Annotated in this window: 56 protein-coding genes, 2 tRNA genes and 1 riboswitch (2 of these 59 running past the window's edge); of the genes, 44 read left to right on the forward strand and 14 right to left on the reverse strand. The window is 31.2% G+C overall.

The window, feature by feature from the left end; genetic code table 11:
• On the forward strand, window positions 1-732 hold the 3' portion of the coding sequence (fabF, locus tag JG553_RS01980; protein ID WP_000081240.1) for a beta-ketoacyl-ACP synthase II. It extends 513 nt beyond the left edge of the window; the window shows 732 of its 1,245 coding nt (coding positions 514-1,245); its start codon lies off the left edge, out of view; it ends in the stop codon at window positions 730-732.
• Between the two features lie 54 nt (window positions 733-786).
• Here fabF and JG553_RS01985 read toward each other — a convergent pair whose 3' ends face one another.
• Window positions 787-1,158 carry a DUF3899 domain-containing protein gene (locus tag JG553_RS01985; protein ID WP_000915155.1) on the reverse strand — a complete coding sequence of 124 codons (372 nt, stop codon included), beginning with the start codon at window positions 1,156-1,158 and terminating at the stop codon, window positions 787-789.
• Window positions 1,159-1,400: 242 nt separating this feature from the next.
• Here JG553_RS01985 and opp3b point away from each other — a divergent pair, with 242 nt between their 5' ends.
• The 10 genes from opp3b (at window position 1,401) to opp4C (ending at window position 12,896) form a co-directional block, all read left to right on the forward strand.
• A complete protein-coding gene (gene opp3b, locus JG553_RS01990; protein ID WP_000521533.1) occupies window positions 1,401-2,327 on the forward strand; it encodes an oligopeptide ABC transporter permease in 927 nt (308 codons plus the stop codon).
• A complete protein-coding gene (gene opp3C, locus JG553_RS01995) occupies window positions 2,327-3,397 on the forward strand; it encodes an oligopeptide ABC transporter permease (RefSeq protein WP_000829632.1) in 1,071 nt (356 codons plus the stop codon). Before opp3b ends, opp3C begins: the two co-directional genes overlap by 1 nt.
• Window positions 3,398-3,413: 16 nt before the next feature.
• Window positions 3,414-4,496 carry an ABC transporter ATP-binding protein gene (locus JG553_RS02000; RefSeq protein ID WP_000140050.1) on the forward strand — a complete coding sequence of 361 codons (1,083 nt, stop codon included), beginning with the start codon at window positions 3,414-3,416 and terminating at the stop codon, window positions 4,494-4,496.
• On the forward strand, window positions 4,486-5,427 hold the full coding sequence (locus JG553_RS02005; protein WP_000786734.1) for an ABC transporter ATP-binding protein: 942 nt from the start codon (window positions 4,486-4,488) through the stop codon (window positions 5,425-5,427). The genes JG553_RS02000 and JG553_RS02005 overlap by 11 nt, the downstream gene beginning before the upstream one ends.
• 18 nt (window positions 5,428-5,445) lie before the next feature.
• The gene (locus tag JG553_RS02010) at window positions 5,446-7,101 is read left to right on the forward strand and encodes a peptide ABC transporter substrate-binding protein (RefSeq protein WP_000197019.1); all 1,656 of its coding nucleotides are present in this window, start codon (window positions 5,446-5,448) and stop codon (window positions 7,099-7,101) included.
• A 211-nt stretch (window positions 7,102-7,312) separates the two neighbouring features.
• A complete protein-coding gene (opp4A, locus tag JG553_RS02015) occupies window positions 7,313-9,028 on the forward strand; it encodes an oligopeptide ABC transporter substrate-binding protein (RefSeq protein WP_000517186.1) in 1,716 nt (571 codons plus the stop codon).
• 50 nt (window positions 9,029-9,078) lie between these two features.
• Entirely contained in the window at window positions 9,079-10,065 is a 987-nt protein-coding gene (locus JG553_RS02020; protein WP_001067038.1) for an ABC transporter ATP-binding protein, read from the forward strand.
• 2 nt (window positions 10,066-10,067) lie between these two features.
• Window positions 10,068-11,048: an ABC transporter ATP-binding protein gene (locus JG553_RS02025; RefSeq protein WP_000427770.1), complete on the forward strand. Its 981-nt coding sequence runs from the start codon at window positions 10,068-10,070 to the stop codon at window positions 11,046-11,048.
• Window positions 11,041-12,003 (forward strand): oligopeptide ABC transporter permease, encoded by a 963-nt coding sequence (opp4B, locus tag JG553_RS02030; protein ID WP_000593417.1) that lies wholly within the window; start codon window positions 11,041-11,043, stop codon window positions 12,001-12,003. The genes JG553_RS02025 and opp4B overlap by 8 nt, the downstream gene beginning before the upstream one ends.
• Before the next feature lie 11 nt (window positions 12,004-12,014).
• A complete protein-coding gene (opp4C, locus tag JG553_RS02035) occupies window positions 12,015-12,896 on the forward strand; it encodes an oligopeptide ABC transporter permease (RefSeq protein WP_001180262.1) in 882 nt (293 codons plus the stop codon).
• 41 nt (window positions 12,897-12,937) lie between these two features.
• On the opposite strand, the gene trpS is transcribed toward opp4C, so the two are convergent.
• Window positions 12,938-13,927, reverse strand: a complete 990-nt coding sequence (gene trpS / locus JG553_RS02040; RefSeq protein ID WP_000448934.1) for a tryptophan--tRNA ligase — start codon at window positions 13,925-13,927, stop codon at window positions 12,938-12,940.
• A 294-nt stretch (window positions 13,928-14,221) separates the two neighbouring features.
• On the opposite strand from trpS, the gene spxA reads away from it, so the two are divergent.
• From spxA to pepF, 4 genes are all read left to right on the forward strand, one after another.
• Window positions 14,222-14,617 (forward strand): transcriptional regulator SpxA, encoded by a 396-nt coding sequence (spxA, locus tag JG553_RS02045; RefSeq protein WP_000258003.1) that lies wholly within the window; start codon window positions 14,222-14,224, stop codon window positions 14,615-14,617.
• A 370-nt stretch (window positions 14,618-14,987) separates the two neighbouring features.
• The gene (mecA, locus tag JG553_RS02050) at window positions 14,988-15,707 is read left to right on the forward strand and encodes an adaptor protein MecA (protein WP_001217730.1); all 720 of its coding nucleotides are present in this window, start codon (window positions 14,988-14,990) and stop codon (window positions 15,705-15,707) included.
• Between the two features lie 120 nt (window positions 15,708-15,827).
• Window positions 15,828-16,814: a competence protein CoiA gene (locus JG553_RS02055; RefSeq protein WP_000959287.1), complete on the forward strand. Its 987-nt coding sequence runs from the start codon at window positions 15,828-15,830 to the stop codon at window positions 16,812-16,814.
• Between the two features lie 47 nt (window positions 16,815-16,861).
• Window positions 16,862-18,670: an oligoendopeptidase F gene (pepF, locus tag JG553_RS02060; RefSeq protein ID WP_000082731.1), complete on the forward strand. Its 1,809-nt coding sequence runs from the start codon at window positions 16,862-16,864 to the stop codon at window positions 18,668-18,670.
• 459 nt (window positions 18,671-19,129) lie between these two features.
• Here the strand turns inward: pepF and yjbH are convergent, their stop codons facing one another.
• The 3 genes from yjbH to JG553_RS02075 form a co-directional block, all read right to left on the reverse strand.
• On the reverse strand, window positions 19,130-19,936 hold the full coding sequence (yjbH, locus tag JG553_RS02065) for a protease adaptor protein YjbH (RefSeq protein ID WP_000896697.1): 807 nt from the start codon (window positions 19,934-19,936) through the stop codon (window positions 19,130-19,132).
• Window positions 19,937-19,958: 22 nt separating this feature from the next.
• Complete coding sequence (locus JG553_RS02070) at window positions 19,959-20,324, reverse strand: truncated hemoglobin YjbI (RefSeq protein WP_000214065.1); 366 nt, start codon at window positions 20,322-20,324, stop codon at window positions 19,959-19,961.
• A 103-nt stretch (window positions 20,325-20,427) separates the two neighbouring features.
• Complete coding sequence (locus tag JG553_RS02075) at window positions 20,428-21,021, reverse strand: CYTH domain-containing protein (RefSeq protein ID WP_000224622.1); 594 nt, start codon at window positions 21,019-21,021, stop codon at window positions 20,428-20,430.
• A 185-nt stretch (window positions 21,022-21,206) separates the two neighbouring features.
• On the opposite strand from JG553_RS02075, the gene JG553_RS02080 reads away from it, so the two are divergent.
• The 7 genes from JG553_RS02080 (at window position 21,207) to fabI (ending at window position 28,191) form a co-directional block, all read left to right on the forward strand.
• Window positions 21,207-21,554 carry a UPF0738 family protein gene (locus JG553_RS02080; protein ID WP_001242102.1) on the forward strand — a complete coding sequence of 116 codons (348 nt, stop codon included), beginning with the start codon at window positions 21,207-21,209 and terminating at the stop codon, window positions 21,552-21,554.
• Window positions 21,555-21,570: 16 nt separating this feature from the next.
• The gene (gene yjbM / locus JG553_RS02085; RefSeq protein ID WP_001077683.1) at window positions 21,571-22,206 is read left to right on the forward strand and encodes a GTP diphosphokinase; all 636 of its coding nucleotides are present in this window, start codon (window positions 21,571-21,573) and stop codon (window positions 22,204-22,206) included.
• A 16-nt stretch (window positions 22,207-22,222) separates the two neighbouring features.
• A complete protein-coding gene (locus tag JG553_RS02090) occupies window positions 22,223-23,032 on the forward strand; it encodes an NAD kinase (protein WP_001270834.1) in 810 nt (269 codons plus the stop codon).
• A complete protein-coding gene (locus JG553_RS02095; protein WP_000669939.1) occupies window positions 23,029-23,883 on the forward strand; it encodes an RluA family pseudouridine synthase in 855 nt (284 codons plus the stop codon). The genes JG553_RS02090 and JG553_RS02095 overlap by 4 nt, the downstream gene beginning before the upstream one ends.
• 20 nt (window positions 23,884-23,903) lie before the next feature.
• Window positions 23,904-25,289 carry a magnesium transporter gene (mgtE, locus tag JG553_RS02100; protein WP_000062417.1) on the forward strand — a complete coding sequence of 462 codons (1,386 nt, stop codon included), beginning with the start codon at window positions 23,904-23,906 and terminating at the stop codon, window positions 25,287-25,289.
• A gap of 9 nt (window positions 25,290-25,298) precedes the next feature.
• Window positions 25,299-27,143, forward strand: a complete 1,845-nt coding sequence (locus tag JG553_RS02105) for a monovalent cation:proton antiporter family protein (protein ID WP_000395153.1) — start codon at window positions 25,299-25,301, stop codon at window positions 27,141-27,143.
• A gap of 277 nt (window positions 27,144-27,420) precedes the next feature.
• Window positions 27,421-28,191, forward strand: coding sequence for an enoyl-ACP reductase FabI (fabI, locus tag JG553_RS02110; RefSeq protein ID WP_000933197.1), 771 nt, complete (start codon window positions 27,421-27,423; stop codon window positions 28,189-28,191).
• Between the two features lie 194 nt (window positions 28,192-28,385).
• Here fabI and cozEa read toward each other — a convergent pair whose 3' ends face one another.
• Window positions 28,386-29,471, reverse strand: coding sequence for a lipoteichoic acid biosynthesis protein CozEa (gene cozEa / locus JG553_RS02115; RefSeq protein ID WP_000933105.1), 1,086 nt, complete (start codon window positions 29,469-29,471; stop codon window positions 28,386-28,388).
• A gap of 341 nt (window positions 29,472-29,812) precedes the next feature.
• Between cozEa and JG553_RS02120 the strand changes: the two genes are divergently transcribed.
• The 3 genes from JG553_RS02120 (at window position 29,813) to JG553_RS02130 (ending at window position 32,984) form a co-directional block, all read left to right on the forward strand.
• On the forward strand, window positions 29,813-31,381 hold the full coding sequence (locus tag JG553_RS02120) for an alanine/glycine:cation symporter family protein (protein ID WP_000570692.1): 1,569 nt from the start codon (window positions 29,813-29,815) through the stop codon (window positions 31,379-31,381).
• Window positions 31,382-31,522: 141 nt separating this feature from the next.
• On the forward strand, window positions 31,523-32,281 hold the full coding sequence (locus JG553_RS02125) for an esterase family protein (protein WP_001288681.1): 759 nt from the start codon (window positions 31,523-31,525) through the stop codon (window positions 32,279-32,281).
• Window positions 32,282-32,474: 193 nt separating this feature from the next.
• Entirely contained in the window at window positions 32,475-32,984 is a 510-nt protein-coding gene (locus JG553_RS02130; RefSeq protein ID WP_000600392.1) for a YjcG family protein, read from the forward strand.
• Window positions 32,985-33,096: 112 nt separating this feature from the next.
• Here JG553_RS02130 and ltaA read toward each other — a convergent pair whose 3' ends face one another.
• Window positions 33,097-34,287 (reverse strand): lipoteichoic acid biosynthesis MFS flippase LtaA, encoded by a 1,191-nt coding sequence (ltaA, locus tag JG553_RS02135; protein WP_001154222.1) that lies wholly within the window; start codon window positions 34,285-34,287, stop codon window positions 33,097-33,099.
• Entirely contained in the window at window positions 34,265-35,440 is a 1,176-nt protein-coding gene (locus JG553_RS02140) for a diglucosyl diacylglycerol synthase (protein ID WP_000258650.1), read from the reverse strand. Before JG553_RS02140 ends, ltaA begins: the two co-directional genes overlap by 23 nt.
• A gap of 432 nt (window positions 35,441-35,872) precedes the next feature.
• Here JG553_RS02140 and JG553_RS02145 point away from each other — a divergent pair, with 432 nt between their 5' ends.
• The 7 genes from JG553_RS02145 to JG553_RS02175 all read left to right on the forward strand — a co-directional run bounded on the left by JG553_RS02145 (window position 35,873) and on the right by JG553_RS02175 (window position 45,833).
• Window positions 35,873-37,354: a UDP-N-acetylmuramoyl-L-alanyl-D-glutamate--L-lysine ligase gene (locus tag JG553_RS02145; protein WP_000340118.1), complete on the forward strand. Its 1,482-nt coding sequence runs from the start codon at window positions 35,873-35,875 to the stop codon at window positions 37,352-37,354.
• Complete coding sequence (locus JG553_RS02150) at window positions 37,347-37,598, forward strand: YueH family protein (RefSeq protein ID WP_000608862.1); 252 nt, start codon at window positions 37,347-37,349, stop codon at window positions 37,596-37,598. The genes JG553_RS02145 and JG553_RS02150 overlap by 8 nt, the downstream gene beginning before the upstream one ends.
• The gene (locus tag JG553_RS02155) at window positions 37,598-39,160 is read left to right on the forward strand and encodes a peptide chain release factor 3 (RefSeq protein ID WP_001049959.1); all 1,563 of its coding nucleotides are present in this window, start codon (window positions 37,598-37,600) and stop codon (window positions 39,158-39,160) included. The genes JG553_RS02150 and JG553_RS02155 overlap by 1 nt, the downstream gene beginning before the upstream one ends.
• 119 nt (window positions 39,161-39,279) lie before the next feature.
• Window positions 39,280-39,387: riboswitch (yybP-ykoY riboswitch) on the forward strand.
• Between the two features lie 74 nt (window positions 39,388-39,461).
• Complete coding sequence (locus tag JG553_RS02160; protein WP_000928413.1) at window positions 39,462-40,265, forward strand: TerC family protein; 804 nt, start codon at window positions 39,462-39,464, stop codon at window positions 40,263-40,265.
• 218 nt (window positions 40,266-40,483) lie between these two features.
• Window positions 40,484-42,808, forward strand: a complete 2,325-nt coding sequence (locus JG553_RS02165) for a S1C family serine protease (RefSeq protein WP_001805132.1) — start codon at window positions 40,484-40,486, stop codon at window positions 42,806-42,808.
• A 16-nt stretch (window positions 42,809-42,824) separates the two neighbouring features.
• A complete protein-coding gene (locus tag JG553_RS02170) occupies window positions 42,825-44,183 on the forward strand; it encodes a TrkH family potassium uptake protein (RefSeq protein ID WP_000021864.1) in 1,359 nt (452 codons plus the stop codon).
• Window positions 44,184-44,321: 138 nt separating this feature from the next.
• Window positions 44,322-45,833 (forward strand): bifunctional metallophosphatase/5'-nucleotidase, encoded by a 1,512-nt coding sequence (locus JG553_RS02175; protein ID WP_000414177.1) that lies wholly within the window; start codon window positions 44,322-44,324, stop codon window positions 45,831-45,833.
• 179 nt (window positions 45,834-46,012) lie between these two features.
• Here JG553_RS02175 and JG553_RS02180 read toward each other — a convergent pair.
• The 3 genes from JG553_RS02180 to JG553_RS02190 all read right to left on the reverse strand — a co-directional run bounded on the left by JG553_RS02180 (window position 46,013) and on the right by JG553_RS02190 (window position 46,889).
• Window positions 46,013-46,101 (reverse strand) — tRNA-Ser (locus JG553_RS02180).
• Window positions 46,102-46,103: 2 nt separating this feature from the next.
• A tRNA-Asn gene (locus JG553_RS02185) sits at window positions 46,104-46,178 on the reverse strand.
• 141 nt (window positions 46,179-46,319) lie between these two features.
• On the reverse strand, window positions 46,320-46,889 hold the full coding sequence (locus JG553_RS02190) for a competence protein ComK (RefSeq protein ID WP_000287271.1): 570 nt from the start codon (window positions 46,887-46,889) through the stop codon (window positions 46,320-46,322).
• 209 nt (window positions 46,890-47,098) lie between these two features.
• On the opposite strand from JG553_RS02190, the gene JG553_RS02195 reads away from it, so the two are divergent.
• A complete protein-coding gene (locus JG553_RS02195) occupies window positions 47,099-47,317 on the forward strand; it encodes an IDEAL domain-containing protein (protein WP_000876826.1) in 219 nt (72 codons plus the stop codon).
• A gap of 80 nt (window positions 47,318-47,397) precedes the next feature.
• On the opposite strand, the gene lplA is transcribed toward JG553_RS02195, so the two are convergent.
• A complete protein-coding gene (gene lplA, locus JG553_RS02200; RefSeq protein ID WP_000668820.1) occupies window positions 47,398-48,384 on the reverse strand; it encodes a lipoate--protein ligase in 987 nt (328 codons plus the stop codon).
• A 198-nt stretch (window positions 48,385-48,582) separates the two neighbouring features.
• On the opposite strand from lplA, the gene JG553_RS02205 reads away from it, so the two are divergent.
• From JG553_RS02205 to JG553_RS02240, 8 genes are all read left to right on the forward strand, one after another.
• Window positions 48,583-48,759 (forward strand): YkvS family protein, encoded by a 177-nt coding sequence (locus tag JG553_RS02205; RefSeq protein ID WP_000214898.1) that lies wholly within the window; start codon window positions 48,583-48,585, stop codon window positions 48,757-48,759.
• A gap of 14 nt (window positions 48,760-48,773) precedes the next feature.
• Window positions 48,774-49,376, forward strand: a complete 603-nt coding sequence (locus JG553_RS02210) for a CPBP family glutamic-type intramembrane protease (RefSeq protein WP_001033867.1) — start codon at window positions 48,774-48,776, stop codon at window positions 49,374-49,376.
• Window positions 49,377-49,691: 315 nt separating this feature from the next.
• A complete protein-coding gene (locus JG553_RS13305) occupies window positions 49,692-49,754 on the forward strand; it encodes a hypothetical protein (RefSeq protein WP_228764722.1) in 63 nt (20 codons plus the stop codon).
• Window positions 49,755-50,292: 538 nt separating this feature from the next.
• The gene (locus JG553_RS02220; RefSeq protein WP_001790623.1) at window positions 50,293-50,394 is read left to right on the forward strand and encodes a hypothetical protein; all 102 of its coding nucleotides are present in this window, start codon (window positions 50,293-50,295) and stop codon (window positions 50,392-50,394) included.
• Between the two features lie 9 nt (window positions 50,395-50,403).
• The gene (locus JG553_RS02225; RefSeq protein WP_001790097.1) at window positions 50,404-50,676 is read left to right on the forward strand and encodes a lactococcin 972 family bacteriocin; all 273 of its coding nucleotides are present in this window, start codon (window positions 50,404-50,406) and stop codon (window positions 50,674-50,676) included.
• A gap of 43 nt (window positions 50,677-50,719) precedes the next feature.
• The gene (locus JG553_RS02230) at window positions 50,720-52,684 is read left to right on the forward strand and encodes a bacteriocin-associated integral membrane family protein (RefSeq protein ID WP_000870806.1); all 1,965 of its coding nucleotides are present in this window, start codon (window positions 50,720-50,722) and stop codon (window positions 52,682-52,684) included.
• 2 nt (window positions 52,685-52,686) lie between these two features.
• On the forward strand, window positions 52,687-53,007 hold the full coding sequence (locus tag JG553_RS02235; protein ID WP_000668623.1) for a YxeA family protein: 321 nt from the start codon (window positions 52,687-52,689) through the stop codon (window positions 53,005-53,007).
• A complete protein-coding gene (locus tag JG553_RS02240; protein WP_000571178.1) occupies window positions 53,004-53,645 on the forward strand; it encodes an ABC transporter ATP-binding protein in 642 nt (213 codons plus the stop codon). The genes JG553_RS02235 and JG553_RS02240 overlap by 4 nt, the downstream gene beginning before the upstream one ends.
• A gap of 87 nt (window positions 53,646-53,732) precedes the next feature.
• On the opposite strand, the gene JG553_RS02245 is transcribed toward JG553_RS02240, so the two are convergent.
• Window positions 53,733-54,023 (reverse strand): hypothetical protein, encoded by a 291-nt coding sequence (locus JG553_RS02245; RefSeq protein WP_001795544.1) that lies wholly within the window; start codon window positions 54,021-54,023, stop codon window positions 53,733-53,735.
• Window positions 54,024-54,301: 278 nt separating this feature from the next.
• Between JG553_RS02245 and JG553_RS02250 the strand changes: the two genes are divergently transcribed.
• On the forward strand, window positions 54,302-54,589 hold the full coding sequence (locus JG553_RS02250; protein ID WP_000410720.1) for a hypothetical protein: 288 nt from the start codon (window positions 54,302-54,304) through the stop codon (window positions 54,587-54,589).
• 5 nt (window positions 54,590-54,594) lie between these two features.
• Entirely contained in the window at window positions 54,595-56,076 is a 1,482-nt protein-coding gene (locus JG553_RS02255; RefSeq protein WP_000719184.1) for a glycosyltransferase, read from the forward strand.
• Window positions 56,077-56,164: 88 nt separating this feature from the next.
• On the opposite strand, the gene JG553_RS02260 is transcribed toward JG553_RS02255, so the two are convergent.
• Window positions 56,165-56,521: a DoxX family protein gene (locus JG553_RS02260; RefSeq protein ID WP_000766009.1), complete on the reverse strand. Its 357-nt coding sequence runs from the start codon at window positions 56,519-56,521 to the stop codon at window positions 56,165-56,167.
• 487 nt (window positions 56,522-57,008) lie between these two features.
• Here JG553_RS02260 and JG553_RS02265 point away from each other — a divergent pair, with 487 nt between their 5' ends.
• Window positions 57,009-57,671 carry the 5' portion of an ABC transporter substrate-binding protein gene (locus JG553_RS02265; RefSeq protein ID WP_001081351.1) on the forward strand. 297 nt of this gene lie beyond the right edge of the window, so 663 of the gene's 960 nt are visible here — the first part of the coding sequence; its start codon is at window positions 57,009-57,011; the stop codon falls past the right edge of the window.

Consider the following 57,671-nt stretch of genomic DNA (forward strand, 5'->3'; position numbering starts at 1 on the left):
ATCGGAGAAGCATTTAAAATTGTGCAACGCGGTGATGCAGATGCAATGATTACTGGTGGTACAGAAGCACCAATTACTCATATGGCAATTGCTGGTTTCAGTGCAAGTCGAGCGCTTTCTACAAATGATGACATTGAAACAGCATGTCGTCCATTCCAAGAAGGTAGAGATGGTTTTGTTATGGGTGAAGGTGCTGGTATTTTAGTAATTGAATCTTTAGAATCAGCACAAGCTCGAGGTGCCAATATTTATGCTGAGATAGTTGGCTATGGTACTACAGGTGATGCTTATCATATTACAGCGCCAGCTCCAGAAGGTGAAGGTGGTTCTAGAGCAATGCAAGCAGCTATGGATGATGCTGGTATTGAACCTAAAGATGTACAATACTTAAATGCCCATGGTACAAGTACTCCTGTTGGTGACTTAAATGAAGTTAAAGCTATTAAAAATACATTTGGTGAAGCAGCTAAACACTTAAAAGTTAGCTCAACAAAATCAATGACTGGTCACTTACTTGGTGCAACAGGTGGAATTGAAGCAATCTTCTCAGCGCTTTCAATTAAAGACTCTAAAGTCGCACCGACAATTCATGCGGTAACACCAGATCCAGAATGTGATTTGGATATTGTTCCAAATGAAGCGCAAGACCTTGATATTACTTATGCAATGAGTAATAGCTTAGGATTCGGTGGACATAACGCAGTATTAGTATTCAAGAAATTTGAAGCATAACTATAAAAATCTTCAGTAACGTTGTTTTAGTTACTGAAGATTTTTTCAGTTTCTTTATACTAAGATGAGCGACAGCACAATCGTCATAATAAAATATAAAATATTTATTAATAATAAGGGGATTATCCATGTAGAAACAAAGTAATGCTCTTTTTTTACCTCTTGTGGGTTGAAAAATGGATCATCAGAGATAGACTTCTTCTTTTTCGAAGATGACATTTGATACTTTAATCTTCTAAAACCATAACTTGTCGCATCAAAAATGCCTTCTTGTACAAGTAAAATCAAAAATATGCTAATAAAAATAATTAATGAAACATAAAACAATATATTTAAATATGTAATGATAGTATGGCTATTAAAAAGCCATATAATAAACGTTAATATTGGCGTTATTAGTGCCATTCCAAGCCATTTTTTCAACATTTGATCACTCCCACTTATAGAAAACTCTTACGCATAGTTTACATTAAAATCAGACATTGAGGAATGATTTTTTAATTTCTTCAGCTTTATTGAAATTCTAAAATCAATCATTCTTCATTAGTTTAAAGCAAAAAAATATTGATATATAGTAAATATTGTATATATAATATTAGTTAAGATTTCAGAAAATTTTGAAGGGAATGGAAATTTAGAAATCGGAATTTGTTAGAGGAGGGGATTAGATGGGGAAATATATTTTCAAACGATTTATTTATATGCTTATTTCTTTATTTATTATTATTACAATTACATTTTTCTTAATGAAATTAATGCCAGGTTCGCCATTTAACGATGCTAAATTAAATGCTGAACAAAAAGAAATTTTAAATGAAAAATATGGATTAAATGATCCTGTAGCTACGCAGTATTTACATTATTTAAAAAATGTTGTTACAGGCGATTTTGGTAATTCATTCCAGTATCATAATCAACCTGTGTGGGATTTGATTAAACCGAGACTACTACCTTCTTTTGAAATGGGTCTTACAGCAATGTTCATCGGTGTGATACTGGGACTTATTTTAGGTGTTGCAGCAGCTACTAAACAAAATTCTTGGGTTGACTATACAACTACAGTTATTTCAGTTATTGCAGTATCTGTACCATCTTTTGTACTTGCTGTACTTTTACAATATGTATTTGCAGTTAAATTAAGATGGTTCCCAGTAGCTGGATGGGAAGGTTTTTCGACCGCGGTATTACCGTCACTTGCATTATCTGCAGCTGTTTTAGCAACTGTCGCCAGATACATAAGAGCAGAGATGATAGAGGTATTAAGTTCAGACTATATTTTATTAGCGAGAGCTAAAGGTAATTCGACAATGCGTGTACTTTTTGGACATGCACTTAGAAATGCTTTAATTCCAATTATTACAATTATCGTTCCCATGTTAGCAAGTATTTTAACAGGCACTTTAACAATTGAAAATATTTTTGGAGTTCCTGGATTAGGGGATCAATTCGTACGTTCAATTACAACAAATGATTTCTCAGTAATCATGGCAATCACACTATTATTTAGCACACTGTTTATCGTTTCTATTTTTATTGTAGATATTTTGTACGGTGTGATAGATCCACGAATTCGTGTTCAAGGAGGTAAAAAATAATGGCTGAAAATAAAAACAATTTGTCGATTAACGACGATCATTCTAATGCAGCTATGACGCATACCTCTGACGCTATCGCATCATCTGATTTTATTATTAGAGAATTAGATTTGAATCAGGAACCTGAAATGCAACGAGAAAGCAAAAACTTTTGGCAAGATGCTTGGGCTCAGTTAAAACGAAATAAGTTAGCTGTTGTCGGTATGATAGGTTTAATTATCATTGTAATATTTGCTTTTATCGGTCCAGTTATAAATAAACATGATTATGCTGAACAAAATGTAGAACATAGAAATCTTCCGGCAAAAATACCTGTATTAGACAAAGTTCCATTTTTACCTTTTGATGGTAAAGATGCAGATGGCAAGGATGCTTATAAAGCAGCAAATGCTAAAGAAAATTATTGGTTTGGTACTGATCAGTTGGGTCGAGATTTATGGACAAGAACATGGAAAGGTGCTCAAATTTCATTGTTTATCGGTGTTGTTGCAGCGATGTTAGATATTTTTATTGGTGTTGTATATGGTGCGATTTCTGGATTCTTCGGTGGACGTGTCGATACGATTATGCAACGTATACTTGAAGTCATAGCATCTATTCCGAATTTAATTGTCGTAATTTTATTTGTATTAATTTTTGAACCATCCATTTGGACAATTATATTGGCTATGTCTATCACAGGCTGGTTAGGCATGAGCAGAGTTGTACGTGGAGAATTTTTAAAATTAAAAAATCAAGAGTTTGTCATGGCTTCGAAAACATTGGGGGCTTCAAAATTCAAATTGATATTTAAGCATATTTTACCTAATACATTAGGTGCTATCGTGGTTACATCAATGTTTACAGTACCTAGTGCTATTTTCTTCGAAGCATTTTTAAGTTTCATTGGTATAGGTGTACCCGCACCTCAAACATCGTTAGGGTCATTAGTAAATGATGGGCGCGCAATGTTATTAATTTATCCACATGAATTATTTATACCAGCAATGATTTTAAGTTTATTAATTCTATTCTTTTACTTATTTAGTGATGGATTACGTGATGCATTTGATCCGAAAATGCGTAAATAAAAAGGGGGCATAGCATATGACTGAAAGAATATTAGAAGTAAATGATTTGCATGTTTCCTTTGATATTACAGCAGGGGAAGTGCAGGCAGTGAGAGGCGTAGATTTTTATTTGAACAAAGGGGAAACATTGGCAATTGTTGGTGAATCAGGTTCAGGTAAATCTGTAACAACAAAAGCAATTACAAAATTATTCCAAGGGGACACAGGAAGAATTAAAAAGGGAGAAATTTTATTTTTAGGGGAAGATTTAGCAAAAAAACCTGAAAATGAGTTGATTAAATTACGTGGCAAAGATATTTCAATGATCTTTCAAGATCCAATGACATCTTTAAACCCAACGATGCAAATTGGTAAACAAGTCATGGAACCATTAATTAAGCACAAAAATTATAGTAAAGCACAAGCTAAAAAGCGCGCATTGGAAATACTAAATCTTGTAGGTTTACCAAATGCAGAAAAAAGATTTAAAGCATATCCTCATCAATTTTCAGGTGGACAAAGGCAAAGAATTGTTATTGCAACCGCATTAGCTTGTGAACCTAAAGTGCTCATTGCTGATGAACCAACGACTGCATTAGACGTAACGATGCAGGCACAAATTTTAGATTTAATGAAAGAACTACAACAAAAAATCGATACAGCAATTATTTTTATAACGCATGATTTAGGGGTTGTTGCGAATATTGCTGATAGAGTGGCAGTTATGTATGGTGGTCAAATGGTTGAAACAGGAGATGTTAACGAAATATTTTATGATCCAAAGCATCCATATACATGGGGATTATTATCGTCAATGCCTGATTTATCAACAACAAATGACACACCATTACTAGCGATTCCTGGAGCGCCACCTGATTTATTACACCCACCTAAAGGTGATGCATTTGCGAGACGTAGTCAATATGCATTAGATATTGATTTTAAAGTAGAACCACCGTGGTTTAAAGTTTCACCGACACATTTTGTGAAATCTTGGTTATTAGACGCACGTGCACCAAAAGTTGAACTACCCGAGCTGGTAAAACAACGTATGAAACCGATGCCTAATAATTATGAAAAACCACTCAAGGTAGAAAGGGTGTCGTTCAATGAAAAATGATGAAGTGCTATTATCTATTAAAAATTTAAAGCAATATTTTAACGCAGGAAAGAAAAACGAAGTGAGAGCGATTGAAAATATTTCGTTTGATATATACAAAGGGGAAACATTAGGTTTAGTAGGAGAATCGGGGTGTGGTAAATCTACAACTGGTAAATCAATTATTAAACTTAATGATATTACAAGTGGAGAAATTTTGTATGAGGGTATTGATATACAAAAGATTCGTAAACGTAAAGATTTGCTTAAATTTAATAAAAAGATACAGATGATTTTTCAAGACCCATATGCGTCTTTAAATCCTAGGTTAAAAGTAATGGATATAGTAGCTGAAGGTATTGATATCCATCATTTAGCAACTGATAAGCGTGACCGAAAAAAACGTGTCTATGATTTACTTGAAACTGTTGGATTAAGTAAAGAACATGCCAATCGCTATCCTCATGAATTTTCAGGTGGACAACGCCAACGTATTGGAATTGCCCGTGCATTAGCCGTTGAACCAGAATTCATTATCGCGGACGAACCAATATCGGCATTGGATGTTTCAATCCAAGCTCAAGTAGTTAATTTATTATTAAAATTACAACGTGAAAGAGGGATTACGTTCCTATTTATAGCTCATGATCTATCAATGGTGAAGTATATTTCAGATCGTATTGCAGTCATGCATTTTGGGAAAATAGTTGAAATTGGACCGGCAGAAGAAATTTATCAAAATCCATTACACGATTATACTAAGTCTTTATTATCAGCCATTCCACAACCTGATCCTGAATCAGAACGCAGTCGCAAACGATTTAGTTATATTGATGATGAAGCAAATAATCATTTAAGACAATTACATGAAATTAGACCGAATCACTTTGTCTTTAGTACTGAAGAAGAAGCGGCACAACTACGAGAAAATAAATTGGTGACACAAAATTAAGGGGAAGGGGGAAATGCAATGACGAGAAAATTTAGAACACTTATTTTAATTTTGATTGCTACAATTGCATTAAGTGGTTGTGCTAATGACGATGGTATTTATTCAGATAAAGGTCAAGTATTCAGAAAAATTTTGTCATCAGACTTAACATCCCTTGATACATCATTAATAACGGATGAAATATCTTCTGAAGTGACTGCGCAAACATTCGAAGGTTTATACACATTAGGAAAAGGTGACAAACCGGTGTTAGGTGTTGCGAAAGCTTTTCCTGAAAAGAGTAAAGATGGTAAAACTTTAAAGGTTAAATTAAGAAGCGATGCTAAATGGAGCAATGGTGACAAAGTGACTGCACAAGACTTTGTTTATGCTTGGAGAAAAACAGTTGACCCTAAAACAGGTTCTGAATTTGCATACATTATGGGGGACATTAAAAATGCGAGTGATATTAGTACTGGTAAGAAACCTGTAGAGCAATTAGGTATCAAAGCATTAAATGATGAAACATTACAAATTGAATTAGAAAAGCCGGTTCCATATATTAATCAATTATTAGCACTTAATACCTTTGCACCTCAAAATGAAAAAGTTGCCAAAAAATATGGTAAAAATTACGGTACGGCAGCTGATAGAGCGGTATACAATGGTCCATTTAAAGTTGATGATTGGAAACAAGAAGATAAAACCTTACTATCTAAAAATCAGTATTATTGGGATAAAAAGAATGTAAAATTAGATAAAGTGAATTATAAAGTTATTAAAGACTTACAAGCCGGTGCATCATTGTATGATACTGAATCAGTAGATGACGCAGTTATTACTGCAGATCAAGTAAATAAATATAAAGACAACAAAGGATTAAACTTTGTGTTAACGACTGGGACATTTTTTGTAAAAATGAATGAAAAACAATATCCTGATTTTAAAAACAAAAATTTAAGATTGGCTATCGCACAAGCAATAGATAAAAAAGGATACGTTGATTCAGTGAAAAACAATGGCTCAATTCCTTCCGATACACTAACAGCCAAAGGAATTGCGAAAGCGCCTAATGGCAAAGATTATGCGAGTACCATGAATTCGCCTTTAAAATATAATCCTAAAGAAGCAAGAGCACACTGGGACAAAGCTAAAAAAGAGTTAGGTAAAAATGAAGTGACATTTTCAATGAACACAGAAGATACACCAGATGCAAAAATATCTGCTGAATATATCAAATCGCAAGTTGAGAAAAATTTACCAGGAGTTACTTTGAAAATTAAGCAATTACCGTTTAAACAAAGAGTATCACTAGAACTGAGTAACAATTTTGAAGCATCACTTAGTGGTTGGTCTGCAGATTACCCTGATCCTATGGCTTATTTAGAAACAATGACCACAGGTAGCGCACAAAATAATACAGACTGGGGTAATAAAGAATATGATCAATTACTTAAAGTAGCAAGAACCAAATTGGCACTTCAACCGAACGAACGATATGAAAACTTGAAAAAAGCAGAAGAAATGTTCCTAGGAGATGCACCGGTAGCACCAATTTATCAAAAAGGTGTTGCACATTTAACAAATCCTCAAGTAAAAGGATTAATTTACCATAAATTTGGTCCAAATAACTCACTTAAACATGTATATATTGATAAATCGATAGATAAAGAAACAGGTAAGAAGAAAAAATAATATGCTTTGTAAATTAGGCTGGAGACATATCTCCAGTCTTTTTGTGTTGGATAAAAACTTTGGGAATAAAAATTTAAAATAAGTCGTTTTTTAAATTACTGAAATTGATTAAATGCATAAATAACTGAATATTCTAAAAATAAACTTGTAATAATTTTTTCTATGAGTAAACTAAAAAGAAAAAATTAGATTGAAAGTAGGAGGCATATGTATGGGGAAGCTAATTAAATATATTTCAATACTTCTTATTGTCGTTTTAGTGTTGAGTGCTTGCGGAAAAAGCAGTAATAAAGATGAAGGAGTAAAAGATGCTACTAAAACGGAAACCTCAAAACATAAAGGTGGTACCTTAAATGTAGCATTAACAGCACCGCCAAGTGGTGTTTATTCTTCGTTATTAAATAGTACACATGCAGATTCTGTAGTTGAGGGATATTTTAACGAAAGCTTATTAGCAACTGATAAAAAAATACGTCCTAAGGCATATATTGCTTCATGGAAGGACATCGAGCCGGCTAAGAAAATAGAATTTAAAATTAAAAAAGGTATTAAATGGCATGATGGTAATGAATTGAAAATTGATGATTGGATTTATTCAATTGAAGTCTTAGCTAACAAGGACTACGAAGGTGCTTATTATCCAAGTGTAGAAAATATCCAAGGTGCGAAAGATTATCATGAAGGAAAAACTGATCATATTAGCGGATTGAAGAAAATAGATGACTACACTATGCAGGTTACATTTGATAAAAAACAAGAAAATTACTTAACAGGATTTATTACTGGACCTTTATTAAGTAAAAAATATTTATCAGATGTACCAATTAAAGATTTAGCGAAATCAGATAAAATCCGAAAATATCCTATTGGTATTGGACCGTATAAAGTTAAGAAAATCGTTCCAGGTGAGGCTGTTCAACTCGTTAAATTTGATGATTATTGGCAAGGTAAGCCTGCACTAGACAAAATCAATTTAAAAGTTATTGATCAAGCGCAAATTATTAAGGCAATGGAAAAAGGCGATATTGATGTTGCGAATGATGCTACCGGTGCAATGGCAAAAGATGCTAAGTCATCTAATGCTGGTCTCAAGGTATTATCTGCGCCAAGCTTAGACTACGGTTTAATAGGATTCGTATCTCATGATTACGATAAAAAAGCTAATAAAACTGGTAAAGTGAGACCAAAATATGAAGACAAAGAATTACGTAAAGCAATGCTTTATGCAATTGATAGAGAAAAATGGATCAAAGCGTTTTTCAATGGTTACGCTAGTGAAATCAATAGTTTTGTACCATCTATGCATTGGATAGCAGCCAATCCTAAGGACCTAAATGATTACAAATATGATCCTGAAAAAGCTAAAAAAATCTTAGATAAGTTAGGTTATAAAGATAGAGATGGTGACGGATTTAGAGAAGATCCTAAAGGTAATAAATTTGAGATTAACTTTAAACATAATTCAGGTTCTAATCCTACTTTTGAACCAAGAACTGCTGCGATAAAAGATTTCTGGGAAAAAGTTGGCTTGAAAACAAATGTGAAGTTAGTAGAATTCGGTAAATATAATGAAGACTTAGCAAATGCATCTAAAGATATGGAAGTGTACTTCAGATCATGGGCAGGAGGTACAGATCCAGATCCATCAGATTTATACCACACTGATAGACCTCAAAATGAAATGAGAACAGTTTTACCAAAATCAGATCAATATTTAGATGATGCATTAGACTTCGAAAAAGTAGGCATTGATGAAAAGAAACGTAAAGATATTTATGTTAAATGGCAAAAATATATGAATGATGAGTTACCTGGATTACCAATGTTCCAAGGTAAATCGATAACTATTGTTAACGATAAAGTACGAAACTTAGACATTGAAATTGGAACTGATCAAAGTTTATATAATTTAACTAAAGAAGCTTAGTAATGTAACCTCGACGATTTTGTCGAGGTTTACTTATATGGGGGGATGTTATGAATAATGTATTGTTAGAGGTTAAAGATTTAGAAACATCATTAAAAATAAATAATGAATGGTTAGCAACTGTTGAAAATATTTCTTTTGAATTATCTAAAGGAGAAGTTTTGGGTATAGTAGGGGAATCTGGTTGCGGTAAGTCCATATTAAGTAAGTCAATTATTAAATTATTACCAGAAAAGATATCTAAACTAAGTAATGGAGAAGTTATATTTGATGGTAAACGAATCGATACGCTCAATGAGAAGCAATTGCTAGATATTCGAGGAAATGATATTGCTATGATTTTTCAAGAACCTATGACTGCTTTAAATCCTGTATTTACCATAAAAAATCAACTTGTGGAATCTATAAAATCACATAAAAAAATTTCTAAAAAAGAAGCAAATAAATTAGCAAAAGATTTACTAAAAAAAGTTGGAATTGCTAGACAAGATGAAATATTAAATAGCTATCCTCATCAATTATCTGGTGGTATGAGACAAAGAGTAATGATTGCAATGGCCATTTCATGTTCTCCTAAATTATTAATTGCTGATGAACCTACAACAGCATTGGATGTCACGATTCAAGCGCAAATATTAGACTTATTAAAAGAATTGCAAAAGGAAACGCAAATGGCAATTATGATGATTACACATGATTTGAGTGTAGTTGCTGAGTTTTGCGATAAAGTCTTAGTTATGTATGCAGGTCAAATTGTAGAATTTGGAGGCATAAAAGAAATACTACACAATCCGAAACATCCTTATACCCAAAAATTATTATCAACAATTCCAAAACTTAAAGAAGAGCAGAAACGACTTGAAACGATAGAAGGAATTGTGCCATCAATCCAAGCATTTCACGTTAATAAGTGCAGATTTGCAAATAGATGTAACAAAAAACTGGATATTTGTAATAATCAATCTCCTAAAATGCATGTTTGTGAAGACGTCATTGTACGTTGTCATTTGTACAAAAATGAATATAAGGAGATATAAGAATGGAAAATATTTTAGAAGTCAACCAAATAAAAAAATACTACAAAATTAAAACTGGATTATTACAAAAAACTCAGTACGTTAAAGCTGTTGATGACGTATCGTTTTCAATAAAAAAAGGACAAACTTTTGGATTAGTAGGAGAATCGGGTTGTGGTAAGTCAACGTTAGGTAAAGTGATTATCAGGCTTGAAGATGCAACTTCAGGCTCAATAATTGTTAATGGTGAAGATATAACAAGATTACAAGGTAAAAAACTCAGAAAATCACGACAACAATATCAGATGATATTTCAAGATCCGTATGCATCATTGAATCCGATGCAAATGGTTGGAGATATCATTTCAGAACCTATTTTAAATTATAAAAAATTGCCAAAAGAAGAAATAAAAAAAGAAGTACTATATTTATTAAAATGTGTTGGCCTAAGTGAAGATGCATATTATAAATATGCACATGAATTTTCAGGTGGACAGAGACAAAGAGTGGGAATTGCAAGAGCATTGGCTTTGCGTCCGAGTTTAATTGTTGCTGATGAGCCTGTAAGTGCATTAGATGTATCTGTTCAATCTCAAGTACTGAATTTATTAAAAGATTTACAAGAACAATTTAACTTAAGCTATTTATTTATCGCACATGATTTAAGTGTAGTAAAACATATAAGTGATGTCATTGGAGTTATGTATTTAGGTCATATAGTTGAAATCGCATCTGATAAAGAAATTTATGAAAATCCCAAACATCCATATACAAAAGCGTTGATTTCATCAATACCACAAATTGATAAACATAATAACAATAGAATTATATTAAAAGGAGAATTACCTTCGCCAAGTAATCCGCCGCAAGGTTGTCCTTTTCATACAAGATGTCCAATTGCTCAAGATATGTGCAAAAAAAGTATGCCAGAATTAAAGGACATTGGTAATGAACATCAAGTTGCTTGTTTCTACGTAGATAAAGTAGGTGATTTAAATGATTAAATTAATACTTAAAAGATTAGGGTTAATGATCCCGTTACTAATTTTAATCTCAATAGTTGTATTTTCATTAGCAATCATACAACCAGGAGATCCATTTTCAGATCTACAAAACGGTAAAATAAAACAAGAAGCAATAAATGCACAAAGGGAAAAATTAGGTCTCAACGACTCAATACCACATCAATACATTAGATGGGTCAATCATGTTATACACGGTGATTTAGGGGAGTCAATCAAATATAAAAGGCCGGTAATTGATGTTATTGAGGAAAGAATTCCAAATACAATATTACTCGGTGCTATGTCATTAATTATTACTTATATTATCTCATTTGCTTTAGGAATAACGTCAGGTAGATATTCTTACAGTTTGACGGATTATACTGTGCAAATATTTAATTATTTGATGTTAGCCATTCCATCTTTTATTGCGGGAGTATTTGCAATTTTTATTTTTTCTTTTGAATTACAATGGTTCCCGTTTCAAGGTTCTGTTGATATTAACCTTAAAGAAGGTACTTTTGAATATTATATGAGTAAAATATATCACACATTTTTACCTGCATTCACTTTAGGTTTATTATCTACTGCTGGTTATATTCAATATTTACGTAATGATATTATTGAAAATTCTAAAAAAGATTATGTATTGACGGCAAGGTCAAAAGGATTATCTATGAATAAAATTTATAATAAACATATATTGAGAAATTCTCTAATACCTATTATTACATTTTTAGGTGCTGATATTGTAAGTATTTTAGGTGGAGCCGTGATTACGGAGACTATCTTTTCATATAACGGTATCGGTAAATTATTTTTAGAATCGGTAATAGGCCAAGACTATCCATTAATGATGGCATTAACGTTATTTTTCTCATTTTTAGGTTTACTGGGTAATTTGATTTCTGATATTACTTATGGATTTATAGATCCAAGAATTAGAAGTAACTAGGGGGGATTAGAATGCAAAATAAGTCAAAATCGCCTTTTAAAATTGCATTTTCTAAATTTATTCATAATAAAATTGCAATGTTATCGGTTATTTTTTTATTAATCATAACTATTGTATCAATTATAGCGCCATTAATAGCTCCTTTTCCAGTGAACCAACAAGATTTATTAAATATAAAAGGTGAAATGACAGCACAAAACATTCTTGGTACAGACTCTGGTGGTAGGGATAACTTTAGTCGTTTGTTATATGCAGGTCGTATTTCATTATCCATTGGAATTACATCTACAATAGGAATGCTTTTGATTGGAATTACAGTTGGAGTGATTTCTGGTTATTTTGGAGGTATTGTTGATACATTATTAATGAGAATAACCGAATTTGTTATGTTATTTCCATTTTTAATATTTGCAATTGTATTAAATGCTGCACTTGGAGATAAAATTAAAAATCCTTATGGATCTGCCATAATTCTTGTTCTAGTTATTATCGTATTAAGTTGGGGAGGTATTGCAAGACTTGTTCGTGGTAAAGTACTTCAAGAAAAAGAAAATGAATACTTTTTGGCAGCAAAATCAATTGGTACACCCACATATAAAATTATTTTGAAACATCTTTTGCCGAATATATTAAGTGTAGTTATCGTACAAGCAACATTGTTATTTGCCGGTATGATTGTAGTGGAATCAGGATTGAGCTTTTTAGGATTCGGAATTAGTAAAGCAATACCATCTTGGGGTAATATGTTGAGTGATGCTCAAGAAGGGGATGTTATAAGTGGTAAACCGTGGATATGGATGCCACCTGCTATAATGATTACATTAACTATATTAAGTATAAACTTTGTAGGGGAAGGGATTAAAGATGCTTTTAATCCTAGAGGTAGACGTTAAATAATAAAAGAGGCACTAGTTAATTCTAGTACCTCTTTATTTTATCTCTTACGTCCTAAACCCATCGCTTTTTCCATTTTTTTGACAGTTTTAAATGAAACTTTGTGTGCTTTATCTCTACCTTGATCTAAAATATCATCAAGTTTATCTGAGTTATAGAAACTTTCGTATTTTTCTTGGAATTCTACTAAAAATGCTTTAACTATTTCAGCAAGGTCACCTTTAAATTTACCATAACCTTCGCCCTCATATTTTGCCTCAATATCTTTAATTGGCATGTCTGTTAATCCAGCGTATATTGAAATTAAATTTGTTATACCTGGCTTGTTGTCACGATCAAATTTAATAATACCATCTGAATCAGTTACTGCGCTTTTAATTTTTTTAGCTGCAACATTCGGCTCGTCTAATAATGAAATGAAGTTTTTAGCATTATCATCACTCTTACTCATTTTTCTTGTTGGGTCTTGTAAACTCATGACACGTCCACCAACTTTAGGCATACGAATTTCAGGTTTCACAAGCACATCATTATAGCGACTATTAAATCTATCTACAAGGTTACGAGTCAATTCGATATGCTGCTTTTGGTCATCTCCAACTGGAACGATATTAGTATTGTAAAGAACAATATCAGCTGCCATTAAAGGTGGATATGTTAATAGACCAGCAGGTATACCTTCAACTGCTTTCTGAGCTTTATCTTTGTATTGCGTCATACGCTCTAATTCTCCAACAGAAGCAATCGTAGTTAACATCCATCCTGCTTGTACGTGTGCAGGGACTTCAGATTGTATGAACAATGTTGCTTTGTCTGGATCTATACCAGAAGCTAAATAAATCGCTGCTAATTGTCTGGTCTGTTTACGTAATTTTAAACGATCTTGTGGCATTGTAATTGCATGTTGATCTACGATACAGAAATAACAATCATAGTCATTTTGCACATCAACAAATTGTTTTAGTGCGCCAATATAATTTCCAATAGTAGGAATTCCACTAGGTTGGATGCCTGAAAATAATGTCTCCATTTAAATGCCTACTTTCTTAGTAATATTTTAATAATTATCATTATAACAGTATTTCTTAAAAATGTAAGATGTGTTAGAATATACGTATAACTTACTACTAACAAAGGGATTAATAATCTTTTTTATAAGTGTAGAAACTTATCTGAAAAATTAGGTTTTTCTCATTTAATTTTAATGTTAGATAGTTATAATAAATAGTAACGATTAAGAATTTTAGAAAAAAATGTTTTTTCTTGATCTATAACTAAATTTTAAGCAATGAATTTTATTCATTCAAATAGGAGAGTGAGATGTATGGTAACATTATTTACTTCACCAAGTTGCACATCTTGCCGTAAAGCGAAAGCATGGTTACAAGAACATGACATTCCGTATACGGAGCGTAATATTTTTTCTGAACATTTAACAATTGATGAAATTAAGCAAATATTAAAAATGACTGAAGACGGTACTGATGAAATCATTTCTACACGTTCTAAAACATACCAAAAATTAAATGTTGATATTGATTCACTACCATTACAAGACTTATATTCAATCATTCAAGATAATCCTGGCTTATTACGTCGTCCAATTATTTTAGATAATAAACGACTACAAGTTGGTTATAATGAGGACGAGATTCGACGTTTCTTACCTAGAAAAGTTCGTACGTTCCAATTACAAGAAGCACAACGTATGGTTGACTAATAACCATTTAACTATGTGTCATACTTTACTAAAAGATATGTCAAGCAACACTATTTCTATAGTGTTGCTTTTTTGGTTTTAATTTTACAATAATTGCTTAGTATCTTTTAAATCAAATGTGCAATTGTTAATATAGCTCTATATTAGAGTGTTTTGGATGAAACATTTGCTATGATAAGGTAAAATTAAATTAAGAAAGTGCTTTAATGCTTTAACTGTATAAATCATTTAAATAGTTTTGCTACAACGAATATGTTATTATAAGTTACCAAAATATTTTAGAGAAAGAAATCAAACAAATAAATTGTATTTTGTTTGATGCTTTAATACAATGTGGATACTATTCATCGACTGTAAGGAGTGAGATGATATGAGAATAGAACGAGTAGATGATACAACTGTAAAATTGTTTATAACATATAGCGATATCGAGGCCCGTGGATTTAGTCGTGAAGATTTATGGACAAATCGCAAACGTGGCGAAGAATTCTTTTGGTCAATGATGGATGAAATTAACGAAGAAGAAGATTTTGTTGTAGAAGGTCCATTATGGATTCAAGTACATGCCTTTGAAAAAGGTGTCGAAGTCACAATTTCTAAATCTAAAAATGAAGATATGATGAATATGTCTGATGATGATGCAACTGATCAATTTGATGAACAAGTTCAAGAATTGTTAGCTCAAACATTAGAAGGTGAAGATCAATTAGAAGAATTATTCGAGCAACGAACAAAAGAAAAAGAAGCTCAAGGTTCTAAACGTCAAAAGTCTTCAGCACGTAAAAATACAAGAACAATCATTGTGAAATTTAACGATTTAGAAGATGTTATTAATTATGCATATCATAGCAATCCAATAACTACAGAGTTTGAAGATTTGTTATATATGGTTGATGGTACTTATTATTATGCTGTATATTTTGATAGTCATGTTGATCAAGAAGTCATTAATGATAGTTACAGTCAATTGCTTGAATTTGCTTATCCAACAGACAGAACAGAAGTTTATTTAAATGACTATGCTAAAATAATTATGAGTCATAACGTAACAGCTCAAGTTCGACGTTATTTTCCAGAGACAACTGAATAACGATATTAATTAAGCAACGCACTATGAAAGGAGACTCTTTGGAGTCTCTTTTTTTATTGATTTCAAAAGCTGAAAAAGTAATAGTAGTTAAACTTACGTGTAATATTTTGAGGTGAAGATATGTTAGTAGCTTTAAATGAAGAAAAGGAACGCGTATTAGCAACTACTGCATTGAGAAAGACACAATATTTTTGTCCGGTGTGTGGCAAGCAAGTTATTTTAAAGCGTGGGCTCAAAGTAATTAGTCATTTTGCACATAAACATTTAGCGGAACAAAAATGTTTTAATAATGAAACGATTAAACATTATAAAAGTAAATTGATTTTAGCACAGATGATACAGCAACAAGGATGTAAAGTAGAGATAGAGCCATTTTTAAAAGAAATAAAACAAATTCCGGATATTTTGATTAATAATAAATATGTTATTGAGCTACAGTATTCGCCAATTCCTTATAAACAGATTCTTCAACGAACGGAAGGTTTAAAGAAAATGGGATATAAAGTAAGTTGGTTATTAAATGATGTTGATTATTGTCATAATAAAGTGAAGTTCAATCATTTTCAAAGTATGTTTATTAATCCATTCACTCGAAAACTTCATACGTTCAATTTAGAGAAAAAACAAATAATGATGTTTCAACAAATACAATATTTAGGCGGGCACAAATATGTCGCTGAAAAAAGAAATGCCAAAATTAGTGAGTTGTTTAATGAGGCGCCTTGTGATTATCATGCTGTTTATAAATTATCAAAGTTCGCAATTAATCAATATATCAAATATTGTCGCTGGCAAAATTCTGTTTTAGAACCCACTTTAAGTGCAATGTATCAATTACAGTTAACTGATCAAGAAGTAGTGCACAATTATGGTTATATTTTTCCAGAGCAAATTTATATTAAAAATCATCCTATTGAGTGGCAATTACAAGTTGATTTATGGTTAAAGAATGGAAAAAGCAAATTAGTAAATGACAATCTTAATTATTTTAAACTGAAAAAATTTATTGTTGCTCTAGAAAGTAAAACAGCAATTATAGAAAAACTTATTAACAATTATTTAAATATTTGTTCAGATAAAGGTAATGACGTGCAAATTTTGTTCTAAAATGAGAAAATTATATCAATTATATTTTATTAGGAGGTTTACTACATATGAGTCAACAATTATCGAGAGAAGAACAGGAACGTAAATATCCTGAATATACATGGGACTTAACAACAATTTTCAAAGATGATGAAGCTTTTGAGGCTGCATTTAAAGAAGTTGAAAATGAGTTAGGCAAAGAAGAACAATTTAAAGGACACATTGGTGATAGTGCTGAGACATTATACAATGCGTTAGAATTAGAAGATACATTAGGTACTAAATTAGAAAAAGTATATGTATACGCGCACCTAAAACAAGACCAAGATACAACGAACGACAAGTATACTGGTATGGAGTCAAGAGCACATCAATTAATTATTAAATTTAGCTCGGCATGGAGTTTCTTAGTGCCAGAGATTTTACAAATTGATGAAGATAAAATTCAATCATTTGTAAATTCATATGATAAATTACAAAAATTCGCATTTGATTTGAAGTTGATTAATGAAAAACGTCCTCATATTTTAGATGCTGAAACTGAAAAGTTATTAACAGAAGCGCAGGACGCGTTATCAACGCCATCAAATGTATACGGTATGTTTAGCAACGCTGATTTAGTATTTGAAGATGCGATAGATAAAGATGGAAATGCACACCCGTTAACACAAGGTACATTTATTAAGTATTTAGAAACAGATGATCGCAAACTAAGAGAAAGTGCTTTTAGAAATGTATATAAAGCATATGGTGCTCATAATAATACGCTTGGCGCTACGCTAGCAGGTGAAGTGAAGAAAAATGTATTTAATGCTCGTACACACAATTACAAAACTGCAAGAGAAAAAGCATTGAGTAATAATCATATTCCAGAAAATGTATATGACAATCTAGTAAAAACTGTACATAAATATTTACCATTGCTACATAGATATACTGAATTGCGCAAAGAATTGCTAGGTTTAGATGACTTGAAAATGTATGATTTATATACACCATTAATTAAAGATATTAAGTTTGAAATGCCTTATGAAGAAGCTAAAGAGTGGATGTTAAAAGCATTAGAACCAATGGGTGAAGAATATTTAAATGTAGTTAAAGAAGGCTTAAACAATCGTTGGGTCGATGTCTATGAGAATAAAGGTAAACGTTCAGGTGGCTATTCATCAGGTGCACATTTAACTAATCCATTTATTCTACTTAACTGGTCTAATACTATTTCAGACTTATACACATTAGTTCATGAATTTGGGCATTCAGCACATAGTTACTTCAGTAGAAAATTCCAACCGTCAAATTCTAGTGACTACACTATTTTTGTCGCTGAAGTTGCATCAACTTGTAACGAAGCACTTTTAAGTGATTATATGGATAAACATCTTGATGATGAAAAACGCTTATTATTATTAAACCAAGAATTAGAACGTTTCAGAGCTACATTATTCCGACAAACAATGTTCGCAGAATTTGAGCATAAAATTCATGCAATTGAAGAAGCAGGTGAACCATTAACGCCAACTAGAATGAATGAAGAATATGCCAAATTAAATAAATTATACTTCGGTGATTCTGTAGAAACTGATGAAGATATTAGTAAGGAATGGTCACGTATTCCACACTTCTATATGAATTATTATGTATATCAATACGCAACTGGTTACAGTGCAGCTCAAAGCTTAAGTCATCAAATTTTAACAGAAGGTAAGCCAGCAGTAGATAGATATATTAATGAATTCTTGAAAAAAGGTAGCTCAAATTATCCAATTGAGATATTAAAAAATGCTGGTGTAGATATGACAACACCTGAACCAATTGAACAAGCTTGTGAAGTTTTTGAACAAAAATTGAACGCTTTTGAAAAATTAATGAAAGCTTAGTACTATTGTATTCGCTTACATTATGAACAGATTGTGACAATTTAAATTAAGTACTATTAAAAGGTTGAAATGGTAGAGATAGCATGTTATATTATGAACATGAAATTAATCACATAACAAACATACCCCTTTGTTTGAAGTGAAAAATTTCTCCCATCCCCTTTGTTTAGCGTCGTGTATTCAGACACGACGTTTTTTTATGTTCTTTTTTAATAAGAGGGAAGTGAAGTTGTATAAAAATGTATTAAATATGCACTTTTTATACATTAACGATTCATATATGTCTATTATGTACCAAATTTATAATTTGTATAATTTTCGAACTGGTTAAATTCGAAAAATATCACTAATATATTTAGATCGATGTGTAACATTACGTTCTAATAATTTAATGTTGCAAAATTAAGAGTCAGTAAAAAGACCTCGTTACATTTATGGTGTACGAGGTCTTTAATTTATTTATTTTGATTTGATTTTAGGCATTTTAGATTTCCAGAAATCGCCATCTGGATATTTAAGTTTTTCAATTTTTTGTTGAATGGCTAACTTCTTTAACTCTTTGTTTAAAAGTTTTTCTGGCCATTCATAAATAGTAAGTAATTCTTCCATCGTTACAAGTTGTTGTTGCTGTATATAAGTTTCTAATTTAGGAGGAAGATTCTTTTCGATAGGTTTACCCATCAATTCATTAATTATATAAGTATAGATGTGATATGGGTATAATCCTTCGACTTTTAAACCTTCTTCATGAACATCTTCACTAAAGAAAACGAGAGAAGGGGCTTGTTCGATTTCCATTTCTCTTGCAATATGCAAATCAATTTTCAAGCTTTCGGTTAGTTTACTTTTTTGTAAGTCGTCTTTAAATACTTCTAAATCAATACCTGCATTTTGAATACAGTCACAAATCATTGATTCTGTAATAATATCTCTTTTAGGTATGATTTCATTTTGCATTAAATGTATAAATCGTTCGGCACGTACACGACCTTGTAACTCAGCTGCTTTATAAGCTAGGGCGATGTTATCAAAGTTGGATGTACTTTGAGCTTGGCATTTCGTTAATACTTTTAACGAAGGATTTAATATATGTCTGATACGTATATATTGATTATATTCAATTCTTAATTTGGATAAGATTGCTGATAATTTGAAGCAATCGGAGCTAAATGGATCGAAAAATGAATAAATTTCGATTTTACTTACAGGTGATAGATTGATATCTTCACGACTCTTATTTTCCATTATTCGTAATTCTCCAGCCATGTTTATTCACCTACAATTAATTTTAGGAATTCACCATATGATTAGCAGTTAATCTTAAGCGCTCAAATAAATAATCTCCAACACCTTGTGGAAACGCAGCGCGATTAATTGCTGTCTGCATATTTTCTAACCATGCATCTCTTTCAAATTCAGTGATTGTAAAATCTATATGTCTTTTTCTTAGCATAGGATGTCCGTGTTCTTCGGTATAAATGTTTGGACCGCCCAAAAACTGTGTTAAAAATTGTTTTTGTTTACGACTTGTTTCTGCAAAATCTCCTGGAAACAGGTGATTAAGTCGTTCATCTTTTTCTACAAGGGTGTAAAAATAATCAATCATATCGTATAACGCTTCTTTACCAATGATGTCATATGGTGTTGTTGTCATTTAATCACCCATTTTCAAAAATTTACTGTTACGAACTTAAGTTAATATATAACTAATATAACATGATTTTAAACATTTGAAAGAAATATGCATATTTGCCAATTTAATTTATATTGTTTGAAAGTGTTTCTTTTTTCTTGAAAAAACGTTGAACTTTATTTAAAGGTTGATGATGTTCGAGGTTTAGTTCGTTTAATAAAGATTGGAACTTTTGTAAACCTTGATTATAGTCTTTAACTTCGAACTCTAACTCATAATCCGTAGTATCGAAATACTCACTTTTATCTAAAACCAGTAAATCACCTTTATATTTAGTTTCTTGGCGATATGTCGTTAATGCACCAAGTATTGATAAAGTTGTATCTTTTACACCAAACTGTTCAACTATAATTTGACGAATGTCATCTGGAAGATTGTCGTTTGAAATAATCAAGTTCATCTCTGGTTTAATGTCGACGATATAGTTGTATTCTAATAGACCAACCTTTGCTGGTGTCTTTAAAGTCATTTCATATTGATTGTCTTTAACTCTTATGCGTAGTGCAGAGCGATGTTCCTTTAATTTGAAATCGGGTGTATCAATATAGTAATTGACTTGCTTAAAAAGCACACTGTCTTTAAAATATTTCTCTTGCAATTTATTATAGATTGATGCAGTTATCATTTGTTTAAATTCTATTTCATGATTTGTTGCCATGATATGTATACACCTCGTATCAAATTCAATTTATCTTAACTATATTATGAATGACAAAGTTGAATTTTAAAAGTAATTTCCTTTATCTATTATCAATGTTAATTTGACCATTAAAAATAGTGTTCGTAAGTGTTTTGTATTATTGAATTGTGTTAAAATGTTATGGAATAAGAGGAGGATTAAGCATGCGTTTATATATTAATGAAATTAAAATTAAAGATGACATACTTTATTGTTATACAGAAGATTCTATTAAAGGATTATCTGAAGTAGGACAAATGCTCGTTGATAGTGATAATTATGCCTTTGCGTATACATTAGATGATGGTAAAGCGTATGCTTATCTCATTTTCGTACAAGAAACATGGACGATGTTGCATGAAAACATGACTAAAAAAATTATTATCAATGATGAACTAGAATTGACTGAATTCCACCAAGAACTTACTTATATTTTAGACAACATAAAAGGGAATAATAATTATGGTAAGGAATTTGTTGCAACCGTTGAAGAAACATTCGACATTGAATAAAGCGGGGTGAAGCACTATGAATCAATGGGATCAGTTCTTAACACCTTATAAGCAAGCGGTTGATGAGTTGAAAGTGAAACTTAAAGGCATGCGCAAACAATATGAAGTTGGTGAACAAGCGTCGCCAATAGAATTTGTTACTGGTCGTGTTAAACCAATCGCTAGTATTATAGATAAGGCAAACAAACGACAAATACCATTTGATAGGTTAAGAGAAGAAATGTACGATATCGCTGGTTTAAGAATGATGTGCCAATTTGTTGAAGATATTGATGTTGTCGTCAATATTTTAAGACAAAGAAAAGATTTTAAAGTAATTGAAGAACGAGATTATATTCGTAACACTAAAGAAAGTGGTTACCGCTCGTATCATGTCATTATTGAATATCCAATTGAAACATTACAAGGCCAAAAATTTATATTGGCTGAGATTCAGATTCGTACATTAGCAATGAATTTCTGGGCAACGATTGAACATACTTTACGATATAAATATGATGGTGCTTATCCGGATGAAATTCAACATCGTTTGGAAAGAGCGGCAGAAGCAGCGTATTTACTTGATGAAGAGATGTCTGAAATTAAAGATGAAATTCAGGAAGCTCAAAAATATTACACGCAAAAACGTTCTAAAAAACATGAAAATGATTAACGAGGTGTTATAAATCATGCGTTATACAATTTTAACTAAAGGTGACTCCAAGTCTAATGCCTTAAAGCATAAAATGATGAACTATATGAAAGATTTTCGCATGATTGAGGATAGTGAAAATCCTGAAATTGTTATTTCAGTTGGTGGTGACGGTACATTACTACAAGCATTCCATCAGTATAGCCACATGTTATCAAAAGTGGCATTTGTTGGAGTTCATACAGGTCATTTAGGATTTTATGCGGATTGGTTACCTCATGAAGTTGAAAAATTAATCATCGAAATTAATAATTCAGAGTTTCAGGTCATTGAATATCCATTGCTTGAAATTATTATGAGATACAACGACAACGGCTATGAAACAAGGTATTTAGCATTAAATGAAGCAACGATGAAAACTGAAAATGGCTCAACACTTGTTGTGGATGTTAACTTAAGAGGGAAACACTTTGAGCGATTTAGAGGCGATGGATTATGTGTATCAACACCTTCGGGTTCAACGGCTTATAACAAAGCGCTAGGTGGCGCACTGATACATCCTTCACTTGAAGCAATGCAAATTACAGAAATTGCCTCGATAAATAATCGTGTGTTTAGAACGGTAGGATCACCACTTGTATTACCAAAGCATCATACATGTTTAATATCACCAGTTAATCATGATACCATTAGAATGACGATAGATCATGTTAGTATCAAACATAAAAATGTTAATTCAATACAATACCGTGTAGCAAATGAAAAAGTGAGGTTTGCACGTTTTAGACCATTCCCATTCTGGAAACGTGTGCACGATTCTTTCATATCAAGTGATGAAGAACGATGAAATTTAAGTATCATATATCACAACAAGAAACTGTTAAAACTTTTTTAGCACGACATGATTTTTCTAAGAAGACAGTGAGCGCCATTAAAAATAATGGCGCTTTAATTGTTAATGATGAACCAGTCACAGTGCGTAAGCAATTAATGACAAATGATATATTAGAAATTCATTTACCGCGAGAAATACCGAGTGTTAATTTAATACCTTATGCTCGTAAGCTAGAAGTATTGTATGAAGATGCTTTTATCATCATAGTTACTAAACCAAACAATCAAAATTGTACGCCTTCGAGAGAACATCCTCATGAAAGTTTAATCGAACAAGTACTATATCATTGTCAGGAACATGGTGAAAATATTAACCCACATATTGTTACGCGTCTAGATCGTAATACAACTGGTATTGTGATATTCGCTAAATATGGACATATCCATCATTTATTTTCTAAAGTAAACTTGAAAAAAATATATACTTGCCTTGTATATGGTAAAACCCATACATCTGGTATTATTGAAGCTAATATTAGACGGTCAAAGGATAGGATTATAACTAGAGAAGTTGCCTCGGATGGTAAATACGCTAAAACATCTTATGAAGTAATAAATCAGAATGATAAATACAGTTTATGCAAAGTTCATTTGCATACGGGACGTACACATCAAATTCGTGTACATTTTCAACATATTGGGCATCCAATTGTGGGAGATTCTTTGTATGATGGTTTTCATGACAAAATTCATGGTCAAGTACTGCAATGTACGCAAATATATTTTGTTCATCCAATCAATAAGAACAATATTTATATTACAATTGATTATAAGCAATTACTTAAATTATTCAATCAACTCTAATTCACACAGGGGGTGTAAGTATGTCAATGAACACAGATGAAAAAGAGCGTGTTCAAGAGGAATTATACGACCAAACTTTATTAGATCAATATTTAGAAAATGATGATATTGATCAATTTAGAGATGAATTTCTAGCATTACACACATATGAACAAAGTGAGTATTTTGAAGATACTACCGATGAAAATAGACAAAAGATTTTTCAATATTTATCACCTGAAGAAGTTGCAAATTTCTTTGATCAATTAGATATTGATGACGATGAATATGAGTTGCTATTTGATAAGATGAATGCGACATACGCAAGTCACATATTAGAAGAAATGTCATACGACAATGCAGTAGATATTTTAAATGAGTTGACTAAACCAAAAGTTGCTAGTCTTTTAACATTGATGAATAAAGATGACGCGAATGAAATCAAAGCATTACTTCACTATGATGAGGATACGGCCGGCGGTATTATGACGACGGAGTATTTATCACTTAAAGCGCATACGCCTGTTAAAGAAGCATTATTATTGGTCAAAGCGCAAGCACCAGACGCAGAAACAATATATGTTATATTTGTCGTTGATGATGATGGTAAATTAGTAGGTGTTTTATCGCTAAGAGATTTAATTGTAGCTGAAAATGATGCTTATATTGAAGATATTATGAATGAACGTGTCATTAGTGTGAATGTAGCAGACGACCAAGAAGATGTTGCTCAAGTTATGAGAGACTATGATTTCATGGCTGTACCTGTTATAGATTACCAAGAACATTTGCTTGGTATCATCACGATTGATGATATTTTAGACGTTATGGATGAAGAGGCTAGTGAAGACTACTCTCGTTTAGCCGGGGTATCAGATATCGATTCGACTAATGATTCAATCATTAAAACAGCATTAAAACGTTTACCATGGTTGATTATTTTAACATTTTTAGGAATGATTACTGCGACAATTTTAGGGAGATTCGAAAAAACATTAGAAAATGTAGCGCTACTCGCAGCGTTTATTCCTATTATTAGTGGTATGTCAGGAAATTCAGGTACACAATCTTTAGCCGTTTCAGTTCGTAACATTACGACAGGGGAAATTAATGAGCAAAGTAAATTTAGAATTGCATTAAGAGAAGCAGGAAGTGGTGTATTATCGGGTGTTGTATGTTCAACAATATTATTTACAATTATTGTTGCAATATATCATCAGCCACTTTTAGCATTAATCGTTGCAGGAAGTTTAACTTGTGCGATGACGGTGGGGACGTTTGTAGGTTCGATGATTCCATTATTGATGAATAAATTAAATATCGATCCAGCAGTGGCTAGTGGACCATTTATTACAACAATTAATGATATTATTAGTATGTTGATTTATTTTGGTTTAGCTACATCATTTATGGCTTACTTAATTTAAGGAGGAGTTATGGAGTTTTTATCTTTAGTTATTGTTGTTTTAGCAGCGTTTTTAACTCCAATAATTGTCAATCGATTAAATATTAATTTCTTGCCAGTTGTTGTTGCAGAAATTTTGATGGGGATTGTGATTGGAAATTCATTTCTAAATATAGTAGAAAGGGATTCAATTCTAAATATTTTATCAACGTTAGGCTTTATCTTTTTAATGTTTTTAAGTGGTTTAGAAATTGATTTTAAAGCTTTTAAAAAAGATAAACGCGCACGTCAAGGACAAAATGATGATGAATCCTCAATTCCAGGGCATCTTAATCTAGCGTTAACTGTATTTGCATTTATTATGATTATTTCGATTCTTTTAGCGTATGTATTTAAATGGCTTGGATTAGTGGATGATGTGTTATTAATGGTCATTATCATTTCAACTATTTCCTTAGGCGTAGTTGTTCCAACTTTAAAAGAAATGAATATTATGAGAACAACTATAGGGCAATTTATCCTATTAGTAGCAGTACTTGCGGACTTAGTAACTATGATTTTATTAACGGTCTATGGCGCAATCAATGGTCAAGGCGGCAGTACAATATGGTTAATAGGTATATTAGTTGTTTTCACAGCAATTTCATATATTTTAGGTGTTCAATTTAAAAGAATGTCATTTTTACAAAAATTGATGGATGGTACGACGCAAATCGGTATTCGTGCGGTATTTGCATTAATAATATTATTAGTAGCCCTAGCAGAGGGAGTTGGCGCAGAAAATATATTAGGTGCATTCTTAGCAGGTGTCGTTGTTTCATTATTAAATCCAGATGAAGAAATGGTTGAAAAGTTAGACTCATTTGGTTATGGGTTCTTTATTCCTATTTTCTTTATAATGGTTGGTGTAGATTTAAACATACCTTCATTAATTAAAGAACCGAAATTACTAATTATCATACCGATTTTAATCGTTGCATTTATCATTTCAAAATTAATTCCAGTCATGTTTATTCGACGTTGGTTTGATATGAAAACAACGATTGCATCAGCATTTTTATTAACATCAACATTATCGCTCGTGATAGCTGCAGCCAAAATTTCAGAAAGATTAAATGCTATTTCAGCTGAAACGTCAGGTATATTAATTTTAAGCGCAGTCATTACATGTGTATTCGTTCCGATTATTTTCAAAAAACTGTTTCCAGTTCCAGATGAGTTTAACCGTAAAATTGAAGTTAGTTTAATTGGTAAAAATCAATTAACGATTCCTATAGCGCAAAATTTAACATCTCAGTTATATGACGTGACATTATATTATCGCAAAGACTTGAGTGATCGTCGTCAATTGTCAGATGATATCACGATGATAGAAATTGCTGATTATGAACAAGATGTTTTAGAACGACTAGGTCTGTTTGACCGAGACATAGTTGTTTGTGCTACGAATGACGATGATATTAACCGAAAAGTTGCTAAATTAGCCAAAGCACATCAAGTTGAGCGTGTCATTTGCAGACTTGAAAGCACAACGGACGATACAGAGTTAGTTGATTCAGGTATTGAAATTTTCAGTAGCTACTTAAGTAATAAAATCTTATTAAAAGGTTTAATTGAAACACCTAACATGTTGAATTTATTAAGTAATGTTGAAACGTCACTATATGAAATTCAAATGTTAAATTATAAATATGAAAATATTCAATTACGTAATTTCCCATTCGGAGGAGACATCATCTTCGTGCGTATTATCCGTAATAATGAGTCGATTGTTCCGCATGGAGATACACAATTGCGATATGGAGATCGCTTAATTGTTACCGGTGCTAAAGAATACGTTGATGAATTGAAGCAAGAGTTAGAATTTTATTTTTAACAATAATGATATTAAAATGCAGACGTATTTTAGTACGACGTAAAATTAATGATTTTAAAATGCTAGTATGTATATGATTTTGATAAATAAATGCTTTTTACGTAAATCAAGTTTGATACAGAAAGGACTAAATCAAACATTTATCGTTGTAATACGTTTAAATAACTTTATTAAAAAGTCATAATTGTGTTAAAATGTATTGACGAATAAAAAGTTAGTTAAAACTGGGATTAGATATTCTATCCGTTAAATTAATTATTATAAGGAGTTATCTTACATGTTAAATCTTGAAAACAAAACATATGTCATCATGGGAATCGCTAATAAGCGTAGTATTGCTTTTGGTGTCGCTAAAGTTTTAGATCAATTAGGTGCTAAATTAGTATTTACTTACCGTAAAGAACGTAGCCGTAAAGAGCTTGAAAAATTATTAGAACAATTAAATCAACCAGAAGCGCACTTATATCAAATTGATGTTCAAAGCGATGAAGAGGTTATTAATGGTTTTGAGCAAATTGGTAAAGATGTTGGCAATATTGATGGTGTATATCATTCAATCGCATTTGCTAATATGGAAGACTTACGCGGACGCTTTTCTGAAACTTCACGTGAAGGCTTCTTGTTAGCTCAAGACATTAGTTCTTACTCATTAACAATTGTGGCTCATGAAGCTAAAAAATTAATGCCAGAAGGTGGTAGCATTGTTGCAACAACATATTTAGGTGGCGAATTCGCAGTTCAAAACTATAATGTGATGGGTGTTGCTAAAGCGAGCTTAGAAGCAAATGTTAAATATTTAGCATTAGACTTAGGTCCAGATAATATTCGCGTTAATGCAATTTCAGCTAGTCCAATCCGTACATTAAGTGCAAAAGGTGTGGGTGGTTTCAATACAATTCTTAAAGAAATCGAAGAGCGTGCACCTTTAAAACGTAATGTTGATCAAGTAGAAGTAGGTAAAACTGCGGCTTACTTATTAAGTGATTTATCAAGTGGCGTTACAGGTGAAAATATTCATGTAGATAGCGGATTCCACGCAATTAAATAATATCATTCAACAGCTTTGTTCACGTTATTATATATGTGAGCAAAGCTTTTTTGCTTTTATAATAATCGGACTGATGGAAAATTATTTGATATTTCATTTGATTGATTTTTTATGCACAAAAAAATCGCCTCAAAAGCTGTAGTTTCAACTTTTGATGCGATAGTATCTTATATTCTTAAAAGACATCCACAGAATTAGTCCTTAACATTACTGTTTGCTTTATCAATAATGCGTTGGCGGTATTTGAAAATATTACTAACAACCGTTTTAAGTACAGCATATAATGGCACTGCAATCAGAACTAATGTAAAGCCACCTAAATCTCCTGCTGCTAAAATAACAACGATAATTGTTAAAGGATGGATACTTAAAGATTTACCCATTACATTTGGTGTAATGATATTACCTTCAAGTTGATGTGCAATTAATGTAATGATACAAACCCATATAAATGTAGTAGGACTATCTATAATACCGAGTATTGCTGCAGGTGCAAATGATAACCATGAACCTAAGAAAGGAATTAAGTTTGCGACACCAGCAAATAGTACTAATAAAGGAATATATGGTAAGTCAATAATTGAATAACCGATATATAAGAATATACCTAAAATAACACTGACAGTTACTTGACCTTGAATGTAAGATTTTAATGTAAAGTTTAAATCAGTTAATAAATCTACGAAAAATACTTTACGTTCACCTTTGAAAAATTTAGCAACAGCTGGGATAAATTTTTCATGGTCTTTTAACATATAAATTAAGAAGAATGGAACCATAATCAATAAGAAGATGGTTGAAATTAATGATGTAATGTACTGTAATGAATTAGATAAAATATTAGTAACGCCATCACCCATTGATTTAACCATATTTGTAATTCTACTTGTTACATCTTCAGGTAATTTATCCATTTGAGCTAGTGCGAATTTAATAATTTGCTCTGCTTCTTTTTGTAGGGCAGGTGTCTGACTAATTAAATTGTTGATATTTGAAATGATGATTGGTGCAACAAACGCAACAATTAAGCCGATAATAGCAAACAAAGCTAACATGATTGTTGTTATACTAGCCCATCTTGGAAAACCGACTTTTTCAAGTAAGTTTTGAAAAGGTAGACAGATATAAAATAAAAAACCACTAATTAAAAATGGAAGAAATACAGAACCGATGATTGTAGCTATTGGAGTAAATACTTCGTGCACTTCCATAAATAGTTTGATGAGAATGAACAGCATAATCAGAGCGATGCCAGTTCGGAACCAAACCTTGTTTAACATAAACGATGTTCCTCCTATTTTTCTAAACTTAGTTATTATTTAGTATATCCTAAATAGCAGTGCTTAAAAAGGTTAATATTTTTTAAATATACTTAAATTAACCATTCACTTTCTATTTTAAGATATTTACTTTCAATAGTTTGTGAGACTTTTCAATGACTCGTAAGTCTGCAATTGGATCAAACAGCACCAGTTTATATGAATAACTTATTTTAATATTAAACGTGTTTAAATAGTGAAATGATCATATTAATATTTATAAGAATATTCTGAAAAATATATTGAAGTGTCTCGTGCTTAATCGTATAATATTTTTATGTTTAAACAATAGGGGGAATCTTATGATTGAAAAATTAGTAACCTTTTTAAATGAGGTTGTTTGGAGTAAGCCATTAGTTTATGGTTTGCTAATTACTGGTGTGCTATTTACATTGCGTATGCGATTTTTTCAAGTTAGACATTTTAAAGAAATGATTCGATTAATGTTTCAAGGAGAGAAGTCTCCTAATGGTATTTCAAGTTTTCAAGCGATAGCCATGTCTTTAGCAGGCAGGGTTGGTACAGGTAATATTGTCGGTGTATCTACTGCAATATTTATAGGAGGACCTGGTGCAGTATTTTGGATGTGGATTACTGCGTTTTTAGGTGCAAGTAGTGCTTTTATTGAATCTACACTTGGTCAAATATTCAAGAGAGTTGAAAATAATGAATACCGTGGTGGACCAGCGTATTATATTGAATATGGTATTGGTGGTAAATTTGGTAAAATTTACGGAATTATCTTTGCTATTGTTACGATTATCTCAGTAGGTCTATTGCTTCCTGGTGTGCAATCTAACGCTATAGCAAGTTCTATGCATAATGCGATTCATGTTCCACAATGGTTAATGGGTGGTATTGTTGTAGTTATTTTGGGATTAATTATTTTTGGTGGTGTACGTATTATTGCCAATGTTGCAACAGCCGTTGTACCATTTATGGCAATTATTTACATACTGATGGCTGTCATTATCATTTGTATCAATATACAAGAAGTGCCAGCGTTATTTGCATTAATTTTCAAATCAGCATTTGGATTACAATCTGCTTTTGGTGGTATCGTTGGCGCAATGATAGAGATTGGTGTTAAACGTGGATTATATTCAAATGAGGCTGGTCAAGGTACAGGTCCACACGCAGCAGCGGCAGCAGAAGTATCACATCCAAGTAAACAAGGTCTAGTACAAGCATTTTCAGTTTATATTGATACATTATTTGTATGTACTGCAACTGCTCTGATTATACTTATTTCTGGTACATATAATGTGACTGATGGTACGGTTAATGCGAATGGCACACCGCATTTAATTAAAGATGGCGGTATTTATGTTGAAAATGCAACAGGTAAAGATTATTCAGGTACTGCGATGTATGCACAAGCCGGCATTGATAAAGCGTTCCATGGCAGTGGTTATCAATTTGATCCTACTTTCTCTGGCGTAGGTTCGTACTTTATTGCATTTGCTTTATTCTTCTTTGCATTTACTACAATTTTGTCGTACTACTACATTACAGAAACAAATGTTGCTTATTTAACGCGTAATCAAAATAATCAAGTTTCATCGATATTTATTAATATTGCTCGTGTGATTATTTTGTTCGCTACATTTTACGGTGCAGTTAAAACAGCTGATGTAGCATGGGCATTCGGTGATTTAGGTGTAGGTCTAATGGCTTGGTTAAATATCATTGCGATTTGGATTTTACATAAGCCTGCCGTAAATGCTTTAAAAGATTATGAAATTCAAAAGAAACGTTTAGGCAACGGTTATAATGCAGTTTATCAACCTGATCCGAATAAATTACCTAATGCTGTCTTTTGGTTGAAGACGTATCCAGAACGTTTAAAACAAGCACGTGCCAAAAAGTAATCTACTTTTGTTTATAGTATATGTAGTGATCATTTGATAAAAAAGAAAAGTATTGAGAATTTTAGGTGCTCAGAAATTTGAATTTTAAAAATATAGTGTCTCTTGGTACAATAACAATACAACTACTAGGGGCACTTTTTTATGTCAGAATTTAAAACTGGTAAGATTAATAAACATGTTTTATATAGTAATATTTTAAATAGAGATGTCACGTTAAGTATTTATTTACCAGAATCTTATAATCAACTTGTTAAATATAATGTCATTCTTTGCTTTGACGGATTAGATTTTTTACGTTTCGGGAGAATACAACGTACATATGAATCGTTAATCAAAGAAGCGCGTATTGATGATGCGATCATTGTTGGATTCCATTATGAAGACGTTGATAAGCGTAGAGAGGAATTTCATCCACAAGGAAGTCGTTCTCATTTAACTATTCAATCAGTCGGTAAAGAAATATTGCCATTTATTGACTCGACGTTTTCTACACTGAAAGTAGGTAATGCAAGGTTATTAGTAGGGGATAGTTTAGCGGGTAGTATTGCCTTATTAACGGCGTTGACCTATCCAACGATTTTTAGTCGTGTAGCAATGTTAAGTCCACATTCAGATGAAAAAGTATTAGATAAGCTAAATCAATGTGCAAATAAAGAACAATTGACAATTTGGCATGTCATTGGTCTAGATGAAAAAGATTTTACTTTACCAACAAATGGTAAGCGTGCCGATTTCTTAACACCGAATAGAGAATTAGCTGAACAAATTAAGAAATATAATATAACTTATTATTACGATGAATTTGATGGTGGTCACCAATGGAAAGATTGGAAACCATTGCTGTCAGATATATTATTGTATTTTTTAAGTAAAAACACAGATGATCAACTTTATGAATAATTTACATTAGTAGATTTAGTATGAATTGTCTTCATATAGTCTGGTCTATAATATAATTTATAAAAGATTTTACTGTTTAATTTAATTTAAATTTGACGAAATTGCAAAAGATGTATAATGAATTATTTTTAATGTAACGGTTTTCAAAGAAATTTGATATAATAGCAATAGGTTAAACAAAGGAGGAATTCAGATGATTTTAGGATTAGCATTAATTCCATCAAAGTCATTTCAAGAAGCGGTGGATTCTTACCGTAAAAGATATGATAAACAGTATTCACGAATTAAACCACATGTGACAATTAAAGCGCCATTTGAAATTAAAGATGGTGATTTAGATTCTGTCATTGAACAGGTTAGAGCTCGTATTAATGGTATACCAGCAGTAGAAGTTCATGCTACAAAAGCTTCTAGCTTCAAACCAACGAACAATGTGATTTACTTTAAAGTTGCGAAGACGGACGACTTAGAAGAATTGTTTAATCGCTTTAATGGAGAAGATTTCTATGGAGAAGCTGAACATGTTTTTGTGCCACACTTTACAATAGCACAAGGACTATCTAGCCAAGAATTCGAAGATATTTTTGGTCAAGTAGCATTAGCTGGGGTAGACCATAAAGAAATTATCGATGAATTAACTTTGTTACGTTTTGACGATGACGAAGATAAATGGAAAGTTATTGAAACGTTTAAATTAGCTTAAGTAACATAATAGTATTGTTAATCGTAGTATGTTTGAATTAATAAGAAAATGGTCATTTTTATTGAATGTAATAAAAATGACCATTTTCTTTATTTTAAAATACGTTTTAACCTTACTTAGCTTTTTCTCTATTTACTATAAAGTAGCTTCCATAAAATACAGCTAAGACTAAAAAGATTAATGCCGAGAAATAAAATGTATTGTTTAAATTGTTGGTAAATTGTGTAATTAATCCGCCAAATAATGGCCCTATCATTGAGCCGAATCCTTGGATACTATTAAAAACACCCCAAGTTTCTTCTTGTTCATCTGATTTGATAAATCGTGCCATAAAGGTATTCCATGCTGGTAATAAGATGCCATACATTAGACCGATAGCTAAAGCGATAATCCACAAGATGTGAATATTAACAATCATAGATAGAGTAAAAATTAATATCATGTATAAAATAAATCCGCTTAGAATAACACCATACATAAAGTTTCTGCTGCGGTTATCTATTAGTTTCGATAAAAATAGCATCGAAACTGCACAGCCGATACCACCAATAATGATTGCAACAGTATATTCAATTGTGCTTACGTTAATAACCTTAGTAGCATATGTTGGTAATATAGGAACTAGGGCAGCAATTGCGGCACCTTGTAAAAGAATACCAGGGAACAACAATAAATGGCGCTTTGTCACATCAACAATTTGTCTCAATTGAGCTTTAACTGGACGAGTATTATAATTTGTTAACTTTACATCGACAAAATAATATAATATCCATGCAATTAAAACGACTAAAGACATCATGAAGGCAAAGCGTGTTGGGTGCACTTTGATAAGTAGATTCATAAAAACCATACCTACCAATAGGCCTAACAACCATGAAAAATAAACATAGCCCATTTGTTTGCCACGTTTATCTTCTTCAACACTGGATAACATAATGACCCAAATAGGACTAACTGCAATACCGAGCATCATAGCACTAAATATGATTACAAAAGGTGATGCTGGAAACCAAATAACTAAAAATAAACTTGTAAATGCTAAAATAAATCCAGTCGTTAAAACGATTTTTGTGCCGAATTTTTTCAGTAAAAATCCTATAACAAAGTTTGTAGATGCATCAGCAATAAAATGTATTGAAAATGCTAGAGACGTTATTGCTACAGCAATGGATGTAACTGTTGGCAAGAAATTAATATAGCTTAGGATATACATGCCTCTCGCAAATTCCATTAAAAATAAGATAATAAGCATTAAAATGAAATTTTTATGATTAGCGTAATTATTTAACGAAGAATCTTGCATATAAAGGAACCTTTCCATAAATCTCTTGTGGTTGTGATGAATGACCGATTAAATCAAGTAAGTCTCGACATATTGTCTGTGTAGCATACTTAATTTTATCTTGTTCCATTGTACTAATCATGTTAGTTAATTGCTCATTACCGTTAGTTAAACTTGCTACAATTTTTATTGCTTCTTCTGGAGTATCAGCGATTTTACCAAAACCTTTTTCTTCAAAGTAAAGGGCATTTTCAAGCTCTTGACCAGGTGCAGGATTTAGGAAAATCATTGGAATACAACGGGCGAAACCTTCAGTTATTGTGATACCACCAGGTTTCGTAATCATAAGTTGACTTGATGCCATCCATTCATTCATGTGTTTGGTATAACCTAGAATCAATACATTCTCGTTAGATTTAAACTTAGCTGTTAAAGAACGCTTTAGCTCTTTGCTCTTACCACAAATCATAACTACTTGTGCATTTGCACTTTTCGCTAATATATCAGTAATCATCGTGTCAAAACCTTTAGATACACCAAATGCACCAGCTGACATTAAAATAGTTTGCTTATCTGGATCTAAGTTGTTGTCTATTAACCACTGCTTTTGATTAATAGGCGTTTCAAATTTGTTATCAATAGGAATACCTGTCACTTTAACTGTTGAAGGATCAATACCTACGTCTATGAAGTCTTGTTTCGTTTCTTTTGTTGCCACATAATATCTTGTTGAATACGGCGTAATCCAGTTTTTATGTAAGCGATAGTCTGTCATCACTGTAGCAACTGGAATATTAATGTTAAATTGCTCAGTTAGTACCGACATAACTGGTGTAGGAAACGTTAATAATATTAAATCTGGCTTTTCTTTTATCAATAAATTAATTAACTTATTAAGTCCATAGTATTTGTAAAAACATTTGTCTAGTTTATCTGGGCGGCTGTAATAAAACCCTTTGTACATATTTCTAAAATATTTAAAGCTATTGATATACCATTTTTTACAAATAGAAGTCAAAATTGGATGAGCTTCCATAAATAAATCGTGCTCAATGACGCTTAAATGGTCTAGATTCATATCATTAAGTTGATTAACGATACTCTGTGTAACTTGCATATGACCGTTACCGAATGAGCCAGTAATAATCAATATCTTTTTATTTTGAGTAACCATTAATAGCCACCCTCCGTTAGTTTGAAAATTTTATTTAAGTGTAACTTATTTTACGGCATTATAAAAGAAATAAAGACGCAAAGTCGTTACATTTATAGCAATTTTAATCTATAGATGAATTGATACAAAATAAAACGTTATTTTATAAAGCAATTTATTGTTCTATGTTTTATTTGTATATTTAAAATTATCCAGTATACAATTATAGCATATTTTTGGAAACAATTATGATATTATACCATGTTACAAGATGGTTTTAATAATTTAAGATGAGCCATAATTGTAAAACTAATTCATAATACCGTATGTTTTATTTTTAATAGTAGAAATTAGAAAATGCTGATTAGTAGGATATAACAGTGAAATTATAAATTTATTAACATCAACAAAACGTGTATAATAAACATATTGTAGAAAAAGGAGCGGTTCAGTTTGGATGCAAGTACGTTGTTTAAGAAAGTAAAAGTAAAGCGTGTATTGGGTTCTTTAGAACAACAAATAGATGATATCACTACTGATTCACGTACAGCGAGAGAAGGTAGCATTTTTGTCGCTTCAGTTGGATATACTGTAGACAGTCATAAGTTCTGTCAAAATGTAGCTGATCAAGGGTGTAAGTTGGTAGTGGTCAATAAAGAACAATCATTACCAGCTAACGTAACACAAGTGGTTGTGCCGGACACATTAAGAGTAGCTAGTATTCTAGCACACACATTATATGATTATCCGAGTCATCAGTTAGTGACATTTGGTGTAACGGGTACAAATGGTAAAACTTCTATTGCGACGATGATTCATTTAATTCAAAGAAAGTTACAAAAAAATAGTGCATATTTAGGAACTAATGGTTTCCAAATTAATGAAACAAAGACAAAAGGTGCAAATACGACACCAGAAACAGTTTCTTTAACTAAGAAAATTAAAGAAGCAGTTGATGCAGGCGCTGAATCTATGACATTAGAAGTATCAAGCCATGGCTTAGTATTAGGACGACTGCGAGGCGTTGAATTTGACGTTGCAATATTTTCAAATTTAACACAAGACCATTTAGATTTTCATGGCACAATGGAAGCATACGGACACGCGAAGTCTTTATTGTTTAGTCAATTAGGTGAAGATTTGTCGAAAGAAAAGTATGTCGTGTTAAACAATGACGATTCATTTTCTGAGTATTTAAGAACAGTGACGCCTTATGAAGTATTTAGTTATGGAATTGATGAGGAAGCCCAATTTATGGCTAAAAATATTCAAGAATCTTTACAAGGTGTCAGCTTTGATTTTGTAACGCCTTTTGGAACTTACCCAGTAAAATCGCCTTATGTTGGTAAGTTTAATATTTCTAATATTATGGCGGCAATGATTGCGGTGTGGAGTAAAGGTACATCTTTAGAAACGATTATTAAAGCTGTTGAAAATTTAGAACCTGTTGAAGGGCGATTAGAAGTTTTAGATCCTTCGTTACCTATTGATTTAATTATCGATTATGCACATACAGCTGATGGTATGAACAAATTAATCGATGCAGTACAGCCTTTTGTAAAGCAAAAGTTGATATTTTTAGTTGGTATGGCAGGCGAACGTGATTTAACTAAAACGCCTGAAATGGGGCGAGTTGCCTGTCGTGCAGATTATGTCATTTTCACACCGGATAATCCGGCAAATGATGACCCGAAAATGTTAACGGCAGAATTAGCCAAAGGTGCAACACATCAAAACTATATTGAATTTGATGATCGTGCAGAAGGGATAAAACATGCAATTGACATAGCTGAGCCTGGGGATACTGTCGTTTTAGCATCAAAAGGAAGAGAACCATATCAAATCATGCCAGGGCATATTAAGGTGCCACATCGAGATGATTTAATTGGCCTTGAAGCAGCTTACAAAAAGTTCGGTGGTGGCCCTGTTGATTAATAAAAGATTTATTGATGAAGGTAAAACTATTGATGTTTATTTATTCGAAGCATTAAATAACCAGATAATCATTGCTATACCAGATTGGTTTTGGTCATATCAGATGGCAATGACATTAGATGAAGAAACTTGTTTTGAAGCAATACTCATGCAATTGTTTGTTTTTAAAGAAGAGGAAGAGGCAGAATCGATTGCATCACAACTAACAGATTGGATAGAAACATATAAAAAGGAGAAAGACTAATGAACTTAAAGCAAGAAGTTGAGTCTAGAAAGACTTTTGCGATTATTTCACATCCCGATGCAGGGAAAACAACGTTAACTGAAAAACTATTGTACTTCAGTGGTGCTATTCGTGAAGCGGGTACAGTTAAAGGGAAGAAGACTGGTAAATTTGCGACAAGTGACTGGATGAAAGTTGAACAAGAGCGTGGTATTTCTGTAACTAGTTCAGTAATGCAATTTGATTACGATGATTATAAAATCAATATCTTAGATACACCAGGACATGAAGACTTTTCAGAAGATACGTATAGAACATTAATGGCAGTTGACAGTGCTGTCATGGTCATAGACTGTGCAAAAGGTATTGAACCACAAACATTGAAGTTATTTAAAGTTTGTAAAATGCGTGGTATTCCAATCTTTACATTCATTAATAAATTAGACCGAGTAGGTAAAGAACCATTTGAATTATTAGATGAAATCGAAGAGACATTAAATATTGAAACATACCCTATGAATTGGCCAATTGGTATGGGACAAAGTTTCTTTGGCATCATTGATAGAAAGTCTAAAACAATTGAACCATTTAGAGATGAAGAAAATATATTACATTTGAATGATGATTTTGAGTTGGAAGAAGATCATGCAATTACAAATGATAGTGATTTTGAACAAGCGATTGAAGAATTAATGTTGGTTGAAGAAGCGGGTGAAGCCTTTGATAATGACGCGCTGTTGAGTGGAGACTTAACACCTGTATTTTTCGGTTCAGCTTTAGCTAACTTTGGTGTACAAAATTTCTTAAATGCATATGTTGATTTTGCGCCAATGCCAAATGCGAGACAAACAAAAGAAGACGTTGAAGTAAGCCCGTTTGATGATTCATTTTCAGGATTTATCTTTAAAATTCAAGCCAACATGGACCCTAAACACCGTGATAGAATTGCCTTTATGCGTGTCGTTAGTGGTGCATTTGAACGTGGTATGGATGTTACTTTGCAACGTACTAATAAAAAGCAAAAGATCACACGTTCAACGTCATTTATGGCAGACGATAAAGAAACTGTGAATCATGCTGTAGCAGGCGATATCATTGGACTATATGATACTGGTAATTATCAAATTGGAGATACTTTAGTTGGTGGAAAACAAACCTACAGTTTCCAAGATTTACCACAATTTACGCCAGAAATTTTTATGAAAGTTTCTGCTAAAAACGTCATGAAACAGAAGCATTTCCATAAAGGTATTGAACAATTAGTACAAGAAGGTGCGATTCAATACTATAAAACATTACACACAAACCAAATTATTTTAGGTGCTGTTGGTCAGTTACAATTTGAAGTTTTCGAACATAGAATGAAAAACGAATATAATGTTGATGTTGTTATGGAGCCAGTAGGCCGTAAAATTGCACGTTGGATTGAAAATGAAGACCAAATTACAGATAAGATGAACACATCAAGATCGATTTTAGTGAAAGATAGATATGACGATTTAGTATTCTTATTTGAAAATGAATTTGCAACAAGATGGTTTGAAGAGAAATTCCCTGAAATTAAATTGTATAGTTTACTTTAACAGCTCAATTGTATAATCGAATTTGTTACATTAAAAATAATTGTTTCGTTGAAGAAAAATAAATTGTATATTTTAAAAGAAAAAGGTATACTATGATGTATCAAATGAATAACCTATGGCATTTTGTCAGAGGGGAGTAACTTAAGAATCATGACCGTATAAATGATTCGACACTTTATCGTCATTACGAAGATATCTTCCGGTAAAGTGGGCAATTTAAATTGCTTAGTGAGACCTTTGCTATTTATTTAGCATAGGTCTTTTTGTTTGTACTTAACTTATTTATTTAAAGGAGTTGTACATGTTAATGGATCCAAGTTTGATCTTACCTTATTTATGGGTACTTGTCGTTTTAGTATTTTTAGAAGGCTTATTAGCAGCAGATAACGCGATTGTTATGGCTGTAATGGTTAAGCACTTACCACCCGAACAACGTAAAAAAGCTTTGTTTTACGGTTTGTTAGGTGCATTTGTATTTAGATTTTTAGCATTATTCTTAATTAGTATTATCGCGAACTTTTGGTTTATTCAAGCTGCAGGAGCGGTTTACTTAATTTATATGTCAATCAAAAATCTGTGGCAGTTCTTTAAACACCCAGAAATTGAAAGTCCTGAAGCTGGAGATGATCATCATTATGATGAATCTGGTGAAGAGATTAAAGCAAGTAACAAATCATTCTGGGGAACTGTGTTGAAAATAGAATTTGCAGATATCGCATTTGCCATTGATTCTATGCTTGCTGCTTTAGCTATTGCTGTAACACTTCCTAAAGTTGGTATTCACTTTGGTGGTATGGACTTAGGTCAGTTCGTAGTCATGTTCCTAGGTGGAATGATTGGTGTTATTCTAATGCGTTATGCAGCAACATGGTTTGTAGAGCTATTAAACAAATATCCAGGACTTGAAGGTGCAGCCTTCGCGATCGTTGGTTGGGTAGGTGTTAAATTAGTTGTCATGGTATTAGCGCACCCAGACATCGCTGTATTGCCTGAGCACTTCCCACATGGCGTATTATGGCAATCTATTTTCTGGACAGTACTAATTGGATTAGTAATTATCGGTTGGTTAGGTTCAGTTGTTAAAAATAAAAAATCGCATAAATAATTGATGTGAAGCGGACAATCTTAATTTAGTTTAAGGTTGTCCTTTTTCATTTAATTGAGTGATTTATGAAAAATGGATTTTGAAGAATGTGAATCAAAAGATGCGATATAGTATTAAGAAAATGTGCCTTTTATATTTAGCATTTTTTCAATAGAAATTATATAGATTTTAAAGCAAATTAGGTGTTAATGTGTCATAATGATAAGTGATTTTATTGAATGGAGTGGACATTAGTGGATATTGGTAAAAAACATGTAATTCCTAAAAGTCAGTACCGACGTAAGCGTCGTGAATTCTTCCACAACGAAGACAGAGAAGAAAATTTAAATCAACATCAAGATAAACAAAATATAGATAATACAACATCAAAAAAAGCAGATAAGCAAATACATAAAGATTCAATTGATAAGCACGAACGTTTTAAAAATAGTTTATCATCGCATTTAGAACAGAGAAACCGTGATGTTAATGAGAATAAAGCTGAAGAAAGTAAAAGTAATCAGGATAGTAAGTCAGCATATAACAGAGATCATTATTTAACAGACGATGTATCTAAAAAACAAAATTCATTAGATTCAGTGGACCAAGATACAGAGAAATCAAAATATTATGAGCAAAATTCTGAAGCGACTTTATCAACTAAATCAACCGATAAAGTAGAATCAACTGAAATGAGAAAGCTAAGTTCAGATAAAAACAAAGTTGGTCATGAAGAGCAACATGTACTTTCTAAACCTTCAGAACATGATAAAGAGACTAGAATTGATTCTGAGTCTTCAAGAACTGATTCAGACAGCTCGATGCAGACAGAGAAAATAAAAAAAGACAGTTCAGATGGAAATAAAAGTAGTAATCTGAAATCTGAAGTAATATCAGACAAATCAAATACAGTACCAAAATTGTCGGAATCTGATGATGAAGTAAATAATCAGAAGCCATTAACTTTACCGGAAGAACAGAAATTGAAAAGACAGCAAAGTCAAAATGAGCAAACAAAAACCTATACATATGGTGATAGCGAACAAAATGACAAGTCTAATCATGAAAATGATTTAAGTCATCATATACCATCGATAAGTGATGATAAAGATAACGTCATGAGAGAAAATCATATTGTTGACGATAATCCTGATAATGATATCAATACACCATCATTATCAAAAACAGATGACGATCGAAAACTTGATGAAAAAATTCATGTTGAAGATAAACATAAACAAAATGCAGACTCGTCTGAAACGGTGGGATATCAAAGTCAGTCAACTGCATCTCATCGTAGCACTGAAAAAAGAAATATTTCTATTAATGACCATGATAAATTAAACGGTCAAAAAACAAATACAAAGACATCGGCAAATAATAATCAAAAAAAGGCTACATCAAAATTGAACAAAGGGCGCGCTACGAATAATAATTATAGTGACATTTTGAAAAAGTTTTGGATGATGTATTGGCCTAAATTAGTTATTCTAATGGGTATTATTATTCTAATTGTTATTTTGAATGCCATTTTTAATAATGTGAACAAAAATGATCGCATGAATGATAATAATGATGCAGATGCTCAAAAATATACGACAACGATGAAAAATGCCAATAACACAGTTAAATCGGTCGTTACAGTTGAAAATGAAACATCAAAAGATTCATCATTACCTAAAGATAAAGCATCTCAAGACGAAGTGGGATCAGGTGTTGTATATAAAAAATCTGGAGATACGTTATATATTGTTACGAATGCACACGTTGTCGGTGATAAAGAAAATCAAAAAATAACTTTCTCGAATAATAAAAGTGTTGTTGGGAAAGTGCTTGGTAAAGATAAATGGTCAGATTTAGCTGTTGTTAAAGCAACTTCTTCAGACAGTTCAGTGAAAGAGATAGCTATTGGAGATTCAAATAATTTAGTGTTAGGAGAGCCAATATTAGTCGTAGGTAATCCACTTGGTGTAGACTTTAAAGGCACTGTGACAGAAGGTATTATTTCAGGTCTGAACAGAAATGTTCCTATTGATTTCGATAAAGATAATAAATATGATATGTTGATGAAAGCTTTCCAAATTGATGCATCAGTAAATCCAGGTAACTCGGGTGGTGCTGTCGTCAATAGAGAAGGAAAATTAATAGGTGTAGTTGCAGCTAAAATTAGTATGCCAAACGTTGAAAATATGTCATTTGCAATACCTGTTAATGAAGTACAAAAGATTGTAAAAGATTTAGAAACAAAAGGTAAAATTGACTATCCCGATGTAGGTGTTAAAATGAAGAATATTGTCAGTCTAAATAGTTTTGAAAGACAAGCAGTTAAATTGCCAGGAAAAGTTAAGAACGGTGTTGTTGTAGATCAAGTTGACAACAATGGTTTAGCAGATCAATCTGGTCTGAAAAAAGGTGATGTAATTACTGAATTAGATGGCAAACTTTTAGAAGATGATTTACGCTTTAGGCAGATTATATTTAGTCATAAAGATGACTTGAAATCAATTACAGCGAAGATTTATAGAGATGGTAAAGAGAAAGAAATTAATATTAAACTAAAATAATGTTGAGGTGAACAACGTGTCAATTTTTAGCCAGTTTTTAAAAAGATCAAGCCCTCAACAAGGTATTGTATTGTACTATATCGTCGCAATTGTCATTGCATTTTTATTATTAAACTTACCGTATGTTCATAAACCAGGTGTAGAAGTAAATCCAATTGACACATTATTTGTTGCCGTATCCGGAATTAGTGTTACTGGATTGTCTCCGATAAGTATTGTCGATACCTATTCTACATTTGGACAATTAATTATCCTCGTGATATTAAATATTGGTGGAATTGGCGTCATGGCAATTGGTACGATGTTATGGGTGGTACTAGGTAAACATATTGGAATTAGAGAACGTCAGTTAATTATGTTAGATAATAACAAAAACACAATGAGTGGTACCGTCAAATTGATTATTGATATTGTAAAATCAATATTTGTAATCGAACTCGTAGGAGCCATGTTATTAGCATTTTACTTTTATCGAGATAATCCAGATTTAAAATATGCAATCATGCAAGGTGTTTTTGTTTCTATTTCTGCCACTACCAATGGTGGATTAGATATTACAGGTAAGTCATTAATTCCTTATGCACATGATTATTTTGTACAAGCGATAGTTATATTTTTAATAATTTTAGGATCAATCGGCTTCCCAGTATTATTAGAAGTTAAAGCTTATATTCAAAATAGGGTTACTAATTTTAGATTTTCATTATTTACTAAAATTACGACATCAACATATTTATTCCTATTTATTGTTGGGGTATTAGCCATTCTATTATTTGAACATAACCATGCGTTCAAAGGTTTAAGTTGGCATCAATCGTTATTCTATTCGCTGTTTCAATCAGCGACTACAAGAAGTGCGGGTCTTCAAACAATTGATGTGACAACACTAAGTGACCCCACTAATATTATCATGGGTATTTTAATGTTTATAGGATCTTCGCCAAGTTCGGTTGGTGGCGGTATTCGTACAACAACTTTCGCTATTTTAATTTTGTTTTTAATTAACTTTAGTAATAATGCCGATAAAACATCCATTAAAGTTTACAATAGAGAAGTACACATTATGGATATTCAACGTTCATTTGCAGTATTTACAATGGCGACAATTTTAACATTTTTAGGAATGCTAATTATATCAGCTACTGAAAATGGTAAGCTTACATTTTTACAAGTATTTTTTGAAGTCATGTCTGCATTTGGAACTTGTGGACTATCGCTTGGTGTCACAAGTGATATTAGTGATATTTCTAAGGTCGTACTAATGATACTCATGTTTATAGGACGTGTTGGCTTAATATCATTTATCATTATGATAGCAGGACGTCGAGAACCAGATAAATTCCATTATCCAAAAGAACGTATTCAAATAGGATAATATAATAGCAATCTAAGTTTAGTTAATGTAGATTTTAACTGGAACTTAGATTGCTTTTTTAGTTTGTATTTTTAACTTATTTTATAAGACGATTGGTTTCGAAAATGGTAAACTAGTAACAATGAGAGGTGTAACATGATGGAAAAAAATGAAAACATTAATGTAGAGATTTTAACTACGTCAGATATGCATAGTCATTTCTTAAATGGTGATTATGGTTCAAATATTTATAGAGCTGGTACTTATGTTAACCAAGTAAGAGCACAAAATCATCGCGTCATTTTATTAGATAGTGGCGGAAGTTTAGCTGGCTCGTTAGCGGCCTATTATTATGCTATTGTTGCACCTTATAAACGACATCCAATGATAAAGTTAATGAACAGAATGCATTATGATGCTAGCGGTGTGAGTCCAAGTGAATTCAAGTTTGGTTTATCATTTTTAACTCGTTCAATTGCTTTGGCACGTTTTCCATGGTTATCAGCAAATATTGAATACAATGTTACTAAGGAGCCTTATTTTTCAACTCCATATTGTATTAAACATTTTGGTGACTTAAAAATTGCTATCGTAGGCGTCACAGCAGATGGTTTAATGGAAAATGAGTATTCTGAAATGGAGCAAGATGTATCTATTGAAAAGACATTAGTGGCATCAAAACGTTGGATTAGATATATCCATGAAGTTGAAGAGCCAGATTTTTTGATTGTAATTTATCATGGTGGATTGAATAAAATTAGTAATAGTACGAAAAATAAAAAGGCAAGTTCGAATGAAGCTGAAAAATTAATGGAAGAACTCGGTGTTATAGATTTAATGATTACAGCTCATCAGCATCAAACAATAGTAGGTCAAGATCATGAAACGTATTATGTTCAGGCTGGTCAAGATGCCAAAGAGCTTGTACATCTTTCGATTAATTTTAAAAAGAGAACAACAACTTATGATGTTGAAAGCATTGATTCTAAAGTGATTGACTTAAATGAGTATGAAGAGGATCAAGAATTATTAGATTTAACATTCTATGATAGAAAAGCAGTGGCTTATTGGTCACAGGAAATCATAAGTGATAAAGGTTTGATGTTATCAGTAAATGGGTTACAAGATTTAGTCTGTCAAACACATCCATTTTCGCAATTATTACATGATGCAATTCACCTTGCATTTGATAATGATATAACATGTGTTCACGTGCCTATGAACGGAGAGAAGGGGTTGAGTGGACAGATTCGAAATGAAGATTTGTATCATGCATACCCATATCCAGATAAGCCAATGGATATGACAATTAGTGGTCAAAATATCAAAGATATATTGGAGTATAGTTATTCACATTTAGATTTTGTTAACGAGCAATTAAGCTTAACAATTATTGATGAAACGTTATGTACAATGTGGCAAGGATTCAATTATGAGATTGATATGAATCAAGAACCTGGGCAACGAGTAATGTTAGATCAAATTGATTTGACTAAGAGTTATAGAGTTACAATGACTGACTATTGTTATCGTAACTACAAGAATTATTTAAAAAATGCTATTATACATGAATCATACGATGAAACAATGAGTACATTAATTGCAGAGAAGTTAAGAGATCCGAATTATCGTATTTCATGTAGTGATAATTTTATAGTTAAAAACAGGTAAATATTGCTATGTAATAAATTAATTATAAGTTCAACAAGTATAAAAACCTTTCTTAGAGAAGATTATCTAGGAAAGGTTTTTAGAATTTTAAAATTGATATAAAAGAACAGTGAAATTCTCATTCATTATATATAAGTAAACAAAAAAGCTAAAATGGTATATACCATTTTAGCAAGTAACGGAAACGGAGGGATTCGAACCCTCGCGCCGCTTTCGCGACCTACACCCTTAGCAGGGGCGCCTCTTCAGCCAACTTGAGTACGTTTCCAATGGCTCCACAGGTAGGACTCGAACCTACGACCGATCGGTTAACAGCCGATAGCTCTACCACTGAGCTACTGTGGATTAATTTGTATGTGTTTGAATATCAAGCACAAATATTATTATAACAAGATTAAGTTAATTTGCAATAGATACCTTAAAAAAATATGCAGAACATTTACACTATATTTATAAAACATTCCGCATATTTTAAAAATAAACAATTTATTTATCTTCAAATAAAGAATAGCGTGTCAATGCTTCAAACACATTCAATGTGGCTTTATTATAATCTATTGGTTGGTCGGGATTTTTTGATATCATGCGAGATTGTTTATCTACCATGTAATAGTAAAAAATGGAATTGTTATATTGATGCCATAAACTGTGGTATGAAACATGAAGAATGATTGATTCATTATTAATAAATGTCACTTTACATTTACGATTTTTTAATTCTTTAATACTTTCGATATAATGCATATTTAACCAAATATTTTCATTTTGTCTGTCAGAATGTGTTGGGAAAAAATAAGTTGGAAATAATGGTGTTAGTAAAATAGGTGGTTTACTAGAAATGCCAGTAATGCGGTTTGTCTTTGCTTTCTTGCCAAGATAAGTATTACCATAAAATTTGCAAGAGCGTTCAATGATTTTCTGGACTTTAAAAGGATTTTGAATACGCGTTTTGTCAAACCGAATTATTTCACTACCGTTTCTTTGATCGTCATCATCAAATGCTGGTCGAATAACCATGTCTCCTTTGCGTATCACATAAATATTTTGAGAATACATAAGCAAAACCTCGCTTTATTAAGTTTTAAACCATTAATATAAAAATACAATTAATGATATAAATATATTTTATAATAAAATTCTGAGTTGTCAAGTTATTATTTTGGTGAAAATGTACAATAATTTTTAACTAATAGTCAGAATATTCATTGATTTCAAAATTAGAAAAATGTATACTTATTATAAATTAAAGAAAGGTAGTGGTTTCTATGAAATACAATACTAATGTTAAACATACAACTTTAGAAGCGTTTGTCACAACTGTCAATGATTTGGGTATTGAATTAATTATCAATGAAGCACTTCGAGAGGTAAGAAAACGACAGCTCATAGAACTTATAGATGACGCACTCGTCAATAAAGATGAAGCAGCATTTAATCAATATACGGCAGAATACAAAAATTTGGAGGCATTTCTCGGTGAATAACATTGATTCGAATTCCATAACGCAATCATAAAAGGACTATTCTTAACATCTCATACATGTAAGAATAGTCCTTTAATCGTTTATGACATTAATCTAATTAATTCATGTCTATCTATGTCACCGAAATAATGATATAAATCATATTCTGATAGTGCTTCTTCTATGTGCTCAAAGTCGTGTAGACAGCCAACTAATGCATTTTCAAGATCAGTGACATCTCCGACACCAAAGAAATCACCGAATATTTTTGCATGTTCGATTTTACCTCGTTTAACATCAAACTTAATTTGTACAAATCCTTTTTCAAATTTTTCCTCGCGTTCAAAGTTATATTTAGGGTTTCTACCATAATTCCATTCCCAAGTTCTATATTTGTCGTTACTTAACTTTTCAATATTTTCCCAATCTTCATCCGTTAATTTATATTCTTCTACTTCAGTTTCTCCAAAGATAGTTTTCAAGATGATTTTTTTAAATTCTTCAATTTCTAAAGGGTCATTTAAAAATTCTTGAATGTTTGCTACCCGTTTACGAACAGATTTAATACCTTTTGATTTAATCTTAGCTGGATTAACTTTTAGTGCATTCTGAACTTCGTCTAAATCACTATTTAACATCAACGTACCATGACTAAACATTCTATTTTTAACTTTAACCATAGCATTCCCTGAGATTTTCGCTTGTCCAACTTGAATATCGTTACGACCAGTTAATTCAGCATTTACGCCTAAAGATTGTAATGCTTGAACAATTGGTTCAGTGAATTTTTGGAAATTGTGGAAACTGTTACCATCATCATCTGTTATAAAACTAAAGTTTAAATTGCCAGTATCATGATAAACAGCGCCACCACCAGAAATTCTTCTTACTACATCGATGTTGTGAGCATCGATATATGTCTGATTTACTTCCTCTATCGTATTTTGATTCTTTCCAACAATGATAGATGGTCTATTTATGTAAAATAAAAAGTAACTTTCTTCTGCTGGTAAATTTTTTAAAACATATTCTTCCATTGCTAAGTTTAAAGTTGGATCTGTAATATTATTATTACTAATGAATTTCATTACAATCTCTCCCTTATATCTATATATATTCTCTACTTATTTATGCCTTAACTTTGCTCAAAATGCCAATTATATACTCACAAATCATTCTAAATATCGGCTTAAAGTTACATTTTATTATTTTTGATTGTTAATAGTTTATTTGTTAAGTGAATTTTAGTACAATATAATTTAGTTATGATTTAAGGAGGACTTAAAATGACTGTTGCAGAAGTGGGTAACATTGTTGAGTTTATGGATGGATTAAGAGGTCGTGTTGAAAAAATCAACGATAACTCTGTTATTGTTGACTTAACAATTATGGAAAATTTTAATGACCTTGATTTACCGGAAAAAACTGTTATCAATCATAAACGATATAAGATTGTTGAATAAGAAGGTAAGTTATAATGAATAAAATCTCGAAGGCTTTAACTTGGTTTATTATAAGTTTCATTATATTTCATCTCATATTATTTATTATGTGGGGCGAACACCAAGAATACTGGTATTTATATACAGGTATAATGCTAATTGCTGGTATCAGTTATGTATTTTATCAAAGAGATATTGAATCTAAGCGGTTGCTTACATCAATTGGTGTTGGTATTATTACGGCAATTATTTTAATTATGCTTCAACTTTTATTCTCACTTATAACTTCTAATTTAAGTTATAGTTCATTAATTAAAGAATTAGCAAGAACAGGTGTCAATTGGAAGTGGCAAATGTTAGTAACTTTACTTTTTGTCATTCCATGTCACGAGTTATATATGAGAACTGTTTTACAAAAAGAATTAACACATTTTTCAATACCGAAATGGGTAGCTATATTAATAACTGCAATTTGTTCTAGTTCATTATTTATTTATTTAGATAATTGGTGGATAGTAACATTTATATTTGTTGCACAAGTGATATTATCATTAAGTTATGAGTATACTCGACGTATAGCAACAACATCCGTTGCACAAATTGTAGCTATTATATTGTTATTAATTTTTAATGCTTAAATAAGCTTTTCTTAGACGTATGTGTTCTAAGAAAAGCTTTTTTGCTTAAGAATAGCAATACGAAGATTCGAGGCATGCTTCATTATAGTGGTAATATTTTTTAACAGCAAGCGGTTATTATTGAGATTAGGTTTTAGTCAGTTTTTATTACTAAATATTTTATAAAAATGGTATAATATTTTTGAGCAAGTTGAATTGATGGTGGCTATCTGAGTAAAGGGGGGTGGTGCCTATGGCATTACTTAACACTTTTGAAAGGAAAAGCCTATTGTGATATCTATTGCAAACGCATTACATTTAATGTTAAGTTTCGGTATGTTTATCGTCACTTTCATTGGTATAGTAGTAGCAATAATAAATTTAAGCAATAAAAAATAACCATCATTTCAAAACTTTGACATAGAATGATGGTTAAAGAAAATCTCATTTAGTCACCGTCTTTTTAACGGGCTCATTAGGCGACATGTTCCTGCATGTCGTCTTTTTACATTTTTATAGTAACATATCTTTTATTTAATTGTCTATTTTTATTAGATGTGTAACAAAATTTTGAAGTATTTTCCGTATATTGCCTGCTAAACATGTCAGATTTGAAAGGAAAATCATACTGTGGTAGAAATCAATTATGATTATATGGTAGTACTTATAAATAAGTGATTTCTATTGAATATGTAATGAAGTTCATATATTAATATAACTTTCATTGATATAGAAGTCGCAATGATTAATTTAAACAATAAAAAACAACCATCATTTCCAAACTTTGACAACGAATGATGGTTAAAGAAAATCTCATTTAGTCACCGTCTTTTTAACGGGCTCAATAGGCGACATGTTCCTGCATATCGTCTATTTATACACTGCACAATTTAATAATAATACAATTATACTTTGATGTCCATTTAACATAAAGTGGTTGAAATTTGCAGCAAATAAATTAACCTTGACTATTTTCAGAAAATTCTGTATAAATAACGAAAAAGAGATATGGATTAAATATGAAGAGGTGTTTTTATAGAAGAATAAAATTTTTGGCACTATATTATATTTAACTTTAGCACTTGGATTATCAACAGCAGCTTATGCATCTACAGAATACGCAGAAGGAGGCACTTGGAGTCATGGTGTCGGCAGTAAGTATGTTTGGTCGTATTATTATCATGGTCATAAAGGACATGGTGCAACAGCTATTGGAAAATATAGATCATTTAGTGGTTATACAAGAGCTGGTGTAAAAGCAAAAGCATCAGCTACTAAACATAATTGGTGGGTCAATAGAGCGTATTATAACATTTATTAAATACTAAAAAATCATAGAAAATAAACAACGCAAGAGGTACAACATGAAATGGTTCAAATTAATACTTGATGTTACAATCTTCATTCTGATTGCTATATTGTTATTTGTTTATACATATAAAGAAAACGAAGAAATATTGCCTGATACTAAATACCCTATAGCGGTAACTGACTGGAATAAAAAATATAGTAAAAATGAGATTTATAAACGTATAGATCAATTCGCTAAAAATGAGAACGTAGCAATCTATAAATCAACTTCAAATTATACAAACAAAAACGTAGATAAAGATATATATGTATTTAATAAATCAAAAGCAGCAACTATCACTCCTTTTAATGCTAAATATAACATTCATTATTTAAGTGACGACGAAGTATTAAAAAAAGATATCAAAGGGAGTTATTTTGTAAAAGACAAAAATTTTGACGTGTCTAAATTCATAAATTTTTTAAAAGAATATGGTGTTACTGCTGAATCATACAAAATAGATCATATGATGATTGCCGTTGGTGTCATTAAACAAATGAATATAGTAGTTCCATTATCCTCACTTTTAATCGTTTATTTTATTTATTATATTTTCGAAAAGAACATTAATTTCAAAGCGTATGCGATTAAGTATTTAAATGGTTTTACATTAAGAAAAATAATTTTCGAAAATTTTTCAAAGAAATGCACGTATTGGGTAACGTTAATCATAACTCAAATTCTTTTAACTACAAGTGTACTTTGGATATTAAATTACACGGGTAATTTAGATTTATTCATATTAAGAATAGTTCTGCTTTCATGTCTTTTCATTTTAACGATTAGTGTTATTAATTTATGGACTTTCTTAATGTTACTAAATTTAAATATTGCAAATATGATTAAAGGTAAGCAGCACTTTAAAACAATTCGTTTTATTAATACAGTTTGTAAAAGTATTCTCTTAGTACTAATAGCTAATGTAATGATAGAAAATACTAGTGTTATTAAAGATTTGAATAAAATAAAAGAAACTGAGAAATATTGGAATGTATTAGATGATTATTACACGATTGAATTTGCACCTTATCACGAAACAAAACAAAGTTTGATTGATAATATGGTGCGATCAGAACAATTAGTAAAGGCTAGTGAAGCAGAAAATAATGCGATTTTATTCAAACCAAAGGGTGACTCCGTTGACAATGACAACTTTTCGCCTGATGAGGGGAATGTAATATTAGTAAATAATCAGTTCTGGTCGATTTATTACAAGCAGTTTCAACCTGATATTCCGATAAAAAATCAAAAAAATAATGTCGAAGTAATTATTCCACAAAAGTTTCATGCAATGCGTAATGAAATCAATCAAGCATATCATTCATGGTTTGAATTTGTACAAAATAAAAATAATAAAGAGAATAAGTTATCTATACAGTTTATCAACAAAAATGATTGTCGAATTTTTTCATTTGATGCACGAGATAGTCGCCATTTGTCATTTATAGAGGCGCCAATCATTGTGAATGTTCAGGCATCAGATTTATCGAATGATTTTTATTATGCCATGATCAGTCAAGGCGGGTATTTATTCAAAAATTATGACGCGCTAGTAAAAAATATTGAAAAGTATCATCTTGATGGGGAAATCAGTGGAATAACCAATTATAAAGATAGCGTGATGGAAATGTATCATGAAAACAATTTGAAATTAACAGTACTCAACTTTTCACAAATCATTATCGCAATCATTTTAATAATTATTATTTTATTTGATGTGAAATATTATTTTGAACAGCATCGAAAATTACTCGTAATCAAAAAGCTATATGGTTATTCAACATTAAGAGCCAATTACCAATACTTATTAATAAATAATATAGTTGTTATTTTTATTGGAATATTGACGAATGTAATTTTACATTCTCACTATATAATGATGTTATTTGCAACGATTCTTGTCGTTCAAATATTATTGCAGATTTGCAGCCTATACTATCATGGCCGACGTTTTAATGAAGTTATCAAGGAGTTTTAACTATGAAATTTATCATTGCAATATTATTAGGATTAATATTATCCATTACTATTGCTTTTACAATCATACATCATCCTATACTTGATCGTTTTAATCCTTTCTTAAAAACGGAGTATAGTTATGCCAAAGTGCCAAAAGGTACGCAACAATATGTTAATATTACGGCTTATAGTGAAAGAGGGGAAAAGCTTGATTATAAATTAACATTTAATGGATTTTCACCTAGTAGAACGTATGTCGAAATAAAGCATAAAGGGCAATATGTCATATCGATCACATATGTTGAAAAAGAGGATACACCAAAAGAGGTAAGACAAGAATGATAGAATTAAAAGATTTAACCATACAAAAAGGTAATACACATATTTTGAAGAAACTTAATTTGAAATTTCAATGTGGAAAATCATATGCACTTATTGGTAAAAGTGGATGCGGTAAATCTACATTATTAAATACTATTGCTGGACTTGAAAAAACAGGAAAACAATATGTCTATTTTAATGGTCAATTAGAACAATTTAAATCTAATTTTTACAGAGATAAATTAGGATATTTATTTCAAAATTATGGATTAATCGATAATTTGACAGTAAATGAAAATTTAGATATTGGATTAGCATATAAAAAAATAAGTAAGAAAGAAAAAGAACAAATAAAGATACGTTATATAGAACAGTTTGGTCTGTCAAACAGTTTAAAAAGAAAAGTTCATACGCTAAGTGGAGGTGAACAACAACGTGTCGCTTTAATTAGAATGATGTTAAAAGATCCGATTGTTATGTTAGCTGATGAACCAACGGGTGCGTTAGATCCTAAAACAGGACAGATGATTATTCAATCATTATTTGGTTTGGTCGATGAAAATAAAGTGCTGATTTTAGCAACACATGATATGGCTATTGCAAATCAATGTGACGAAATAATAGATTTAGAACAGTATAGAAAAGTAGCATCTATGTGATATCCAAAAGATAAAATTAAAAGCCAATCAATGGGAAATGTTGACTTCAACACTCCGTTTGATTGGCTTTTATACTGTGTTACTAAGTTATGAAAGTAACAACGGCAAACTGAAAAAAAGCAATATAATAATATTTAATACGATTAGTAATAAATGTAATTGATTTTTCGTTTTAATATAGCAAAAAACAATGACTAAAGATAACAACAATATCATGATTGCACCTGGGAAGAACCATAATGCTGAAGCTGTGTACCAAATCATTGGTAACGCCATAATAATAAAAGATATAAGACAAGAAAGGATACCAATAATATTATAAGTTCTAGTCAAAATTACACCTCCAATTTTCACTTTAAAATGACATGCGTAAAACAATCATTTTAAATACATTATACAATAAAATTAAATTGTGCGGTAGAAGAATTTGAAATTAAATTGAATTGTTTTTGGTAGTTGGTATATTTATAACACTCTGCAAAAGAATGTAGCAAAATTAGATAAATTAGATTATTTAAAATTATGCGTGATATTATTATTTTTATCATGCAAATAATTATAATAACAATATTTAATTATTGTATTTACAGTTGATTAATAGCGTTGTGAAGTATAAAATTATTTTGTAAAACAATTTTGTTATTAAGAGGTGCGCTATGGAAAAGGGGATTTTCAATTACGATAATGCGAATGTATTAAAATTAGATACTAATCAGTTAAATGAAAACATAAAAGTCATTGACGATATATTTAAAAATTATGAGCAGATAGAGCCAACTATAGAAGTCGAAAATGGAAATACAAAATTAAAATTAAATGGATATTTTATTGCGTCAATTATAAGCCCATTAAATTTAAATAAACTTAATAATTTATATGTTGAAGAAGAATTTTATCATACATATAACGAATTAATTGTTAAATATACTGAGGTAAAGGAATAATTATAATGAAAAAAATATTTATGATGGTACATGAGTTAGATGTGAATAAAGGTGGTATGACCTCTTCGATGTTCAATAGAAGTAAAGAGTTTTATGATGCGGACATACCTGCTGATATTGTTACTTTCGATTACAAAGGAAACTATGATGAAATTATTAAAGCTTTGAAAAAACAAGGTAAAATGGATCGAAGAACGAAAATGTATAATGTATTTGAGTATTTTAAACAAATTTCAAATAATAAACATTTTAAGTCTAATAAATTGTTATATAAACATATTTCAGAAAGACTAAAAAATACGATTGAAATTGAAGAGAGTAAAGGTATTTCAAGATATTTTGATATAACGACTGGTACATATATTGCCTACATTAGAAAAAGTAAATCTGAAAAAGTGATTGATTTCTTTAAAGATAATAAACGAATTGAACGGTTTAGTTTTATAGATAATAAAGTGCATATGAAGGAAACATTTAATGTAGATAATAAAGTTTGTTATCAAGTATTTTATGATGAAAAGGGATACCCATATATTTCAAGGAATATTAATGCTAATAATGGTGCTGTAGGTAAAACTTATGTGTTAGTTAATAAAAAAGAATTTAAAAACAATTTAGCACTGTGTGTTTACTATTTAGAAAAACTAATAAAAGATTCTAAAGATAGTATTATGATTTGTGATGGACCAGGGAGTTTTCCAAAAATGTTTAATACAAATCATAAAAATGCTCAGAAATATGGCGTTATTCATGTTAATCATCATGAAAATTTCGATGATACGGGTGCATTTAAAAAAAGTGAGAAATATATTATTGAGAATGCGAATAAAATTAACGGTGTAATTGTATTAACAGAGGCACAAAGATTAGATATTCTTAATCAATTTGATGTAGAAAATATTTTCACTATTAGCAATTTTGTTAAGATACATAATGCTCCAAAACATTTTCAAACTGAAAAAATCGTAGGTCATATTTCTAGAATGGTACCAACGAAGCGAATTGATTTGCTTATTGAAGTGGCTGAGTTAGTCGTAAAAAAAGATAATGCTGTTAAATTTCATATATATGGAGAAGGATCTGTCAAAGATAAAATAGCTAAAATGATTGAAGATAAAAATTTAGAAAGAAATGTTTTTCTTAAAGGATATACAACAACTCCACAAAAATGCTTGGAAGATTTTAAATTAGTCGTTTCTACATCTCAATATGAAGGTCAAGGGTTAAGTATGATAGAAGCAATGATTTCTAAAAGGCCTGTTGTTGCCTTTGACATCAAATACGGACCAAGTGATTTTATAGAAGATAATAAAAATGGTTATTTAATAGAAAACCATAATATTAACGACATGGCTGATAAAATACTTCAGCTTGTTAATAATGATGTATTAGCAGCGGAGTTTGGTTCGAAAGCGAGAGAAAACATTATAGAAAAATATTCAACGGAATCAATATTAGAAAAATGGTTAAATCTTTTCAATAGCTAAATGAAAAAATCCTAGGTATTCATGAGTACCTAGGATTTTTACGCATGATAAATACAAAAAAAGAGAGGATAGTCCTCTCAAACAATAGTTAATAAAATTGTAGCCATTTCTTCCAGCTGTAACTACTAATACAAGCTAAGTTCATTACGATATGTATGATTTCAAATTCATAACCACTTACATATCCTCTTGTAAGTTTAAGTGTGAAGATTGAGCCTAACATAACACAAATATAAAAAACATTAACATAAGGCGTTAAAAAGCCGATAATAAGTGCTAAACCTCCAACAACTTCACCAATTGACATCAATACTGCGATGGTAGGTGGTAAACCTAAAGAGCCTAAGAAGTGAATTGTTCCATCTAAATCAACAAATTTCAAAGTACCATGCACTAAGAATGATGTTGCTAACATCCATCTAATTAAAAGCATACCTAATTTCATCATGTCACCTCCAACATTCATATTTTTAAAACATAGTCCAAATTATATTTGTAAACATGTGGAAAGTAAAGATTTTTTATAAGATTAATTATTAAATATTTATTAAATATTCTATTGTATTGAACAATTGTTGTAGAAAGATGTTTAAGTCATCAGTTACTTTTTGTATTTATAAATAAAGATTAGTACAGCATAGTGCAAAGATTATAGGGAAATGAATTAACTATTGCATCGCTATTTATGAATCGTAAACACTATTATGAAATTGCGAGAGTAGTATGGACAATTAGAATGATGGTTTGAGATAAATGAGTGTTATTAACCAGTGCGTCATTTTCAAAATTAGATGCCATTTGCTGTTTATAATAAGAAGATTTGATAATTAACTATGATAAGAAAAAATAATAATCCCCTAAATACATTATAAACAAATTAAATGATAAAATAATAATATATATTTCTACTAAAGTTGTTTGGAGGTAAATGTGTGAATAGGAATATCGTTAAACTAGTTGTGTTCATGCTAATTTTAGTTGTAGCAGTAGCGGGTTGTGGTCAAAAAGATACTGAAGAGAAAACTGAAATGACGACAATAAAAGATGAATTAGGAACTGAAAAAATTAAGAAAAATCCTAAACGTGTTGTTGTATTAGAATATAGTTTTGCTGATTATTTAGCAGCATTAGATATGAAACCTGTTGGTATTGCAGATGATGGCAGCACTAAAAATATAACAAAGTCAGTAAGAGATAAGATTGGGGCATATGAATCGGTTGGATCTAGACCGCAACCGAATATGGAAGTGATAAGTAAATTAAAACCGGATTTGATCATTGCAGATGTTAGCAGACATAAGAAAATCAAATCAGAATTGAGCAAAATTGCTCCGACAATCATGTTAGTTAGCGGTACGGGAGATTATAATGCAAATATTGAAGCATTTAAAACAGTCGCTAAAGCAGTAGGCAAAGAGAAAGAAGGCGAGAAGCGTCTGGAAAAGCATGATAAAATATTAGCGGAGATTAGAAAGAAAATTGAACAGAGTACGTTAAAATCTGCATTTGCATTCGGTATCTCAAGAGCAGGTATGTTTATTAATAATGAAGATACATTTATGGGACAATTCTTAATTAAAATGGGTATTCAACCT

Source organism: Staphylococcus sp. T93 (genome assembly GCF_016743875.1).
GTDB classification, from domain to species: domain Bacteria; phylum Bacillota; class Bacilli; order Staphylococcales; family Staphylococcaceae; genus Staphylococcus; species Staphylococcus aureus.

Coding starts and splice junctions, on each gene's coding strand:
- JG553_RS01985 (WP_000915155.1), bottom strand. CDS start 1,158: ATGTTGAAAAAATGGCTTGGAATGGCACTAATAACGCCAATATTAACG.
- opp3b (WP_000521533.1), top strand. CDS start 1,401: ATGGGGAAATATATTTTCAAACGATTTATTTATATGCTTATTTCTTTA.
- opp3C (WP_000829632.1), top strand. CDS start 2,327: ATGGCTGAAAATAAAAACAATTTGTCGATTAACGACGATCATTCTAAT.
- JG553_RS02000 (WP_000140050.1), top strand. CDS start 3,414: ATGACTGAAAGAATATTAGAAGTAAATGATTTGCATGTTTCCTTTGAT.
- JG553_RS02005 (WP_000786734.1), top strand. CDS start 4,486: ATGAAAAATGATGAAGTGCTATTATCTATTAAAAATTTAAAGCAATAT.
- JG553_RS02010 (WP_000197019.1), top strand. CDS start 5,446: ATGACGAGAAAATTTAGAACACTTATTTTAATTTTGATTGCTACAATT.
- opp4A (WP_000517186.1), top strand. CDS start 7,313: ATGGGGAAGCTAATTAAATATATTTCAATACTTCTTATTGTCGTTTTA.
- JG553_RS02020 (WP_001067038.1), top strand. CDS start 9,079: ATGAATAATGTATTGTTAGAGGTTAAAGATTTAGAAACATCATTAAAA.
- JG553_RS02025 (WP_000427770.1), top strand. CDS start 10,068: ATGGAAAATATTTTAGAAGTCAACCAAATAAAAAAATACTACAAAATT.
- opp4B (WP_000593417.1), top strand. CDS start 11,041: ATGATTAAATTAATACTTAAAAGATTAGGGTTAATGATCCCGTTACTA.
- opp4C (WP_001180262.1), top strand. CDS start 12,015: ATGCAAAATAAGTCAAAATCGCCTTTTAAAATTGCATTTTCTAAATTT.
- trpS (WP_000448934.1), bottom strand. CDS start 13,927: ATGGAGACATTATTTTCAGGCATCCAACCTAGTGGAATTCCTACTATT.
- spxA (WP_000258003.1), top strand. CDS start 14,222: ATGGTAACATTATTTACTTCACCAAGTTGCACATCTTGCCGTAAAGCG.
- mecA (WP_001217730.1), top strand. CDS start 14,988: ATGAGAATAGAACGAGTAGATGATACAACTGTAAAATTGTTTATAACA.
- JG553_RS02055 (WP_000959287.1), top strand. CDS start 15,828: ATGTTAGTAGCTTTAAATGAAGAAAAGGAACGCGTATTAGCAACTACT.
- pepF (WP_000082731.1), top strand. CDS start 16,862: ATGAGTCAACAATTATCGAGAGAAGAACAGGAACGTAAATATCCTGAA.
- yjbH (WP_000896697.1), bottom strand. CDS start 19,936: ATGGCTGGAGAATTACGAATAATGGAAAATAAGAGTCGTGAAGATATC.
- JG553_RS02070 (WP_000214065.1), bottom strand. CDS start 20,324: ATGACAACAACACCATATGACATCATTGGTAAAGAAGCGTTATACGAT.
- JG553_RS02075 (WP_000224622.1), bottom strand. CDS start 21,021: ATGGCAACAAATCATGAAATAGAATTTAAACAAATGATAACTGCATCA.
- JG553_RS02080 (WP_001242102.1), top strand. CDS start 21,207: ATGCGTTTATATATTAATGAAATTAAAATTAAAGATGACATACTTTAT.
- yjbM (WP_001077683.1), top strand. CDS start 21,571: ATGAATCAATGGGATCAGTTCTTAACACCTTATAAGCAAGCGGTTGAT.
- JG553_RS02090 (WP_001270834.1), top strand. CDS start 22,223: ATGCGTTATACAATTTTAACTAAAGGTGACTCCAAGTCTAATGCCTTA.
- JG553_RS02095 (WP_000669939.1), top strand. CDS start 23,029: ATGAAATTTAAGTATCATATATCACAACAAGAAACTGTTAAAACTTTT.
- mgtE (WP_000062417.1), top strand. CDS start 23,904: ATGTCAATGAACACAGATGAAAAAGAGCGTGTTCAAGAGGAATTATAC.
- JG553_RS02105 (WP_000395153.1), top strand. CDS start 25,299: ATGGAGTTTTTATCTTTAGTTATTGTTGTTTTAGCAGCGTTTTTAACT.
- fabI (WP_000933197.1), top strand. CDS start 27,421: ATGTTAAATCTTGAAAACAAAACATATGTCATCATGGGAATCGCTAAT.
- cozEa (WP_000933105.1), bottom strand. CDS start 29,471: ATGTTAAACAAGGTTTGGTTCCGAACTGGCATCGCTCTGATTATGCTG.
- JG553_RS02120 (WP_000570692.1), top strand. CDS start 29,813: ATGATTGAAAAATTAGTAACCTTTTTAAATGAGGTTGTTTGGAGTAAG.
- JG553_RS02125 (WP_001288681.1), top strand. CDS start 31,523: ATGTCAGAATTTAAAACTGGTAAGATTAATAAACATGTTTTATATAGT.
- JG553_RS02130 (WP_000600392.1), top strand. CDS start 32,475: ATGATTTTAGGATTAGCATTAATTCCATCAAAGTCATTTCAAGAAGCG.
- ltaA (WP_001154222.1), bottom strand. CDS start 34,287: ATGCAAGATTCTTCGTTAAATAATTACGCTAATCATAAAAATTTCATT.
- JG553_RS02140 (WP_000258650.1), bottom strand. CDS start 35,440: ATGGTTACTCAAAATAAAAAGATATTGATTATTACTGGCTCATTCGGT.
- JG553_RS02155 (WP_001049959.1), top strand. CDS start 37,598: ATGAACTTAAAGCAAGAAGTTGAGTCTAGAAAGACTTTTGCGATTATT.
- JG553_RS02160 (WP_000928413.1), top strand. CDS start 39,462: ATGTTAATGGATCCAAGTTTGATCTTACCTTATTTATGGGTACTTGTC.
- JG553_RS02165 (WP_001805132.1), top strand. CDS start 40,484: ATGGAGTGGACATTAGTGGATATTGGTAAAAAACATGTAATTCCTAAA.
- JG553_RS02175 (WP_000414177.1), top strand. CDS start 44,322: ATGGAAAAAAATGAAAACATTAATGTAGAGATTTTAACTACGTCAGAT.
- JG553_RS02190 (WP_000287271.1), bottom strand. CDS start 46,889: ATGTATTCTCAAAATATTTATGTGATACGCAAAGGAGACATGGTTATT.
- JG553_RS02195 (WP_000876826.1), top strand. CDS start 47,099: ATGAAATACAATACTAATGTTAAACATACAACTTTAGAAGCGTTTGTC.
- lplA (WP_000668820.1), bottom strand. CDS start 48,384: ATGAAATTCATTAGTAATAATAATATTACAGATCCAACTTTAAACTTA.
- JG553_RS02205 (WP_000214898.1), top strand. CDS start 48,583: ATGACTGTTGCAGAAGTGGGTAACATTGTTGAGTTTATGGATGGATTA.
- JG553_RS02210 (WP_001033867.1), top strand. CDS start 48,774: ATGAATAAAATCTCGAAGGCTTTAACTTGGTTTATTATAAGTTTCATT.
- JG553_RS02230 (WP_000870806.1), top strand. CDS start 50,720: ATGAAATGGTTCAAATTAATACTTGATGTTACAATCTTCATTCTGATT.
- JG553_RS02235 (WP_000668623.1), top strand. CDS start 52,687: ATGAAATTTATCATTGCAATATTATTAGGATTAATATTATCCATTACT.
- JG553_RS02240 (WP_000571178.1), top strand. CDS start 53,004: ATGATAGAATTAAAAGATTTAACCATACAAAAAGGTAATACACATATT.
- JG553_RS02250 (WP_000410720.1), top strand. CDS start 54,302: ATGGAAAAGGGGATTTTCAATTACGATAATGCGAATGTATTAAAATTA.
- JG553_RS02255 (WP_000719184.1), top strand. CDS start 54,595: ATGAAAAAAATATTTATGATGGTACATGAGTTAGATGTGAATAAAGGT.
- JG553_RS02260 (WP_000766009.1), bottom strand. CDS start 56,521: ATGAAATTAGGTATGCTTTTAATTAGATGGATGTTAGCAACATCATTC.